Source organism: Streptomyces sp. NPDC032472 (assembly GCF_040636955.1).
Classification (GTDB): Bacteria; Actinomycetota; Actinomycetes; order Streptomycetales; family Streptomycetaceae; genus Streptomyces.
In genome coordinates, this window is the sequence record NZ_JBEZVK010000003.1 from 109,201 (window position 1) to 163,747 (window position 54,547).

Consider the following 54,547-nt stretch of genomic DNA (forward strand, 5'->3'; position numbering starts at 1 on the left):
GGGTCCCCCTAGGGGATGTCACAGGTCGGCCGCAAAGGGTGCCCATTCCGGCACCCCGACCACCGCCGCCCGCCGGACCAGGTACGTTCGATCACGTGGCTGGATTCAGGATCGGACGCGGACGAGACGACAACCGCGCGCCGCAACAACCCCCGCGGCAGCAGCCGTACGGTCAGCAGCAACCGCAGCAGGCGCCGTACGGCCAGCAGCCCTACCCTCCCCAGCAGCAGTGGCCGCAGCAGCAGGCCGGCTCCGGAGGCCATGGCGAGCCGGAGTACTTCGACCCGTACGGACAACAACAGCAGCAGGCGCCCCACCCGGCGCAGCAGCCCCCGTACGGCCACGGAGGCGGCGGCGGTTCGTACGCGAACGACAACCCGGGGCACACCCAGGTCTTCGCGATCGGCGAGGACCCGTACGGCCAGGCGGCCGGCGGCTACCAGGGCGGCGCGACGTACCAGGCGGGCGGCGCAGGCGCGATGGCGCCGCCGGCCGGACCGCGGCTGCCGTGGAAGGAGCTGCTCAAGGGCATCGTGATGCGCCCGGGGCCGACGTTCCTGCAGATGCGGGACTACCCCGTGTGGGGCCCGGCCCTGATCGTGACGTTCCTCTACGGCCTGCTCGCGGTCTTCGGCTTCGACGACGCCCGCAAGGACGTCATCAACGCCACCCTCGCCAACGCCGTCCCGATCGTCCTGAGCGCCGGCGTGGCCTTCGTCATCTGCGGCCTGCTCCTCGGCGCCGTCACGCACACGCTGGCCCGCCAGATGGGCGGCGAGGGCTCGTGGCAGCCCACCGTGGGCCTGTCCATGCTGGTCATGTCCATCACGGATGCGCCGCGGCTGCTCGTCGCGGTGTTCCTGGGCGGCGACAACATGTTCGTGCAGGTGCTGGGCTGGGCCACGTGGGTGGCGGCGGGCGCCCTGTTCACGTCGCTGGTCAGCAAGTCGCACGACCTGCCGTGGCCGAAGGCGCTGGGCGCGTCCGCGATCCAGCTGATCGCCCTCCTGTCGATCATCAAGCTGGGCACGCTGTAACCGAACGCCCGAAGGGGCCCGGCGCACACACCGCGCACCGGGCCCCTTCGCGTTTCCCGCGGCCGCTCAACGAGGCCCGACGAAGCGGAGCTCATCCGGCTGTGGCAGCAGCTCCGAGATCAGCTCCCAGACCCTCCCGGGCCGGACACGGACGAGTCGGAGCACGCTCGAGGCATCCACCTGGCCCTCGCGCACCGGCTCGGCAGGCAGCTCCCGGTGCCAGTAGCCGAGCGGACCGCAATCCCACACGCCGAAGCCGCGCATCACGAGGCCGGCGTCGTCTCCGTCCCGGCCCCGCCACGCAGCCGTCATCCGCCAGCTCGCCCGCACTTCCATGAGCATCTCGGTGAAGTGGGAGAGCTGCGGCTCTTCAAGACCCCCGGCGTCGGCGAGAGCCTGGCGTACGTGGTCGCGGTCCTCCGATCCGGAGGGGGTCAGGGGCGCGGAGTCCACGGCGGCCAGGCCGGCGTCCAGTGTGCCCACCGTGGCCTCCACCACCTCGATGGCCGGCGCGTCGGCCGCGTTCGCCGCTTGAAGATTGACCATGTTGGCGAGCGCGCCGACGGCGGTCCGCGGCTCGACGAGCGAATACTCCGACTCCGCCTCTCCGGGCCAGGCCTGGTGGGCGACGGCATGGTCCCCACCGATGAGCAGGCCGTGGTGCAACCGGCCCTGGCGACCGTCCGACTCCACCGTGACGACGACGACCGGGCGGATGAGCGTTTCGAGCAGCGGGGCGAGAAGGGGTGAGACCGCACCCGTCCCGTCGATGAGCCCGCAGTCCAGCAGTTCCTGCTGTTCTGCGAAGAACTCCTGCGGGACCGGATCGCCGAGGACGGACTCGGTGAGGACGACGGTGTGGCCGTCGGCCAGCCGAAACCGGGACCTGGAGATGTCATATGAAGGCATGCGTGCTCACTCGTTCGCTGGTTGGGACGGTCATGACTGCGATTCCGCGTAGAAGGCAAAGGAGCGCGACAAGGAGGCCCGCACCGCGCCACCTCGGGTGAGGGGGGCCCGGTCCACCGCCCCGAAGAGGACAGCGAGCGTGATGTCCGCGCCCTGGGCGTCCCCCGTCACGCTCACCGTGAGCCGCTTGCCTTTGCCGATGCCGGTCTGCTTCACCGTGATGGTGACCCCGGGGTCCTCGGCGTCCCGCTCCCTCGTCAGCATGTACTGCCTACGGCTGATCGCCGTCAGCCGGTACGCATCCTGCGCATGCTCCATCCGCAGGGAGCGGCCCCGCCGGGTCAGGCCCCACCGGTTCCGCCTTATCCGCACCGACCGGTCCCCGACCTCGAGCCTCGCCCCGTTCAGGCCGGGCAGGCTCATCACCTGGGAGTGCAGGCCAGTCGAGGAGTAGCTCGCGGACGGGATCACGGTGCCGCGCACCTCGCTCATCAGAGTGCGGGAGCTGTGGGTGGCCCGCGGGAAGAGGACGGTGATGTCACCGAATTCGGGCGAGCTGCCGTGCCAGCCCGTGCGGCGCTCGTAGTTCTCCCCCTGTTGCCACGCGTGGAGCGTGATAGGCCGGGTGGCGTGCATCTGTCTCCCTCGGGTGCGGGGCGGTCCAGCGGACGAGTGGGACGCGCAACGTCGGCGGATCGACGGCGCACCGGTTGAACTGAACGGTCAGTCGAACGGATTGAGGGCGCTGCCCAGTTTTCCGGCCTTGTCCCCGATCCAGTCGCCCGCCTTGTCCAGCCCCTTGCCTATGGCCTCCCGGTTCTCCCACGCCGTGCATCCGGCATAGACCAGACCGGTGCCGACGGTCAGACCGATGGTGACCGGGTTCGGCGCGACGGTCATTGCGGTCATGGAAGCGCTGAACGCCGTACCGCTGAGATCCGTGGCAAACTTCATCGGCTTTTCTTTGATCATGTCGGTGTCGTACGTCATGAGGTTCGCCACCCCATAGGCGGTCGTTGCGACACCGCCGACGACACCGAGGCCCCGCATCGCCCCGGCCGCCTTGGCGGCATTGGCCAGGCCGCCGTTCCTGGCCACGGTGACGAGGTTCGCCTCCGAGGCGGTGGGTATGAAGAACGCCCCGTTGCGCATCCGCGCACCGAACATGGCCGCCTCGTCGGAACCCGTCAAAGCCGTCACCAGCCTCGGCGGAACCTTGCTCAGCAGGCCTCCCGGGGAGCCCCCCAGGGCCAGTCGCTCGTTGATGTGGCGCGCCAACAGGGTGCCGGGTGCGTTGGGGTGCGGGTAAGGCGGCCTGAGCGCCTTCTGCAGTTTGTAGGCGTACCAGAGGGACGTCCCGGTGGCTCCGGCAAGAGTGCCTGCTGTAACCGTGCCCTCGATCACTCCGGTGACGAGCTTGGCGAGCTCGGGGTTCGATGTCAGGCGCGTGACGGCCTCGCGTTCCAGCCGCTTGATGTAGTCGTCCAGGGTTTCGCCGTCGCGCATCTCCAGGACGGAAAGGGTTTCCCGGGTCGCACGTGCGGCATCGTCGGCTTTGGCCACCTCGCCGGCGCTGCCGTTGAACCCGGTGCCCAGCGTTCCGTCGTTCTTGTTGCCGTAGCCGTCCTTGACCACGGCCTCCAGGTCCTTCTTCAGGTCGTGGTCCGCATCGTCGAACGCCTTTACGCAGGACTTGATGTGCTCGGACCAGGACGCTTCGCTCTCCCGCACGCTGCGCGCGAAGTCCGGGTCGTGATGGGCGGCGTACCGTTCCTCACCGGTGAGCCGGTCCCAGTCGTAGGCAACGGCCCCCTGCTCGGAGACCTTCATTCCGGCCTTGACCGCCTCGTCCCTGGCGTTTTCCAGCTGCTTCTTCAGCTCGACGAACTGGAGGTGGGCGTTGCGCAGCAGGGTGGCGGTCGCCTTGGCCTGGATCTGAGCCGCCTGGTACTCGTAGCGCGTAGACGCGAAGCTCGTCAAGGCAACGCTTGCGCTGACACCGTTCCAGGCCTGACCGATGCGAATCTTCTCCACGGATTCGTGGTAGCGACGTTCGACCTTGCCGATCTCCTCGGCCATGCTCAGCCACTTGTCGGCAGCGGCGGACAGCGGACCGAAGTCGGTCGCCATGACCTTCTGATAAGTCAGCATGCCGCACCCGCCGCGGCCCACCCGTCACGCACCGGTTGCACCCGAACCCACACCGTCACGACGGCCCCCGCCCCATGATCGTTACTTTGCGAGCCGATCATATTTTCTTTACTCAGCCAAACCGTCGGCGGCGCGCGGAGAGGGGTCACCGGAAGCGGACATGCCGCCGCCGCGGGCCCTGCGGCATGCTGCAGGGCCCGCGGCGGCGGAAAAGTGGTGGGGTGCCCCAGGTCAGGCGTCGAGGACCTGGCCCTCCCGCTTGACGACGGGCGGCTCGACGGACCACGGGAACTCGATCCAGTCGTCGGTCCGCTTCCACACGTACTCGCACTTCACGAGCGAGTGGGACTTCTCGTAGATGACGGCGGAGCGGACGTCGGCGACGGTGCCGACGCAGAAGTCGTGGACGAGCTTCAGCGTCTTGCCGGTGTCGGCGACGTCGTCGGCGATCAGGACCTTCTTGTCGGAGAAGTCGATCGCGTCCGGGACGGGCGCCAGCATGACCGGCATCTCCAGGGTCGTGCCCACGCCCGTGTAGAACTCGACGTTCACCAGGTGGATGTTCTTGCAGTCCAGCGCGTAGGCCAGGCCGCCCGCCACGAAGACGCCGCCGCGGGCGATGCTCAGGATGATGTCGGGCTCGTAGCCGTCGTCGGCGATGGTCTTGGCCAGCTCGCGCACGGCACGGCCGAAGCCCTCGTAGCTCAGGTTCTCGCGTACAACACTCATGCCTCGTGCCTCACCTGGGTGCGGTGGAAGTTCTGGAAGGAGCGCGAGGCCGTCGGGCCGCGCTGCCCCTGGTACCGCGATCCGTACCGCTCGCTCCCGTACGGGAACTCGGCGGGCGAGCTGAGCCGGAACATGCACAGCTGGCCGATCTTCATGCCGGGCCACAGCTTGATCGGGAGGGTGGCGAGGTTCGACAGCTCGAGCGTGACGTGGCCCGAGAAGCCGGGGTCGATGAACCCGGCGGTCGAGTGCGTCACCAGGCCCAGGCGGCCCAGGCTGGACTTCCCCTCCAGTCTGGAGGCGATGTCGTCGGGCAGCGAGATGACCTCGTACGTCGACGCGAGCACGAACTCGCCCGGATGCAGGATGAACGCCTCGTCGCCCTCGGGCTCGACCATGCGGGTCAGGTCGGGCTGCTCGATGGCGGGGTCGATGTGGGCGTAGCGGTGGTTCTCGAACACCCGGAAGTACCGGTCGAGACGCACATCGATGCTGGAGGGCTGCACCATCGACTCGTCGAACGGGTCGATGCGTACCCGTCCGCTGTCGATCTCGGCCCGGATGTCTTTGTCAGAGAGAAGCACGTCCCGAGGATACGCAGAGCGCGCGAGCCACCCCCAATCGAGAGCGGGCGCCCCGCGCGCCTCCCCGGCCGACGCCGCTCCCCCGCTAGCGCTTGGCGGCGTTCCCCACGGGCACGGCGTGCCTCAGCCGCGCGCACCGGGGGCACCGCAGGAGCCGCCCGGGCCCGATCCGGCCGGCACCGAGGTGCTGCAGCGGGAACGAAGCGGTACTGAAAACATGCCCTTCGGCACAACGGACGACGGTGTTCTCCATCGAGTCCCTTTCCCCAACCTGCCGTACTGCGACTGCGACGAATCGCCACATTAGGGGATGTACGGAACCCGCTCCAGCCGCCACTCCAGCGCCACTCCGCAGCGGTACGTTACGCCCCAACTCCCGCCCCCACGACCCCCGGTGCACCCCACACACAACAACGACCCCGCGGCGGATTCACCGGGGGTCGATCATGGGGTAGAGTATGCAACGGTACGGATCCAGGAAACTGGACCGCTGTGCGGATGTAGTTTAATGGTAGAACATGAGCTTCCCAAGCTTATAGCGCGGGTTCGATTCCCGTCATCCGCTCCACGACAAAGCCCCAGGTCAGCGACCTGGGGCTTGTTTGTTGTCTAGACCCATCTGGGGCCGCGTGCCATTCGCGTGCCCAAACTCCCCTAACGGGGCGTCAGATCGAAGCGGGTCACCTCGTACGGGCTGCCCGGCCGGGAAGCTGCGGCGGGAGCGCGGGCATGACATGGCGCCCGGCCCCCGCGACGCGGCCGTACTGGCCACGGGCGGCGGGCGCCCGCTGGAGGCGGACGGTGGCGTCGATGTCGTGGGCGAGTCGGCGCTGGTGCTCCTTGGTGGAGTGCTGGTAGATCAGCTGGGCTCGCTCCGAGGACTGTCCCGCGCGGACCATGAGGTCCTTCAGCTTGGCGCCGGTGTCGGCGGTGAGGGTGTTCCCGGTGTGGCGCAGGTCGTAGAAGCGGAAGTCCTTCGACATGCCCACGGCGTCCCGCGCCTGGCGCCACTTCCGCCCGAAGCTCGTCCCGCGCAGGGGCGCGCCCTTCTCTCCGACGAAGACGAGGCCCTCCGGCCCGTCCTGCGCGAACCACTCCAGGTGCCGGCGGAGGTCGAGGAGGACGAAGCCCGGCAGCATGATCTCCCTCTTCCCCGCACGGGACTTGGGGTCGCCGATCACCCGGCGGCCCGTGTTCAGCTCCGGAGCGGCGCGCCGGACCCGCACCGAGCCGGTGTCGAGGTCGACGTCTGCTCTGCGCAGTTCGGCCAGTTCCTCCGGCCGCATCGATGCGAACGCTCCCAGCAGCACCATCAGCCGCCAGCGGATACCGATTGCCTCGGCGAGCGCGAAGACCTGCTCGACGGTGGCCGCGGGCCGCTCGTCGGCGTCCTCGCGGCCGGCTCCGCGGATGGAGCACGGGTTGCGCCGGATCAGCTCGTCCTCGACCGCCGTCTGCGTGATCGCCTTCAGCAGCCGGTAGGCCTTCGCCGTCGCCGTCTTGCCGGTCTCCTTCAGCCGCTCGGCACGCCAGGTCCTGACCTTGGCGGGGCTGATGGTGTTCACGTACTCCCCGAAGGACGGCTCCAGGTGGAGGCGCAGGAGCCGTCGGTACAGCTCGTCGGTGGTGGCCGCGATGCCCCGCTCCTCGATCCAACGCAGGGCGTACTCGGCAAACAGCACCTCGCCGGCGGTCGGATCGATCCAGTCGCCACGGGCCTGGTCGGCCTGGATCTGGGCGAGGAACAGCTCCGCTTCCCGCTTGGACTCGTACGTCTGCGGGGCGGGCCGCAGGACGCCGTCCGTGCCGGGGTAGCGGGCTTGGTAGCGACCCGAGGGGAGGGTGCGGATCGCGCCGAAGCTGCGGCGCGGAGCCCTTCTGCGGGAACGTGCCACTCAGACCACCAGCCCGTAGCCTGCGCGGCGCACGCGTACCGGCTCCACCGTCCGCTCCTCGACGAACGCGGTCAGCACACTCTCGGCGATACGGACGTGCTTCCCGAGCTTGACGTAGCGAACACGCCGTTCAGCAATCAGACGGCGGATGAACCGCACTCCTGTACCGAGACGCTCGGCGGCCTCGTCAACGGTGAGCAGGCGGTCGTCGGAATTCACCGCCTTCTGCCCGAAGGAGGTATCAACGGGGTTTATTGAAGATCGACGCAAGAGCTTCTCTCATGAGATGGACAGATTTCTGGCACGGGCCGGAACGGGGGTCGCAACGGGGATCCCCACAGTCTGCAGAATCCCCGGTTTCGGAAACCGGGGATCGTCGGCTATGTTTCGCCCGCTTCGCCCTCTTGCGGGGGTGCGGGCGGGTCGCCGAGGAGGGCGTGGGGCGGTGTTCCGAGGGCTGCGGCGATGGCGACACACCCGCCACGGGCACCACCGCTGGAAGCCGCCTCCACCACCCCCGAGGAGCCCCACGCTTGCCGTCGCACAACCCCGCCCGCACCACGTCCGCCCAGCCCTTCCGGATATCCCTGGCCGAGGCGATCCGCACCGGAGTGGCCCTGATGGCCCTGGCCGCGTTCGCGCTCTCCTACGACGCGCTGCGCCAGATGGCCGCCGCCAGCCACATCCACCCCGCGCTCACCTACGTCTTCCCCCTCGCCATCGACGGGTTCATCGCCATCGGGATCGGCGCCCTGCTCGTACTGCGGACCGCCCACCTGCGAGCCCGCCTGTACGTGGCCGGCCTGGTGAGCCTGGCCACCGCCACCAGCATCTGGGCGAACGTGCTCCACGCCGTCCGCCTCAACCAGCAGACCGGCCACACGGGTCTCCTGCTGGACGACATCACCGTCGGCGTCATCTCCGCCATCGGCCCGCTCGCCCTGGCCGGAGCCGTCCACCTGTGCCTGATCGTCCAGCGCCGCCCGGCACACCCGGAGCCACAAACCCCAGCCCCCGCTATCAACAGGCCCGTGCGCCCCCGGCCCGGACATGGCTCCGCTGCCACGCCCGAACCGCAGCCCGCTGCAGAGGTGGCTCAGCCACAACCCGAGCAAGTGGCTGAGCGGACGACAGCTCGATGGCCGCCGCCATCAGGGCGGCGGCCATGTCCCTCCCGGAGCAAACAGGTGTGCCCCGGAAGCACACCCGGGTCGTTCAGTGACTGAGCAGGGCGAGAGTCCCGGCGCTGATGGCGCCCCGCAGGACGTGGGCCATTTCCTCGGGCTTGAGGTCGATGCCGTCGAGGCCTTCGACGGTCAGCGGGATCTCCTCCAGTGCGTACTCGCCCCGGCCTTCGGCGCTGAACTCGGGGCCGGTGCGGTCCTCGAAGGACCAGGTCGCGATGCGGGCGAGGTAGAAGAGCTGGCGCTCGTCGTCGGTCTCCATCGTGTGGAGGAGTCGGACGATGTCGGCCTTCCCCGCGATCTCCTCGTGGATCTCCCGGTGGAGGGCGGCCTCCCGGGACTCGTCGCCGGGCTCGACTCCGCCGCCCGGGAGCACCCAGTACGGGGGGATGTCGGGCTTGGTGCGGCGGATGACCAGCATCGTGTCGTCGGCGGTGACGAGGACGGCGCGGACTCGTTCGATCATTTCGGTTCGTCTCCTTGCTTGTTGACGGTCTCAGTGGAGCAGCCAGCCGCCGTCGACGTGGACGGATTGCCCAGTGATGAACGACGCGGAGGGGCCCACCAGGAACGCCACCAGGGCCGCGACGTCGTCGGGCCGGCCTCGGCGAGGGAGCATCCGGCACCCAGACGACACCGTCCCCGCGCCCACGGAGGAGGAGCCGGGCAACTGTGCTCGTCCCTACGGCACACACTGCCGGCACGGACACTCCGGCTTCTCCGAACCAGACCATCGCTCCGCCTTGCAGGAGTCGCCTCGGGCCGCTGCTTCGCGTTCGGCTCTTGCTGCCGAGAGTGGGGCTCTTGACCCTCACGTGGCGTCAGGCTGCATAGTCGACGCCGTGGAGGATCACTGGACCGTGGGACGCGTGGCCGAGCTGGCCGGCGTGAGCGTCCGCACTCTGCATCACTATGACGAGATCGGGCTCGTCCGGCCGTCGGCGCGGACCGTGGCCGGATACCGGGCCTATTCGGCGGGCGACGTGGAGCGGCTGCGCGAGGTGCTGGCCTATCGGCGGCTGGGCTTCGGGCTGCGGGAGGTTGCGGAACTGGTCGGCGACCCGTCCACCGACGCGGTCGCGCACCTGCGCCGATTGCGCGGCCTGCAGCTGGAGCGGCGTGATCGCGCTGACGCCATGGTGGCGGCCATCGACAGGGAACTTGAGGCACGGGCGAAGGGACGGAAGGTGACACCGGAGGAGCAACTGGAGATGCTCGGTGCACGGCTGTACGACGCGATCGGCGGCGCCTACACCGCGACGCGGCGTACCGAGCCGCGGATCGCCGCGCAGATCTGGGACGCGCTCGGGGACGCGCAGACGGTACTCAACGTCGGGGCCGGCACCGGCTCCTACGAGCCTGCTGATCGCGACGTGACCGCGGTGGAGCCATCAGCGGTCATGCGGGGGCAGCGGCCTGCGGACTCGGCGCCGTGCGTGGCCGCCGCCGCGGAGAGCCTGCCGTTCGAGGATCACTCCTTCGACGTCGCGATGGCCGTCTCCACCGTTCACCACTGGGGGGACCCGATAGCGGGGCTGCGTGAGATGCGGCGGGTGGCCCGCCGCGTGGTGGTGCTCACGTTCGATACCGACGAGCCCGGATGGCAAGACCGGTTCTGGCTGACCCGCGACTACCTGCCCGAGTTCGCCGCCGTCCTCGCAGAATTTCCCTCGCTTGCTGGGATGGCCGACGCGATCGGCGCCCGTGCTGAGCCGGTGCCCATCCCGTGGGACTGCGCTGACGGCCTGTTCGAGGCGTACTGGCGCCGACCGGGGGCGTATCTGGAGGATCACGTGCGCCGTGCGATCTCGGTGTGGGCGAGGGTCGGGCCGCAGGCCGAGCAGCGCGCGGTACGAAGCCTCAGCGACGACCTCGGCTCCGGCCGGTGGGCCGAGCGCAACAGCGACCTCGCCGACCTCGACGCAGCAGATCTAGGCCTCCGCCTGCTCGTGGCTTGAACCGCGTCGCAGCGTCTGTGTCATGACGGCTCCTGGACGGCCCGCCGGTCATGTGCGGCGCTGAGCGGCATGGTCGCTGTGGAGAAGACAGGACCGGCGGCGCCGCGCCCCTGATGCGGCACGGGTTGCGGCGGATCAGCTCGTCGTCGGTCGCCGTCTCCATGACGGCCCTCAGTAGCCGGTAGCACTTGGCCAGCGTCGTGCCACCGGTGACGGTCAGGCGCTCGGCCCGCCGGGTCCGCACGGTCGGCGGGGTGATCTCGTCCAGGTCCAGGTCACCGAAGCCGGGGGGACGTGCAGGCGCAGGAGCCGGCGGTACAGCTCGTCCGTGGTGGCGGCCAGGCCCCGCTCGTCCACCCACTTGAGCGCGTACTCCTCGAAGTTGACCTTGCCCACGTCGGGGTCGGTCCAGTGGTTGCGCTGGCTGTCCGCCTTGGCGAGATGAAGGACGGTCAACAGCGGTCAGAGCCGGATCCGGGAAGGACATCACAAGGCGCTTGCCATTGTGTGTTCACGCAGGTCAGAAGCCATATGGACGAGTCCTGCGCGGTAGATCGGGTCTCATGCCATTCGCGTGCCACAAGTTCCCCCGTAGGGCGTCAGGTTGGGCCCCGGCCGGTACTCGATGTCGAGTGGCTGTCGTCCGGTCAGCCGCCATTCACGCTGAGGCCGACGGGCAGGGTGCGGATCGCATCCTCCTCGGCGCTGGAGGGATGGCCGGCATTTCGACGCTGCCCGGTGGGGAGGGGCTCATCCGTGTGCCTCGCTTCGCCGTCGACATGATGCGGGCCGTCGCTGTGCGTGTCAGCGTGATTCCAGAGGAATCCGTATCCCACTCGTCAAGAGGAGTTGCCGTCATGGACGGTAGGCAGGACAAGCGTCAGGAGTCGGGCAAGGGCCGCGAGGCGCAGGAGCACCGTCGCCCCGGAGACCCCGCGCAGCCCCAGCCGGGCAAGGCGTCCCGCGAGAAGGGACAGAAGCCCGGCCCGAAGGAGACCTCGCGCCGCCGTGAGGACGACCTGCTGCGCGAAGAGGACCTGCACGACGAGGGGCTCTGACCAGCGCACGACCCGCCCACACGCCCAGAGCCCGGCCGCTCCACAGTCACTCCGGCCGGGCTCTGTGGCATCCCGCCCGACGCCGGAGGAGACCGGGCCGCCGCCACGGTGGCGCCGCGCTCTCGGCTCGGCCGCTGAGGATTTCGCGGTCAGCCTGCCGCGTCGGCGCTGTCCTCGGGTTCGGGTGTGGTGGCGATGAGGATCTGAGCCGCCTGCATGATGTTGTCGGCGCGGACGGCGCGGGCCATCGCTTCGCGGGCCGCGTCGGCGGTGGTGTCCGGGGGAACCACCAGCAGGACGAAGTGGTCGTTGTGGCCGCGGGTGATGAGGACGGTGTCGTCGCCGACCGGGTCGGAGTCGAGGTGCACGATCTGGTCGTCGATGACCAGGCGGGTCGGGAGGCCGTTCCAGGCGGACGCGTCCACGCCCACGCGGGTAATCGGGCCGAGATGCCCGGTCAACACGCTGATCAGCGCGGGCAGCTCGGTCTCGATGTCGCGGCTGCGCGGCCACCACGCGCCATCCAGGCGCCCCTGCCGGGAGCTCGTGGTCTCCAGGCGCAGCAGTGCCGTACCCGGTTTGATCGCCCGGTGGATCGCATCCGGCAGGAGCAGTGGGGGCGTGTGGGGGGTGTCGGAGTCAGCCATGTGGGTCCGCCCGTCTACGGGGTGCGGCCGTACTGCGTCGCAGGTCGGCACCAGTGCGGAGCCGTCGGGCGACGTGCGCGGGCCTGCCGTTCTTTCACGGTACTCCCGCCACCCGCTCCGCGGCCCGCCGGAAAATACCTGCTCAGGCCGGTCACAGTCCGTCGAACAGGCGTACAGTGAAAGCACCGGAAGTACTTCGCACACCGGCTTTCAGGCGGGTGTCATTTCCGGCGATCGCCTAAATGCCGGGCTGCCGACGGGCAGTCCGGGGGCAGGTCCACATCATGACCACGACCCTCGAACGGACCGCGCCCCGGGACCTCGCCCCAGAGCTTCCGGCTCGTTTGTCCCTCACCCCGAAGAGCACGCTCGCCGGCCAGCTGGACGGCGCCTGGTGGCCCTGCTCACGCAACCTCGAATCCGAGCTCCCGGTGCTGCTGGCTGCCTTGGACGAGCCCTGGGGCCGCATCACCCGCGTCACCGTGAACCCCACCCGCTGGCCCGTCGTACCGCACACCGTGCCCATGGACGGGCGCACGCTGCACGTGGGCTGGTTCACCGAACAGGACCCCGACAAGCTGATCCTGCTCTCCTACACCGTCGGCCGCTGGGACCTCCTCGTCATCCCGCCCGAGACCGCACCCGCAGCCGCGGCCCGCCTGATGGCCGCCGCGACGATACCGGGCAGCACCCTCACCTCGGGCGCGCTGATGGCCAACGAAGCCGCCATCGGGCGCGGCATCCGCGACGCCCGTCGCGGGGAAGACACCTGGGAGGGCGAAGGCGGGGCGTGCATGTCCGCCTTCGGGAACCCGATGGACCGGAGCACCCTCCCGCTGCGCGAAAACGGCTGGAGGTGAGCTCCATGGAGACCGTCGTCCTCATCGCGGTGATCATCCTCGCGATCGCCATCGGAATGTGCTGGATCCACCTGCTGAACGCCCAGCACGACGCGCGATCGCGGCCTACCACTTCAGCGACCCCCTGCCGAGGCCTCCCGGCCTACCGGACGACACCGGTCGTCGAGCCCTCCACGCGGATGCCGACCGGTGAGGAACAGACCTTCCTCCGACCGGGGGCAGCGGTCGGGGCGCCACGGTGCCCCGGCCCGCCGGCCTCTCTCCCTGGAAAGGCCTCTCTCCCTGAAAGGAAACACGCCCACGTGAAATACATCGAGACCCAGACCCTGCCGTCGCTCGGGCAAGCCGAGGTACGGATCATCGCGCACACACCCGAAGCCGCCCGCGCGGTCGCGGAAGTCCTCCGCGGCTGCTTCGCCGGAGCGGAACAGCGCAGCTACCCCGGCCTCCACGGCGACACCCGCCTGCACCTCACCGTGGACACGGCAACACCCGCCGGCCCCGCCGCCCGCTCGTGGCTGGCCGCCAGCCGGACCCCCGTCGGCACCGGCACCCACTCCGACGAGATCTGAAAAGCCCCGGCCCCGGCGGGCCCCGGAGCGCACCCCACACACGAAAGGACGCGGTCATGGCCACACTGCGCGAACGCAAGACCTACCGCGAACAGGTGCTCCGGGTCCTGTACGAAGCCGTCGAAGGCAACCGCCTCCTCGGCATCACCGGAGCGAAGCTGCGGCGCGACCTGCACGTACCGGAACAGGACCTGGCCGCCGCCTGCACCTACTTGGCGGGCGAAGGGCTGATCACCGTCGACTGGGATCCGGGCAACACCCCCGCAATGGTCACCCTCACCCACGAGGGAATCCGGCGCATGGAGGCCGAGGAGGAAGGGACGGCCACGGGCCCGGCCTGATCCGAAAGGCACGCCTTGATGTATTGCCGTCGGGCACGGAAGCCGTGTGGCGGGCCCGGTCGTGGGGGAGCATCCTGGAGGCCAGGCCGCGCATGCAGCCGGATGCCGGCCCGCCGGCCGGTTGGAGGCAAGCGGATGACCGTCGGAGGGCGCGGGGACCCGGACCGCTCGGAGAGCTTCGGGGAGGAGCTGCTCGGGGTGTTCCTGGACCGGGAGCACGAGCTGGCGCCGCATATGGTCGGCCCGCTCGTCGCCGAGACGATGGCCCGGCTGGGGGGCCGCGAACCACAGATCCTGCTCCAGGACTACGGACAGCGACAGCTGGTACCCCTGCCCGTCTGCGGCTTGGACGCAGGTGAGCCGCAGCCCATCGACCGGTCCGAAGCCGGCCGGTGCTTCCTGGAGTCACGCCCCGTGGAAGTCCTGACGCCCGACGGCGTACGGGTCCACCTGCCACTGCTGGACGGCGGCGACCAGGTGGGGGTCCTGGCGGTCACTCTGGGCGGGATCGACGACGAGGCCCGCCGCCTCCTGCGCAGGGTCGCGGGCCTGACGGCCGACCTGCTGCAGACGAAGAACGGCTACACCGACCTCTTCTTCCGCACCCGCCGCAGCGAACCGATGAGCGTGGCCGCGGAGATCCAGTGGTCCCTGTTGCCCCCACTGTCGATGGTGATGCCGCGCGTCGCGGTCGCCGGAGTCCTGGAGCCCGCCTACGCCGTGGCGGGGGACAGCTTCGACTACGCCCTGAACGGCGACGTCCTGCACCTCGCCATGGTCGATGCCATGGGGCACGGCCTGGACGCGGCCACGATGGCCACGGTGGCCATCGGCGCGTACCGCCACGCCCGCCGGATCAGCATCGAACTGTCCGAGATCTACCTCTTCATGGACCGGGCCGTCGCCGAGCAGTTCGACCCGGACCATTTCGTGACCGCGCAGATGATGCGCCTGGACACGGACACGGGACGCCTCCAGTGGGTCAACGCGGGGCATCCTGCGCCGATGCTGATCCGCGCGCACCGCGTCGTACGCCGTCTGGACAGCCCCACGACCCTCCCCGTCGGCTTCGGAGGGGCCCAGCCCCAAGTCAGCGCGGTGGCACTGGAACCGGGCGACCGCGTCCTCGGCTTCACCGACGGCTTGATCGAAGAACACCAAAGCGGGCAAGAACAGTTCGGCGAGGAGCGGCTGATCAACTGGGTGAACCAGCTGGAGCAGGCTGACCAGGGGATCCGCGCGGTGGCCCGGGACCTGTCCCACACCCTCATGCGGGCACGCGGCGAAACCACCTCGGACGACGCGACGCTCGTCCTGTTCGAGTGGCGCGGATGACGGAAGGCCGTGACCCAACGTGCCGGCAGGGACGGTGAACAACCGTTCGGATCCGTACGACGTGGAGCTCGGAGGGGGCTGACCCGGCCCGGTTTCCCTGTACGCCGTTGGGGCGAAGCCTGCGGCCGAGGGGATTCCGGGCCCGGCCCGGCAGGGGAGGCCCAACACCGTGGCAAACCGTGGTGCAGGAAACGTCATTCCGTACGAGGTACAGGGCAGCGGTCCGGAGCGGGTCATCGCACTCCACCACTGGCTCAGCGACAGGTCGAGTTTCGGCCCTCTGCGGCAGCACCTGGACGGAGGCGCGTTCAGCTACGCGTTCGTGGACTGCCGTGGGTACGGCGAGGCGATGGACACCCCCGGCACTTACACGATGGAGGAAATCGCGGCGGACGCCCTCGCCGTGGCCGACGACCTCGGCTGGGACACCTTCTCGGTCATCGGTCACTCCATGGGCGGCAAGGCGGCCCAGCAGCTGTTGCTGGACGCCCCCTCACGGATCCGCTCGATCATCGGCATCTCGCCCGTGCCCGCGTCCGGGTTCCCGCTCGAAGGGGAGATGTGGGAGCTGTTCGTCGGGGCCGTGGAGGATTCCGGCAACCGCAGGACGATCTTCGACGCCCTCACCGGCAGCCGGCACGACGACGCGTGGCTGGACGCCAGGGTGAACGGCTCGGAACGCTCCTCGCAGGCGGCCCTGCGCTCGTACCTCGAATCCTGGACACGCGGCCCCGATATCCACGAGCTGGTCAAGGGAAACACGACGCCAGTGCTCGTGGTGGCCGGTGCGAGCGACCCGGCGATGAGCCCCGACACCATGCGATCCACGTGGCTGCAGTGGTATCCGAACGCCGAGCTCGAGGTCCTCGACGACGCCGGTCACTTCGCCCCCGACGAAAGTCCGCAGGCCCTGGCGAGGGCGGTCGAGAGGTTCCTCGGCCGCTAGACAGCCAGGGCGGCCAAGCACTCCGAGGCAGCCGTTCGGGGCTGCAGGCCGTTCGGGGCTGCAGGCCACGACCCGGAACGCCCTGAGCGGCGCGTGCCATTACGTGCCCTTCAGGGCGGTGCACAGCAGTCAATGGGGGTCCCGGCCGACCATCACACGAGGTGCTCATGCGCGAGGTCCTGCTGCAGCTCCCGCCCCCGGCACCGTGTACGACCAGCGTCGAGCGAACCCGCCCCCAGCCCGCCATGGCGTTCAGCAGATGCCGGAACGCGTGCGCTACGAAGGCGCCGGCCGGGCAGACTGCGGCAGCATCAGCCCGCTGCCTGACCCCGCCCGGCAGGGGTGAGCGCCCGGCCCGCCGGGGCCTCACCCCCGCCGACAGGTTCTGGTCGTAGGGGTGGATCAGTGGTCGGAGTAGCTGAAGTCGCCCACGGTCCAGGCGGTGACGTCCTCGATCGAGACGCGGTACATGCCACCCGTCTCCGGGATGCCCATGGTTCCCTGCAGGATCCGTGCCACATGGAAGTGCAGATGGGAGGGTGGGCCCTCCTTGCGTGTCGCGGCGGTGAACGCGGCGGAGAACTCGCCCAGCTGGTCCGAATCCTCCAGCACCTCCGACACCCGCTCCCGCCACACGGCTTCGGGAGCCAGCCGGCCGGTGATCACAGCACCGCCGGTGACCACGGTCAGGGACATCTGGTTGCTCTGCCCGGACTCCACCAGGGCAGCGACGTTCACGAGCAGCTCGTCAGGCTTCGACATGGAAGCCGATTCTATTGCCCTCCGTGCCCTGCGGACCCGGCGCATGCGAGCCGCCCGCTCGGCACGCCGAGGCGCCGGGACAGCCGGAGGCCGCACCGGCTCCCGGCTGCCCGCACTGATTGAGCCACGTTCGAGCCCGATTACTTCCCCCTCGAACACGCGAAAATCTATGACGGCTGAAGTAGACATTCGATTGCGGCCTGGCTATGGTTTCTCTCGTAGCCAAGATCGAGCAAGGCCCGGAGGGACGAACTGCCGGGCATCAGTACACGCAGTGCGCAGGACGGTCCGGTGGTGGAGTTCCGAAGCCAGGGTTGTCGTAGGAAGGCGACTGAACTGACGACCGGACCGGGCGGCCCGCAGTGATCAGGGGCCGCCGCGAGCAGTAACGCAGTGGCAGTTCAGCAAGTGCAGTAAGTGCAGTTCGCATCACCAGCAGTACGCAGTCCCCCGCTTGGCAAGTGATCGGTTCAGAGGGAAGAACGGAGGAGTTGACCGCCATCAGGATCGCCCGGGGCGAAAGAGTGAGCCCGGGTACCGCAGGACATCGATAGTGAGGTGGTCTCCGGTCAAGCAACCGCGATCCCCGCGCCCCCGGCCGAGTGCAGGCCGGGTCCGCGGCAACAGAAGGCCGACGCGGTACTAGGGTCGGCAGATGGTGAAGCAGTTCCTTCGGGGCCCTGGTGCCGTACGGCACCAGGGCCCCTCCACGCGTTCCAGAGAGAGGTGCAGATGACAGCACACGAATCGTTCGACGATCGTCTCGACGACGACGACTACCCCGCCTACACGATGGGCCGGGCCGCCGCCATGATCGGCACCACCCAGGGCTTCCTCCGCGCCATCGGCGAAGCCCGCCTCATCACCCCGCTGCGCTCCGAGGGCGGACACCGGCGCTACTCCCGCTACCAGCTGCGCATCGCCGCCCGCGCCCGGGAACTCGTCGACCAGGGCACCCCCATCGAAGCCGCCTGCCGCATCATCATCCTCGAAGACCAGCTCGCGGAAGCCCAGCGCATCAACGCCGAGTACCGCCGCACCACCCAGGCAGCGGATCCACCAGCCGCAGTGTGACGGCTGCGGCTGCCAGGTGCAGCACGCGCCGCGCCTCGACCGTCCAAAGTCCAGCGCACCCGGCGCGTTGACGTCCGCTGCAGCACCGACGAGAAAACGGAGATCCTTGCCGAGGCCCGTCGCCTGAATCCGGCCGGCGCGCGCCTCGTCGGGGCGATCGTCGCGGCCTGTCTCGACGGGCGCCTTCGAGATCCCCGGCCGACGCACGTCCCACGACGACCGCCGTCGCGATAGGCCCTCGCCGGTCAGGCGTGCTCGTCCGATGGCTGCTGGGCAGGCTGGACCGACCAGCTCGGCGGCTCGTCGTCGCCTGAGTCCTCGTCGCGCTCCGCGTCGGCGGCCGTCGCATGGATCTTGCCCGACGCATGGTGGACCGGCGCGTATACGGCGTAGAGCTGCAGGGTCTCGTCACCGATGTTGGTGACGTTGTGCCACGTGCCGGCGGGCACGAAGATCGCCCAGCCATCCTCGACCTCCCGGTCGAAGTCGAGTCGATCCTTCGTGCCGCCCATCTGGACGCGGCCCCGGCCTGCGTCGAGTCGAAGGAATTGGTCCGTCTCCGGGTGCGCCTCCAAGCCGATGTCCTCACCCACCGGGATCGACATGAGGGTCAACTGTAGGTACTTCCCGGACCAGGCGACCGCGCGGTAGTTCGTGTTCTCGAGCGTCGCCTTCTCGAGGTCGAAGCTGTGAGGTTCCGGCCCGATGTCCTTGATGGTCATCCTTCTCTCCCGGTCAACGAAGGCGGCACGCGGTACACGGTCGCGGTCTTGCGCAGGCCCGCATCAACATCGTGTGGGGTGTTCCGTTCCCCGCATCGGCGTGCGACGAGCGGCACCCGACCCGAGCATGGGGCCGGCGGCCCGAGCATCGCCGCCGACGGGGCCCACGGCGAGTGGACCTCCGCCGATTGGAGGATCGTGTGGAATGCCTACGGACGGTGGTGAACGGAGGCTCCGTCCCGGCGGGGTCGCCACGCGGGGGAGGGCGTCATCCGTGTGCCTTGCTTCGCAGTCGCCGTCAGGCGGACCTTCGCTGTGCGTGGCAGCGTGACCCGGGAGGAGTCCGTACCCCCACGCAGCCCGGGCAGAAGGAAGCCCCGCGCACCCGCGAGGACGACCTGCTGCGCGAAGAGGACTTGCACGACGAGGGGCTGTGACCGGCGCACCGCACGCCCGGGGCCCGGCCGGAGCGCAGCACTCCGGCCGGGTTCTGTCGCATCCCGCCCGGCTCCGAAGGGGACCGGGCCGCCCGCAGAACGGGGCAGGCCGACGCCCGCGTCCGCCCCCGGCGCGGAGTACGTTGGAAGGGCCGGGAGCATCCCGTACACCCGCCTCCACGCGGACGTCGTTCCCGGCGATCGATACGCCGGGCCGCTCACGGGCGTCCCGGGGACAGGTCCCCGCCTCATGACCAGCACGACCGATCCCTCCCGCCAGGTGCGCCTGGTGCTGACCCCGAAGACCTCCCTCGCCGGCCTGCTGGACGGAGCCTGGTGGCCGCGCTCACGCGATCTCGCCGCCGAACTTCCGGCTCTGGTGGACGCGCTGGAGGAGCGCTGGGGGCGCATCACACGCATCACGGCGAACCCCGATCCCTGGCCCGCCCTCCCGTACACGGTCGCCGTCCACGGGCACGACCTGCACGTCGCCTGGTTCTCCGAGCAGGACCGCGACACGATGAGCCTGTTCTCGTACAGCCTCCACCGCTGCGACCTGCTCGTGGTCCCGCCCGAGGCCGAACCCGCGTCCGCCGCACGGTTGATGGCCGCCGCGTCCGTCCCCGGCAACCTCCACGACACCGAAGCGGTCATGTCCGCGGAGAGCGCGGAGGGCGGCGCTCATCAGGAGGCGTCGGCGCCGGAGAACACTCCGGCGGCCGAAGGAGAGGCCTACCGGCAGGGGCGGGCGAGTCCCGTCGTCGGGGCAGGCATGCCGCCCCTGCCGGGGAGCATGCGGAGGTGACGGACGGTACGCGAGACAGAGCCCATATCTACCCGCGCGGTATGAGAATTCGAGAGACGGCGCGGCAAGGATTATTGCCGCGCAAAAGGAGCGGAGATATTCAACCGCCTTTCGGGGCGACGTCGTGCTAGTCTCGATTTCAGTTGCAGTTGTGGTTCCCGAAACTTCAAGTGCCCTCACCGGCCTTCAAGGCGGCGGGAGTGCTTTTTTCATCTCCGGATTCTCCGGCGGGGCAATCATCGCGGCGACATGGTTTCCGCGCAGTGCGGACGCCGATGATCCTCGAAGGAGATACGACATGAGCACGGGTACCGTGAAGTGGTTCAACGCGGAAAAGGGCTTCGGCTTCATCGAGCAGGACGGCGGAGGCCCCGACGTCTTCGCCCACTACTCGAACATCGCCTCCCAGGGCTTCCGTGAGCTGCAGGAAGGCCAGAAGGTCAGCTTCGACATCGCGCAGGGCCAGAAGGGCCCGACGGCCGAGAACATCGTCTCCGTCTGATCCTGACGCACACGCCGCAGCTGGGGCCCGCATCCTTCGGGGTGCGGGCCCCAGCTGCATAGGCCCCACGAGAACTCTCTCGGCTGCGTACGCCCCACGAGGATCCTGCCGAGCGGATCCGCTCCCGGACCCGCCGCGGCCCGACCGCCCGGACGTCACCTCCGCATCGCGCCACCGTTCCGCCGATCGTGCCTTTCCGGCCCCTTTCCGGCGGTTCAGCTTTCATGCTCCATTCGAAGCCGTCGGGAAAATCGTTCCGTTCCTTCGGCGCGGAAATTCCCTGATGTGCCTCGCGCCGAGGAAGGTCCCGCATGAACAGCACACACCCGATCGGCCGTCGTTCCGCCCCGGGCGACGGAGCCTCCGACGCCGGCCGACATGCAGGCGCCCTCCCCTCGCCGGCCACTCCCGCACTGCCGCCGGTCGGGGCGTTCGCCGACCTGGACCTTCCGGACCGGCTGCTCGCCGTGCTCGCCGCCGAAGGCGTCACCGTGCCGTTCCCCATCCAGGGCGCGACCCTGCCGAACGCCCTCGCGGGCCGGGACGTCCTGGGACGCGGCCGCACGGGCTCCGGCAAGACGCTGGCCTTCGGCCTCGCCCTGGTGGCCCGTACGGCCGGAACGCGGGCCGCGCCCAGGCGACCCCTCGCCCTCGTCCTCGTCCCCACCCGCGAGCTGGCGCAGCAGGTGACCGACGCGCTCACACCGTACGCCCGCGCCGTCGGGTCACGGCTGGCCACGGTCGTCGGCGGAACGCCCCTCAGCAGGCAGACCTACGCCCTCCGAAAGGGCGCCGAGATCGTCGTCGCCACCCCGGGCCGCCTCACGGACCTCGTCGTCCGGGGCGACTGCCTGCTGGACCGGGTCTTCGTCACCGTCCTGGACGAGGCGGACCGGATGACCGACATGGGCTTCGCGCCCCAGATCGCCGAACTCCTCGACCAGGTGCCCGCCGAGGGCCAGCGGCTGCTCTTCTCCGCCACCCTGGACCGCAGCGTCGACCGGCTCGTCGGCCGCTACCTGTCGGACCCCGTCGTGCACTCCGTCGACCCCGCCGCCGGGGCCGTGACCACGATGGAGCACCACGTCCTGCACGTCCACGCCGACGACAAACAGGCCGCGACCGCCGAGATCGCCGCCCGCACGGGACGCGTGATCATGTTCCTCGACACCAAGCACGCCGTCGACCGGCTGACCGGGGACCTGCTGGCCCGGGGGGTGCTCGCCGCCGCGCTGCACGGCGGCAAGTCCCAGCCACAGCGCACCCGCGCACTCGCGCGGTTCAGGAGCGGACTCGTGCCGGTGCTCGTCGCCACGAGCGTCGCCGCCCGCGGCATCCACGTCGACGGCCTCGACCTCGTCGTCAACGTCGATCCGCCCGCCGACCCCAAGGACTACCTGCACCGCAGCGGCCGCACCGCCAGGGCCGGGAACCCCGGGAGCGTCGTCACCCTGGTCACGCCGAACCAGCGCCGCGCCACCGCCCGCCTCATGTCCGGAGCGGGCGTCCAGCCCCGGATCACCCGGGTCCGCCCCGGCGAGGCGGAACTGCACCGCATCACGGGTGCGAGGGCCCCCTCGGGCGTCCCCGTCCCCGTCCCCGGGACGGAGCCGTCAGGCCTCCGTCCCCCGCCCGGCGCCGCCGCTCCGGCCCGACACGACCGCCGGGCGGATCCGGGCTCCGCCCCGCGGCGGACGCCACCCGCCCGGGTGTCCCAGGACCTCGCACCAGAGCCGACACCCATGCCTTCCCCATCCCCCACAAGGAGCCGCTTGTGACACCGGCGCAGACACAACCCGCCCAGCCGTCCACCCCGGCCACGGCCGAACCGCACGGCTGGGCGGACATGACCGTCGAGGTCGCCCTGGCGGTCATGAACGGAGCCCGTACCGCACGCCTGATCATCCTTGACGCCGACGGCCGGCGCACCGGCCTCGTCACCCAGGACCAGCTCGCCGGCTTCCGCGCCGGTCCCGCGTACACCGACCGGGTGCGCCTGAGCGAACTCGACCCCCCCGAGACCGCGCCCCGCCCATGACCACCCGCGCCGTGGACGACCACCGGCCGCTCCCCTTCCCTTCCCCCTGTGAGGTCCCATGCGCTGCGTGATCGCTCGTTTCCCGTTCGAGCTGACGAAGAACGGTGTCCAGGAGGCGATGAAGGGCGTCAGGCCCGAACCCGTGGCCGGCGCGTTCGTGACCATCGGACGCCGTGACTACCCCGCCAAGCAGGTCGGCGCGGTCGTCACGCGGCAGGACCGCCGCGACTTCGGCGTCGGCGAGGTCCTGCGGGCCATGACCCGGCTCGGCTTCACGTGCGGCACCGTCTCCCCCTCGGCCACCGCCGCCCCGGTCCAGAGCGCGTCCATCCTCCTGGGCACGCCCCCCGCGGCCTGACGGTCGAAGGCCGGCGGCGGGGCCGGAGCCCCGCCCGCCCGTCCACCTGTCCGTCCGTCCTCCGCCCGGGGGACGATTTCCCCTCGTCCATCTCTCCAGCCGTCGAGAGCGCCGGTACCGGCGTCGCGGACGGCGGCGTTACCCTCGGTGAACGTGCCGGACCGCCGGCCCGCGCACCGGAGGGTTCGACGGAGAGGTGAGATGACAGCAGACGATCCGCTCGGCCGTCTCGACGACGACGACTACCCCGCCTACACGATGGGCCGGGCCACCGAGATGATCGGTACGGCGCCCGGCTTCCTCCGCGCCCTGGGGGAAGCCCGACTGATCACCCCGCTGCGCTCCGAGGGCGGCCACCGCCGCTACTCCCGCTACCAGCTGCGCATCGCCGCCCGCGCCCGGGAACTCGTCGACCAGGGCACCCCCATCGAGGCCGCCTGCCGCATCATCGCCCTTGAGGACCAGCTCGAGGAAGCCCAGCGCATCAACGCCGAGTACCGCCGCGCAGCGGGCGAACCCCATCCTCCGGCAACCGACTGAACCACGCCCCGTCGCGCCACCGGCCGCAACCTCCTGGCCGACGGCCGGGTGCGGTTGAGCCTCGGACCGACCCGCGACGTCGTCATGGTCGACCGGGGCCCTGTGCAACCTCTCCCGCATCCACGTGGAGCTGGGCAACCTTGGAGCCCCGGAAACCGGTTCCGTGCGCGATCTCCTTGAGGCGGAGGCTCCGTTCGCTGGCGATTCAGCACACGCGATCTAGGATCGCGGGCATGGGCCTGATCGTGAGTGACGTGGACCGGTTCGAGGCCGCCAGGCCCCGGCTGGAGGCCATCGGCTACCGGCTGCTCGGCTCGGCGAGCGAGGCGGAGGACGCCGTGCAGGAGACGTTCCTGCGCTGGCAGGCGGCTGACGTGGCACGGATCGAGGTGCCCGAGGCCTGGCTGACGAAGGTCCTCACCAACTACTGCCTCAACCAGCTGACTTCGGCGCGCGCCCGGCGCGAGACGTACGTGGGCAGGTGGCTCCCCGAGCCGCTGCTCGCCGGGGACCCGATGCTCGGCCCGGCCGACACCGCCGAGCAGCGCGAGTCGGTGTCGTACGCCGTCCTCGTCCTGCTGGAGCGCCTGTCGCCCAACGAGCGGGCGGTGTACGTGCTGCGGGAGGCATTCGACTACCCGCACCGCGAGATCGCCGAGATCCTGGACATCACCGAGGCGTCCAGTCAGCAGATCCTGCACCGGGCCAAGAAACACGTCGCGGCCGGAAAGACGCGCACCGAGATCGACGAGGCCACCGCCCGCAGGATCGTCGAGGAGTTCCTGGCCGCGGCGACCAGCGGCCGTACCGAGCCCCTCGTCCGCCTGCTCACCCAGGACGCCGTCTCGGTCGGCGACGGCGGCGGCAAGGTCCCGGCGCGCGCGAAGGCGTTCGAGGGTGCGCTCGCGGTCGCCACCTTCCTGCGCGGCCTGTTCAAGCCCAGCGAGGCCAAGCGGGCGTACGTCGGCGGCGCGCCCGACATCTACGCGACGACCGCCAACGGCGGGCCCGCCGTCGTGGCGGTCGTGGACGGCCGGGTCGTCGGGATCACGTGCCTGGAGGTCACCGCGGAGGGCATCACGGCGGTCCGCAGCCAGGTCAACCCCGACAAGCTCGTCCGCGCGACCGAGCGGTGGGCCGCCGAGGGCCGGGGCGGGTCCCCGCTCTACACCCTCTGACCCGACGAGGGCCGAAGGGAGAGTGTGGCGCAGGTCACATTCCGATCCTGTCAGGGAACGGCGGGCCGTCCGGTTCAAGGGTCGACACCGCGCAAGACAAGGGCGGAACCGACCCGCGCAGACTGGAGCAGGCCCATGCAGCACCGCATCGTCGTCCTCGGAGCCGGCTACACCGGAGCCGTCGCCGCCGGCCGCCTCGCCAAGCGGCTGCACCGCGAGGACGTGGCCATCACCCTCGTCAACCCCGAGCCCGACTTCGTCGAGCGCGTCCGGCTGCACCAGCTCGCGGCCGGCCAGGACCTCAGGCCCCGCCCGTTCGACGAGATGTTCGCGGGCACGGGCGTGGAGCTGGAGCTCGCGAAGGTCACCTCCGTGGACGTGGACCGCAAGACGGTGACGGTCGGCTCCGCCGTCGGCGCCGAGCCGGAGGAGCTGGCGTACGACACCCTGGTCCACGCCCTCGGCAGCGGCTGGGACGACGGGGGCGTCCCCGGTGTCGCCGAGCACGCCCACGAGGTGTCCGGCCGCCCCGGCGCCCTGCGCCTGCGCGACCGCCTGGCCGCCCTGGACGCCGGCCGGCCCGTGGTCGTGGTCGGCGGCGGCCTGACCGGCCTGGAGGCCGCGACCGAGATCGCCGAGGCCCGCCCGGACCTCGACGTCGCCCTCGCCGTGCGCGGCGCCCTCGGCGACTGGCTCTCGCAGAAGGGCCGCGCCCACCTGCGCAAGGTGGTGGACGGGCTCGGCGTCACGGTCCACGAGCACACCGAGGTCGCCGCGGTGGCGGCGGACTCCGTGCGGACCGCCGACGGCAGCTCGATCCCCGCCGCGGTCACCGTCTGGACCACCGGCTTCGCGGTCCACCCGATCGCCCGGGGCACCACCTTGGAGGTCACCGACCGGGGCCGGATCGTGGTCGACGCCACGATGCGCTCGGTCTCGCACCCCGACGTCTACGCGGTGGGCGACGCGGCCCTGGCCATGGGCCCGGGCGACAAGCCGCTCCGCATGTCCTGCGCCTCGGGCGTCCCCATGGCCTGGCAGGCCGCCGACGCCATCGCCGCCCGCCTCACCGGCACCAAGGTCCCCCGCGTCACCATCCGCTACTTCCAGCAGTGCATCTCCCTCGGCCGCAAGGAGGGCCTGATCCAGTTCGTCACCGCGGACGACCGGGCTCTCGACAGGGCCCTGACGGGCCGCGTTGCCGCCCTCTACAAGGAGCTGATCTGCAAGGGCGCGGCCTGGGGCGTCGCCAACCCGACCGCGGGCATGCCGTCCCGCCGTCGGCACGTGGTCCCCGGAGGCGGGACACCCGCCCTGCCGACCGCGTACGCGCACCGCCTGGACCGGGTCTGACACCCACGGGGCGTCAGGCGGCGTCGGCCTCCTGCATGAAGGTCAGGATGCGGGTGTTGACCAGGGTGGCGTGGTCGATCTGGGGGCCGTGGCCCGTGCCGGTCAGGATTTCGGCTCGGGCCCCCGGGATCAGGCGGGGGACGCGCTCCAGTTGGCGCTGCGGGTGGACGAGGAGGCTGCGCTTGCCCATGACCAGGTAGAGCGGGGTGGTGATCGAGCGCAGCGCCTCCTCGGAGAGGGGGAGCGGGGCCGGGCGGCGGATGCGGAAGGCGCGGGCGCCCGCGTGGACCATGGCGCGCAGTTCGGGGACGACGAGGACCGGCTGCTCCAGCCACTTGGCCAGGCGCGGGCGCAGGGCCTTGGGGGCGAAGCTAGCGAAGAGGCTGACGAAGACCCAGGCGAAGAAGCGCAGGCCGACCTTCTCCAGGCCGCCCGGGTCGAGCAGGGTGACCGAGGCGAGGCGGTCGGGGCGGCGGTGGGCCTGGTTGAGCACCAGCCAGCCGCCGTAGGAGGCGCCGACGAGGTGGACGCGGTCGAGGCCGAGGGCGTCGAGGGCCTCGTCGAGCCACTGGGCGGCGCGCTCGGGCTGCCACATGGGCTCGCGCTGGACGCTGCGGCCGGCGTCGCCGGGGGTGTCGAGGGCGTAGACGGGGCGTTCGGCGCTGAGCGCGGGGGTGTTGGGGTACCACATCGCGGAGCAGTAGCCGGCGCCGTGGATGAGGACCACCGGCGTACGGGACTCGGCCGCCGGGTCGGCCGGGCCGTAGCGGTAGACGTGGGTGGTGCCGAAGCTCGTCTCCACGTCCGTCTCGGAGCGAACGGGCGCGCCCAGGGCGTAGAGCGCGTCGCAGGCGGCGAAGTACCGGTCGCGCAAGGTGTCGTTGACGTAGCGGCCGACATCGCGGCGCGGGCGGGAGCCGGGGCGGGTGGTGGTGTCGGGCACGGTGGCGCCTCCGAGAGATCGTTTCCGTTCGTGGTACGACCGTATCATGTTGGTGGTACGGGCGTATCATCAACCTGTTTCCGTTGTGTGGGGCTGAAAGGTGGGTGCGGGCGTGCCGAAGCGCGTGGACCACGAGGAGCGGCGTGCCGAGATCGCCGACGCGCTCGTACGGGTCGCCGGGCGGCGCGGGCTGCATGCCGTCGGCATGCGCGACGTGGCGGCCGAGGCCGGGGTGTCGCTGCGGCTGGTGCAGTACTACTTCGAGACCAAGGAGAAGCTGCTCCTGTACGGGCTCCAGCACCTCACGGACCGGTTCACCTCCCGCGTGGGCGCCCGCCTCGCCGCCGCCGGGCCGGAGCCGGGGTCGGCGCCGGGGTCGCGGCCGGGTCCGCGGGCGATGGCGGAGGCGCTGCTGCTCGCGTCGCTGCCGACCGACGAGGAGAGCCGCACCTTCCACCTCCTCTACACCTCGTACGCGATCCTGTCCGTCACCGACGAGGCGCTGGCCGCCCAGCCGTTCATCGACAACCCCGACGCCGCCGAGGACGCCCTCGCCGGCCTGATCGGCCAGGCGCAGGACGCCGGCCTGGCCGACCCCGGCGCCGACGCGCGCACGGAGGCGATCGGCCTGCTGGCCATGGCGGCGGCGATGGGCACGAGCATCCTCGTGGGCCAGCGGGGCCCCGAGTCGGCCACCGCCGTACTGCGGCACCACCTGGACCGGATCTTCACGCCTCCTGCAGCGGCTTCGGAGGGTAGGAGCGCAGCACCAGGGAGGTCGTGACGGGGCCGTAGCGGGCGAGGGCGTCGACGACCTCCTCAAGGCGTCCGGCCTGCGGGCAGTGGACGTCGAAGACCAGGCAGTCCTCACCCGTGACCCGCAGGGTGGAGGCGATCTCCGGGGTCCGGGAGGCGAAGTCCAGGGCGCGGGAGAGCCGGTCGTGCGTGGTGCGCAGCCGGATGAGGGCGTGGATGTTGAGGCCGAGTGCGATCGGGTCGACCACGGCCCGGTAGCCGGTGATGACGCCGCTCTTCTCCAGGCGCTGGATGCGGGCGGCGGCCGCGGGCTGGGAGAGGCCCACGCGGCGGCCCACTTCGGCGCCGGTCAGCCTGCCCTCCTGCTGGAGGAGGGTGAGGATCCTCCTGTCGATCCCGTCCAGTCCCCCGTTGCTCCTGTCGTGGGGTCTGTCGCCGGCTCTGCCGGGGTGCTCTCGCGGGTTCTGTCCGGTGATTCCATCGTCGTCGGCGCCAATCTCTTCGGGATCACTTGCCGGGCGGGTGCCGTCCCGCTGCTTCACGCAGACTCGCCCGCAAGCGGCCCCGTGATCGCGCGGGGCGACGAGCGAAACGGTGGCAGGCAGTGGTCGCGTACGTCATCGTCCCCGGCATCGACGGCTCCGACGGGCAGCACTGGCAGAGCCTGTGGGAGCGGGAGTGGGGCGCCTCGGCGGTGCGGATCTCCCCCGGTTCCTGGTCCGCGCCCGAGCTGGACGACTGGGTCGAGGCCGTGCAGGAGGCCTACGAGCATGCCGCCCGGCGGGACGGCGACGTCGTGCTGGTGGGCCACAGCCTCGGGTGCTGGGCGGCGGCCGTCTGGTTGGGGGACCGCCCCGCGAGCGCGGTGGCCGGCGCGTTCCTGGTCGCGCCGCCCGACCCGCAGGGGCCGGCCTTCCCTCGGCAGGCGGCCGCGACGTTCACCGGGGTGTCGCCGCAACCGCTGCCGTGCCCGGCCCTGGTGGTGGGCAGCACCGACGACCCGTACGGCTCGCCCGCGGCGGCCGCCGGTTTCGCGGCGCGGTGGGGGGCGCGCTGGCATCCGGCGGGGGCGTACGGGCACCTCAACTCCGCCTCCGGCCTGGGCGCCTGGCCGGAGGGGCGTGAGCTGCTGGAATCCCTCACCCGGCCCCGGCCCTGGTCCGGGGCCGGTGCCGGGTCCGGGTCCGGGTCCGGGGCCGGGGCCGGGGCCGGGGCCTGATCAACCCGCCTCCGGACCCGTCCCGAGGCCGAGGCGGGCCAGGCGGTCGGGGTCGGTGAGGATGTCGAGGGCGACGATCCTGCCGTCCCGGACGGTGAACGCCATGACCGACAGCGGCGCGCCGTCGGCGCTGCGGGAGACGACGCCGGGGATGCCGTTGACCAGCGCCGGGTACGCGGCCTCGGCGAACCGGGCGAACATGATCGCCTGCGAGGCCACGTCCTGCGCGCCCCGGCGGACCGGGCTCGGCCGCAGTGCACCGCCGTCGGAGCGGGCCACGACCTCCGGGTCGAGCAGGTCCAGGAGCGCGCCGAGGTCGCCGCCGCGCGCGGCGGCCAGGAAGGCGTCGACGATCTCCCGGGTGCGCACCAGGTCCGGGTCGGGCGCCGGTGCGGCCCCCTGGACGCGGCGGCGCGCCCGGCTGGCCAGCTGCCGCGTCGTCGCCGCGGTGCGGCCGAGGACCGGGGCGATCTCGTCGAACGGGACCGCGAACAGGTCGTGCAGGACGAAGGCCACCCGCTCCGCCGGGGCGAGCGTATCCAGGACCACCAGCAGGGCGATGCCGACCGAGTCGGCCATGAGGATCTCGTGCTCGGGGTTCATGCCGGCCGGCCCCGTGACCACCGGGTCGGGGAGGCGGACCAGCCCGTCCCGGTCGTGCAGCGACTCCTCGGCGCGCGTGGCGCGGGAGCGCAGCATGTCCAGGCAGACCCGGCCGATGACCGTGGTCAGCCAACCGCCCAGGTTCTCCACGCCGGTGACGTCGGAGCGGTTCAACCGGATCCAGGTCTCCTGGACGGCGTCCTCGCTCTCGCTGAGCGAGCCCAGCATCCGGTAGGCCACCGCCCGCAGATGGGTCCGGTGCTCCTCGAACCGCCGGGCCAGGGCTTCCTTCTCGCTCACCTGTCACGTCCTCGGGTCGTGCTGCTCCGCACCGGACTGCTCGCTGCCGTACCTCCAACGCACCGGTCAACACGGGGGGTTCCCGGTCACCCGTCCTGCCGCTCGGCAGTCACCCCGGCGCCGGCCGGCGCGTTGGGCCGTCCGCCAAGTCCCGTACGCACGCCCGTACGCCCCCACCTGAAGGCAGGACAGACCCATGCGGACGCCCACCGTCGCTCGCACCACCGTCACTCGAACCGCCGTCGCGGCCGCCCTGACAGCCGCGCTCGCCCTGGGCGGCGCCGCCACCGCGACCGCCGTCTCCGCGACCGCCGCCCCCGCCCCGGACGACGGCTGGACCGGCGAGGGCGGGCTCTCCCTCAGCCGGGAGGACAACCAGCACGTCGACGCGTACCTCGACCGGGCGCAGGAGGCGGAGAAGTCCATCAGCCCCCAGGTCAGGGCGGCCGCCTGGATCACCGGCGCGGAGCTGACCGGCTTCGACCACCGGCTCAAGTCCCCCGACTCCCTCAAGCGCAAGGTGGCCACCTCGCTCAAGGAGCACCCGGAGCAGAACGTCGACACCGTTCTCGCCGGCATCAGCGACGCCGTCCGCTACACGCTCCAGTGGCCGGACGAGCAGTACACCGAAGGGGTCGCCACCGCCACCCGGCTGCTCTCCGACTGGGGCAACGACAGCACCAAGTGGTCCAACACCTGGGGCCGCTCCGAGGGGTACAAGGGGCTGAACACCGGCTGGCGGGCGCCGCGCTCGGGGCAGCTCTTCGAGGTCCAGTTCCACACCCCGGCGAGCAAGTGGGCGCAGGAGGCCACTCACAAGCTGTACGAGGAGCAGCGCCTGCCCGGCACGAGCCCCGAGCGGAAGAAGGAGCTCCAGGCGCAGCAGAACGCGATCTTCGCGTCGGTGCCCGTCCCGCCGGGCGCGGACCGGCTGACGGCGCCCGGGCCCGTGCGCCTGCCGGCGCCCGCGCCGTTGGGCCGGGGGTGAGGCCGGCCGTCAGCGGCCCGCACGGACGGCGGGGACCCCGCGGACCTCGGCCGCCGTGTAGTCGCACAGGGTGATGTTCTCCGCGGTCCTGCGGGCGATCTTCGCGGCCATGTCCTTGCCCGGCAGGTACGGCATGAGCTTGTAGTAGCGGTTGAGGAGGCCGGCCGTGAAGCGGCTGCCGGGGACCATCAGCCTGGCGACGCCGTCGCCCATCTTCCGGCAGCCGTCCGCGTACGCGCGCATCTCCTGCTCGTAGCGGGCGAACGCGACGCGGTGGTCGCCGCCCGCCGCGGCCAGTTCGCCCGCGAGGACGTACGCGCCGACCAGGGCGAGGCCCGTGCCCATGCCCGAGAGCGACGAGGGGCAGTGGGCGGCGTCGCCGACCAGCGCGACGCGGCCGCGCGTCCAGCCGTCCATGGCGACCTGGGCGACGGAGTCGAAGTAGAAGTCCGGCGCGTACCGCATGTCGTGCAGCAGCCGGTCGCTCTGCCAGCCGTTGCCCGTGAACTGCTCGGTGAGGACGTCCTGCTGGCGCACCGCGTCGCGCCGGTCGAGGCCGAGGTCCGTGGAGCCGAAGTAGAAGACGGCCTTGGCCTCGGTGTTGTGGCGGGCGCTGTACATCGCCACCAGCCGGTTCGCGGTGCGGTAGGCGTGGCCGGTGTGGTCCAGGCCGAGGTGGTTGCCGGTGGTGAAGATGGCGCAGTAGACGCCCAGGTGCCGGACGAAGTGCTCCTCGGGGCCGAAGGCCAGGCGGCGGGTGGTGGAGTGCAGGCCGTCGGCGCCGATCACCAGGTCGAAGCGGCGGGGTGCGCCGCGCTCGAAGGTGACGTGCACGCCGTCCGCGTCCTCCCGGAGCGAGGTGATCGAGTCGCCGAAGACGTACTCGGTGTGCTCCGCGGTCGCGTCGTGGAGGATGCGGGCCAGGTCGCCGCGGAGGATCTCCACGTCCCCGGCGAAGAGGTCGGCGGGCAGCTTCGCCACCGGCTTGCCGGTCTCGTTGACGTACGCCATGGAGCCGGTGCCCGTGCGGGCGGCCTCGACGGCCTCCAGGAGGCCCATGCGACGCAGGACCGACAGGTGCGCCTGGCCGCGGAAGTCGACGGCGTAGCCGCCGTCGCGCAGGGCGGGGGCGCGCTCCACGATCGTGGTGGTGAAGCCGTACCGGTGGAGCCAGTGGGCGAGCGCGGGTCCGGCGACGGAGGCGCCGGAGATCAGGACGTGGAAGCTCTTCTGCCTGGTCCCGGCGGTGGCGGTGGCGTTCGCGTTCGCGGTCGTGTTCGCGGTCGTGTTCGTCATGCCGGTGAGAGTGCCGGGGTGGGCTTACGGGGCGCTCACCGCGCGCTCACCGCTGTGACGAGCTCCTCCGGCAGGCCCATCATGCGCAGGGTGTCCGGCACGGACGGGCCCAGTGCGGCCACGGACTCGGCGACCCGGCCGAAGTACGACCGGGCCGCGGCCCGGTCGCCGCGGGCCCCGGCGATCCGGCCGAGGCCGACGAGGCAGCGCACCCGGTTGCCGAGGCTCTTGACCCAGTGGGGGTCGATCCGCTCCAGCGCGTCGGTGTAGAGCCGCTCGGCCTCCTGCGGCAGCCCCTCCAGCAGGGCGATGTCGCCGAGGCCGCGCAGCGCCGCGGCGAGGGCGGCGGGGCTGCCGCCGGCGCGGGCGAGGCCGGCCGCAGCGGTGTAGTCCTCACGGGCCGCGGCCCGGTCGTGGGGCAGGCGGTGGTCGCCCCGGTTGACCAGCAGGTCCGCGGAGTCCTCCACGGCGCCGAGCTCCTCGGTGAGGGCGAGGGCCCGGTCGGTCAGCGCGATCGCCCGCGCGCCGTCGCCGCGGGCGCCCGCGAGGCCGGCGAGGGCGTCCAGGGCCAGCGCGGTGCCCCACCGGTCGCCGAGCGTACGGAACTGCTCGGCCGCCGCGTCGAAGGCCTGCTCGGCACCCTCGGCGTCGCCCGCGCCGAGGGTCGCGTACCCGGACACGTACCGGGCTGCCGCACCCGCCCACGGGTCGGGGCAGTCGCGCTGGGCGGAGACGAGCTCGAACGCGGCCACCGCGTCCCGGGGGTCGTGGGCACCCGTTTCGCCCGCGTGGCGCATCATCCAGAGCAGCAGGACCACCGGGTACCGGCCCGCGCGCTCGCCCGGCCACGCGGCGGCCAACGCCTCCTGCGCCGCTGCGCGGTGCCGCTCCCAGACGGGACGGCCGGCCGCGGTGGACGCCGCGAGCAGCACGCAGGCGGCGTACTCCTCGCCGAGACCGTCCACGGCGGCGGCGTCGGCCGCCTCCAGCAGGGCGGCCGCATGCGGGGCCGCCGCGGCGGTCGCGCCGCGGATCCACAAGGCCGTCGAGGCCGCGGCGAGCAGCTCCAGGGCGGTGCGCGCCTCGCCCGCGCCGACCGACCGGCGCAGTGCGGCCAGGAGGTTGTCGTGCTCGGCGGCGACGCGCGGCAGCCACTGCAGCTGCTCGGCGCGCAGCAGGTGCGGGGCGGCCGAGCGGTGCAGGTCCAGCAGGTGGCGGGCGTGGGCCCGCCGGGTGGCCTCCGCCTCGGCCCCGCCGGCCGCCTCCAGCCGTTCGGTGCCGTACGCGCGGACCGTCTCCAGCATCCGGTAGCGCCCGGCGCCCACGGCCTCCACCAGGGACTTGTCGACCAGCGACTCCAGAATGTCGGTGTCCGTGCCGCACACCGCCCGCACGGAGGCCGCCGTCGCGCCGCCCGCGAAGACCGTGAACCGCCGGGCGGCGCGCTGCTCGTCCTCCGTGAGCAGGTCCCAGCTCCAGGCGACGACCGAGCGCATGGTGCGGTGCCGTTCGGCGGAGGTGCGGCTGCCGCGGGCGGTGATCCCGAGGAGGTCGTCGAGCCGGCCGGCGAGGTCCTCGGGGTCCAGGGTGCGCAGGCGCGCCGCCGCGAGTTCGATCGCGAGGGGCAGGCCGTCGAGGGCGGCGCAGATCCGCCGTACGACCTCGGGGTCGCCGGTCGGGCCGCGGCGCACGGCCCGGGCCCGGTCGGCGAAGAGCCGTACGGCGGCCGCCGCGTCCAGCGGCCGGACCTGCCGGACGTGCTCGCCGATGACGCCGAGCGGTTCGCGGCTGGTGGCCAGCACGCGCAGCCGGGGGCAGGCCGCCAGCAGGCGGGCCGCGAGGGCGGCGGCCTCGTCGACGAGGTGCTCGCAGTTGTCCAGGACGAGCAGGAGCGGCCGGTCGGCCAGGGCCGCGATCAGGCGGTCGAGCGCGGTCCGCGCAGGGCCGTCCCCCATCTGGAGGCCGTTCTCGCGCAGCCCGAGCGCACCCAGTACGGCCTGCGCAGTCTGGACCGGCTGCCCTGCGAGCCCTGGCTGCGCGGCCCGCGCCCCGCCGGCCGCCGCCCTGCCGGCCGCCGGGCCGCCGGCGCCCAGCGCCGCCAGCTCCACGAAGCAGACGTCGTCCCCGGCGACGGCAGTCCCCGCGACCTCGACGGCCAACCGGGTCTTGCCGACCCCGCCGGGGCCGATCAGCGTGACCAGCCGGGCCGTGCGCAACAGCCCGGCGGCCTCGGCCAGTTCCTCCTCACGACCCACGAAGGAGGTCAGCTGGGCGGGCGGCGCGGCCGGCGAGGGCGCCGGGGCGGTGTCCAGCAACTCACGGTGGAGCGCGAGCAGTTCGGCCGAAGGATCGGCGCCCAGCTCCTCGGCCAGGTGCCGCCGGGTCTCCTCGAACACCACCAGCGCCTCGGCCTGCCCGCCCTGGGCGAACAGGGCCCGCATCAGCAGCCCGGCCAGCCGCTCCCGCAGCGGGTGCCGCCCGACCAGCTCGCGCAGCTCCGGTACGGCCGCGCGGTGTTCGCCGAGCCGGAGCTCGGCCTCGATCCGGTCCTCCAGGGCCGCGAGCCGGGCCTCCTCCAGCCGCCCCGCCGCGGCGCGGGCGGTCTCGCTCCCGTCGAGCCCGTCCAGCGCGGGGCCGCGCCACAGCTGCAGCGCCCGGCGCAGTACGGCGGCCGCCCGGGCGGGGTCGCCCTCGGCCAGTGCGGTGCGCCCTTCGGCGGCCAGCTCTTCGAAGCGTGCGGCGTCCACCGCCCCGTCCGGGACCACGATCCGGTAGCCGGCGCCGACGCGTTCGATGGCGGCCGACTGCCCCAGGACCGTACGCAGCCTGGACACCTGCGACTGGAGCGCGTGCGCGGAAACGTTCCCGCCCGGCTCGATCTCCTCGGCCAGCCGCTCCGCCGACACCACCGCGCCGGGGCGGATCAGCAGCAGCGCCAGCAGGGCGCGCCGCGCGGGTCCGCCGAGCGGTACCTCGGTTCCGTCGTCGTGCCGCGCCCGGGTCTCACCGAGGATGCCGAACCTCATGCCGTCGATTATCCACCAAGGAAATCACGGCAGTTCGGGAACTCAGGCGGCGGCGATCGGCCCGAGCCAGGTCCCGCCCGACACGTCGACGGTCTGGCCGGTCACCCAACGCCCCTGCGGGCCGGCCAGGAACCCCACCACGTCCGCGACGTCCTCCGGCTCGCCGATCCGCCCGAGCGCGCTGATCGCCTCCAGGCCGGCGACGACCTCCGGGATCGCGGTGTAGCCGGCGGTCAGGTCGGTGCGGACGGCGCCGGGCGCGACCGTGTTCACGGTGATCCCGCGGCGGCCCAGCTCGTTGGCGAGCGAGGGGGCCATGGCCTCCAGGGCCGCCTTGCTGACCGTGTAGCCGATCTGGGTGGAGACGGCGAAACGGCTGGCCGTCGAGCCCATGTTGATGATGCGGCCGCCGTCGTTCAGCAGCGGCAGCGCCCGCTGGATCACGAAGAACGGCGTGCTCACGTTGACGGCCATGAGCAGGGCGAACTCCTCCTCCGTGACCTGGCCGATCGACCGGCCGGAGATGATGCCGGCGTTGTTGACCAGGATGTCCAGACCCTCGGCGCCGTGCTCCTCCAGCCCGCGGACCAGCCCCTCGAACAGCCGGTCCACCGCGCCGGCCTCCCCGAAGCGGGCCCCGACGGCGAAGGCGCGCCCGCCGGCCGCGGTGATCCGGGCCACGGTCTCCTCGGCGGCGGCCCCGTTGGTGCCGTAGTGCACCGCGACCAGCGCACCCTCGGCGGCCAGCCGCAGTGCCACGGCCCGCCCGATGCCGCGCGACCCGCCGGTCACCAGTGCGGTCCTGCCGGTCAGCTGCTGCTCGCCCATGTCCGTACCCCTCGGTTGCCTGTGCGTTCGGTGCCCCCGGCGGACCCGGCGACGAGCTCACCTTCCGCCGGGGCGCTCACTGCGGCCTCACCTCCGGCTCACCACCGCTCACAACCGGCAGAATTTCACAACGCGGAAAAATGATTCCGATATGCGGTAGACTGACCACCCTCCCAGGTGCCCTCGACCCTCCCAGGAGTCCGCATCATGGACATCTACGCTCAGGTCATGAACGCAAGTGCCGCCGACGCCCTCGCCGCCGTCAAAGACGCCGACCGCAAGCACGTCTTCCACTCCTGGTCGGCACAGGAGCTCATCGACCCGCTCGCCGTCGCCGGGGCCGAGGGCTCGTACTTCTGGGACTACGAGGGCAAGCGCTACCTCGACTTCTCCAGCGCCCTCGTCTACACCAACATCGGCTACCAGCACCCCAAGGTGACCGCCGCGATCCAGGAGCAGGCCGCCAGGCTGTGCACGGTCGCGCCCGGCTTCGCCGTCGACGTCCGCTCCGAGGCGGCCCGGCTCATCGCCCGGCGCACGCCCGGCGACCTGGACAGGATCTTCTTCACCAACGGCGGCGCCGAGGCAGTCGAGAACGCCGTCCGGATGGCCCGCCTGCACACCGGCCGGCCCAAGGTGCTGTCCGCCTACCGCTCGTACCACGGCGCCACCTCCACCGCGATCAACCTGACCGGCGACGCCCGCCGCTTCGGCAACGACAGCGCGACCGCGGGCGTGGTGCACTTCTGGGGGCCGTTCGCCTACCGCTCGCCCTTCTACTCCGCCTCCGAGGCCGAGGAGTGCGAGCGCGCCCTCGCGCACCTGGAGGACACCATCGTCTTCGAGGGCCCGCAGTCCGTCGCCGCGGTCATCCTGGAGACCGTCGGCGGCGCCCCGGGGGTGCTCGTGCACCCGGCGGGCTACCTGGCGGGCGTGCGCGAGCTCTGCGACCGGTACGGGATCGTCTTCGTCCTCGACGAGGTCATGGTCGGCTTCGGCCGGACCGGGAAGTGGTTCGCCGCCGAGCACTGGGACGTCACCCCCGACCTGCTCTGCTTCGCCAAGGGCGTCAACAGCGGGTACGTGCCGCTCGGCGGCGTCGCCATCTCCGGCGCCATCGCCGAGACCTTCGCCACCCGCCCCTACCCCGGCGGCCTGACCTACTCCGGGCACGTGCTGGCCTGCGCCGCCGCCGTCGCCACGATCACCGTGATGGAGGAGGAGGGGATCGTCGAGCAGTCCGCCCGCACCGGCGCCGAGCTGCTGGGTCCGGGGCTGCGCGCCCTCGCCGAGCGGCACCCCTCGGTCGGCGAGGTCCGGGGCCTGGGCACCTTCTGGGCGCTGGAGCTCGTACGGGACCGGGCCACGCGGGAGCCGCTCGTGCCGTACAACGCCGCGGGCGCCGACAACGCCCCGATGGCCGCGTTCGCCGCCGCCTGCAAGAAGGGCGGCCTGTGGCCGCTGACCGCCGGGAACCGCATCCACGTCGCCCCGCCGTGCAACATCGCGGCCGACGACGTGGCCAAGGGGCTGGCCGTCCTCGGCGAGGCCCTCTCGGTGGCCGACGCGCACACCGTCTGACCTGCAGCGTCAGCGGGACGCCCAAGCCGTGGGTGCCCGTTCTCGGAGGATCCGCGCCATTACGAACAGCACGTGAACATGCTGAAATCCGACAGAGCACCTACGGACCGGGATGCACGTCAGTCCCGGGGCGGTCCCACGGGGACTGAACGGCGGGGGGCGGGCCGCGGCCCGCCGGACGCCGGGCGTACGGGATCCAGCCAGCCGGACCCCGCGTACCCGAAGGAAGACAGCGCATGAGCAAGCACGTCCTGGCCCAGAACCAGTACGGCAAGGCCGAGAACCGCATCGTCAAGGTCACCCGCAAGGGCAGCGACGGCTCCTGGCACGAGATCCGCGACCTCAACGTCTCGGTCGCGCTGCGCGGCGAGTTCCGCGACGTCCACCTCACCGGCGACAACACCAACTGCCTGCCGACCGACACCACCAAGAACACGGTGTACGCCTTCGGCAAGGAGCACGGCATCGAGTCGCCCGAGGCCTTCGGCATCCTGCTGGCCAAGCACTTCGTCTCCTCGCAGGCGCCGATCCGCGAGGCGCAGATCCGCATCGAGGAGTTCGCCTGGGAGCGGATCCCGGTGCCCACGCGCAAGGAGCAGCACTCCTTCGTCCGCAAGGGCCAGGAGGTGCGCACCGCGCAGATCACCTACAGCGAGACCACCGGCCTGCAGGTCATCTCCGGCCTGAAGGACCTGACCGTGATGAACTCGACGAACTCCGAGTTCCACGGCTACATCAAGGACAAGTACACGACGCTCAAGGAGGCGTACGACCGCATCCTGGCGACCAAGGTCACCGCGCGCTGGGCGCACTCGGCGCTGGCCGGCGACGACGCCGCCTTCGACTGGGACCGGTCGTACAAGAAGGTCCGCAAGCACATGCTGGAGGCCTTCGCCGAGACGTACTCGTACTCGCTCCAGCAGACGCTGAACCAGATGGCCGAGCGGGTGCTCGACAACTGCCCGCGGGTCAACGAGGTGCGCCTGAACCTCCCCAACAAGCACCACTTCCTGGTGGACCTGGAACCGTTCGGCCTCAAGAACGACAACGAGGTCTACTTCGCGGCGGACCGCATGTACGGCCTCATCGAGGGCACCGTCCACCGCGACGGCGTACAGCCGGTCATCGCGACGAGCGACTGGATCGTGGCCTAGGAGTCCGTGGACGGCGGCCCGGCGGCCCCGGACGGCAGCCCGGCGTCCGCCTCCGGTTCGCCGAGCCGGAGGTTCCAGCGCCCGGCGCGCCCGGTGAGCGTGGTGACGTGGCCGGGCCGGACGTCGAGCCGCCAGAACGCCGCGGCCGGCAGGTCCAGGGCGTGCACCACGGCGGCCCGTACGACGGCCTGTTCGACGACCGCGCGGTGCGTGCCGGGGGCCAGGCCGGCCAGTTCGGCGCCGACGCGGGCGGTCAGTGCGGCGAGGGACTCCCCGCCGGGCGGCGCGTACGCGGGATCGGTCAGCCAGCGCCGGACGCCGTCGGGGTCCTCGGCGGCGACCTCGTCCAGGGGCCGGCCCGCCCAGCGGCCGGTGTCCTGGCCGCGCAGGCCCTCGTATCCGGGGCAGGGGGCACCGTGACCGAATCTCGCCCGTCGAACGGAGTCGTCGAACGGCGCTGTGACGAACCGAACTCGTACGACGCCGCTCTTCATAAAGGGAGCATAAGCGGGGTACCGTCTCGGACGACAACCAAACAAGACGACGGTACGACGGAAGCCGGTGGAAATCCGGCACGGTCGCGCCACTGTGAACCCGCCCGCGAGGGAGGGAAGTCAGACCCGTCACCGTCGTTGCGAGCACCACTGACCGGGACGCGTGTTCCCTCTGGAGGTACCTGCCATGGCCAACCCCGCCGTGCCCGCTTCGGCCCCTGCCGTTGCCCCGATCTCGCTCTCCGCGCTCGCCCCGTGGGCGGTCTTCGCCGGCATCCTGATGCTCGTGCTGCTCTACCTCGTCGGTGCCGAACAGGGCGCCACCGCCCTCTTCGAGGGCGACACCGTCCACGAGTGGATGCACGACGGCCGCCACCTGCTCGGTTTCCCCTGCCACTGATCCGCTGATCCGCTGATCCCCGCGATCTGCAAGGGAAGCCCATGAACCCCATTTCCCCCCGCGTCCTGCTGGTGCGGGGCATGCTCGCCGGCCTGTTCGCCGGTGCCGCCGCGTTCCTCGTCGCGTACGTCCTCGGCGAGTCCAAGGTCGACGCGGCCATCGCCCTCGAGGAGGCCGCCTCCGCCGGGCACGACCACGCCGAGGAGGGCCCGGTCAGCCGGGCCCTGCAGGCCACGGCCGGCCTCGGCACCGGCACGCTGCTGTACGGCGTCGCGTTCGGCGGCATCGCCGCCCTCGTCTTCTGCTACGCCCTCGGCCGCATCGGCCGCTTCGGCCCGCGGGCCACGGCGGCCCTCGTCGCCGGCGGCCTGTTCGTCACCCTGAACCTGGTGCCGTTCCTCAAGTACCCCTCCAACCCGCCGGCCGTCGGCGACCCCGACACCGTCGTCACCAGGACCACGCTCTTCGTGCTGATGATCGCGCTGAGCGTGCTGCTGGGCGTGGGTGCGCTGATCCTGGGCCGCCGCCTGGCGCCCGGGATGGGCAACTGGAACGCCTCGGTCGTCGCCTCGCTGGCCTTCGTCGCGGCGGTCGGGATCGCGTACGCGTTCCTGCCGGCCGTCAACGAGGTCCCCGAGGACTTCCCGGCCACCCTCATCTGGCAGTTCCGCCTCGCGACCCTGGGCATCCAGACCGCGATGTGGACGACTTTCGGCCTGGCCTTCGGTTTTCTTGCCGAACGGGCCCTTGTCCCCGCCGCCGCCCCCAAGGAGGCTGTTCAGCTGACGAGTTGACCAGTGAGGGGCCGGTGATACATGCAGACGGCGATCTGCCGGACGGCGTTCTGCCGATGGCGCGGATGGACCGGTGCGGTCCCGTTCTGGCTCAACTCCGTCGTCCTGGTCCTGGCCCCTTTCACCGCCGTCACGCTGCTGGCCCAGATCGGCATCATCGCGGCCCTGGCCGCGGTCGGCGGCCTGGTCCGCCATCTCTGGTACGGCGACTACGGCCACCCGGCCATCCACCTCGCCGCCGCCCTCATGGGGGCGGCGGCGGTGGCGTTCGTGGTGGTCTGAACGGCCGGGTCCACGGCCCCGTCCACCGTCGGGCGTGTGACGCAACGTCAGTCCCCGGCGTTGTCAAGGGTGCCGAGGGGCCGGGACGGAGTCCACTGCTCTGAGGAGGACCGGCCGCCGGAGCCGGTGCATCGGACCGGGAGGACATTCCATGCTCCGCGCCAAGTGGGTGGTCGGCGTGCTGACGGCGGTTCTGCTGGGCACCGGGATAGGGCTGCTGCGGGGAACCGAGGGCGCTCTGGTCGCGCCTGCCGGCGCCGCCGACGCCCTGCCGTCCCGGGCCCTGGGGCTGTCCGGGCACCGGCGGCTCGTCGAGCAGCTGGAGCAGGCGGGGCGGCACACGTCGGGGAAGGGGTCGCGTCCCTCCCGAGCCGCGGCCATCACCCCGCTGCGGGCCGCACGGCCGCTGCGGCTGCACATCCCCAGCCTGGGCGAGGACCTGCCGTTCGGCGAGCCCGGCGACCCGGGCGGCGCGGCGGCCGGTGAGGGCGAGGAGGCCGCCTGGGAGGCCGGCAGCCCGGCTCCGGGCGCGGCGGGCACGGCCGTGGTCGGCGCGGAGGACCTGCGGCTCGCCGAGCTGCGGCGGGGACTGACCGTCGAGATCGCGCGGGCCGACGGCCGTACCGCGGTCTTCACCGTGGACGCGGTCTCGCCGGCCGGGGTCACCGGTCGCGGGCAGCGGCCCGGGCGGGCCCGCCTCAGGCTGGTCAGCGGTGAGACCACGGTCCTGGCCCGGCTGACCGGCCAGCGCCGCACCGGGCACAGCGCCGACTGAGCACGGCGGGCCGGGCCGGGCGGCGCACCGTACGGGCCCGTGTCGGCCGGGCCCGTGTCGGCCGGGCTGCGGTCCCGTGTCATCCGTGGGGGGTGTCTTCCTCCCCCGGTCGGGGGCTTCTGCAGCCGGGGCGGAGAGTCCGCCGTTCTGTCGGGGCAGACCCCCCGCATGAGCGGGACACGGCATGCGCGGACGGCGGTGACCAGGGCCCTCGCGGCCGCCTGTGTCGCGCTGCTGTGCCTGTTCGCGGCCGGTCCCGCCGCCGCGTCCGCGGCCTGCGAGGCGGATGCGGTCCGGCATTCCGCCTCCGGGTCGCCGGGCGAGCCCGGGGCACCCGCCGAGCGGGAGTCCGATCCGGCCGCGGAGCCCGAGGCACGGGCCGCGGTACGGCCGGTGGTCCGGGGGCTGCCCGGTATCCGGCAGCTGCTGCGGGTGTTCCACGTGAAACACCGCGGCCCCGCGGCGGCTGCCGTCGTGGGTGCGGCGGAAGGGCCGGCGCCGGCCGGGGAGACGGTGCGGAGCGTGGTGCTGCGCTGCTGAGCGGGCCGAGCAGCAGCGCATCCCCCGTACTCCCCCGAACCACCGTGAGGTTCCGGCATGCCCATCGACCCGTTCGCCGCGCTGAACGCCATGCTCCGCGCCGAGGCCGTCCGCTCCACCCCGCCGCCGAGGCGGGAGCCGTCCACGCGGGAGATGCCCGCGCACGAGACCCCGGGCGCGCGGCCGACCGAGCCCGAGGAGGCCGCGGTCCGCGGTACCGCGTCCGAGGACTGACGTACAGGCAGGACTGACGTACAGGCAGGACTTGACTGAGGTACAGCCAGGACAGGAAACGGGGCGCCGCCCCCGTGCCGTCGGCGACGGTCACGGGGTGCGGCGCCCGCGCTGGGGTCTGCGTCTGCGCCTGCGCCTGCGCCCGTGCTCAGGGTTCGCGGGTGTGGTAGCGGTAGAACGCCACGACGCCGACGGCGGCACCGGTGATGAGACCGATCCAGCTGGAGCGGAGGATCGAGTGGTCGGTGAGGCTGTTGAGGTAGCCGACGGCGATCCCGCCGAACACGCCGTACGCGGCGGCGCGCGTCTCCTGCTTCATGCGGGGGCCGACGCGGGCGAGGGTGAGCATGATCCCGGCGAAGAGCACGCCGCAGAGGATCCCGTAGAAGACGTTGCCCGCGTCGACGGGGCCCTGCTGCCGGTTGAGGAAGGCCGCCCAGACCCCGTAGACGAGGCCGAGGAGCACCGCGCGCGTCAGCGCGCCCGTGTCCGCGTGCCGTGTGGCCGCCATCTGCCGGTGGTGCCGCCCGTGGGCGGCAGGTGCCGCATGTGCCATGACGGGGCTCCTCTCTCCCACCCACCAGGGCACACCCGGCGCCCCCGGGCGGCAAGTGGATCAGGCGGCGCGCACGGCGACGGCGTCGACCTCGAAGAGCATCCCGGGCAGGGCGAGCGAGGCCACCTCGGCCCGGGTCATGGCGTGTGCGATCGCGCACTCGGGGCCGTTGTCGACGGCAGGGCCCCGGTGGCGGATCTCGGCGCACCGTGCAAGGAAGGGAAAGCCCGCCGCCGATCGCCGCCGCGCGCCCTGCGCCACCCGACCGCACCAACCCCGCTCGCGCCGGCCGTCGCCGCGGATTCCCCTGGTGACGTGCGCACCTACCTGTCGGCGGTCCTCATCGTGCTCGTGGCGCTCCTCGTGCCCGCGAGCGCCGTCGCGTACTGGGCCGACCGCGAGCTGGGCGACGCCGACCGCTACACCGCCGCCATGTCCCCGCTGGCCTCCGACCCGGCCGTCCAGGAGGTCGTCGTCACACAGGCCGCCCGGGCCCTGTCCGGGGAGATCGACGCCGGCCCGTTCCAGGGCGCGGTCGACGCCCTGCTCGGCGAGGCGCTGCGCTCCTTCGTCGGCACCCCGGCCTACCGCACCGCCTGGGACGCGGCGAACCGGGCCGCGCACGCCGCGTTCTTCCAGGCGCTCACCACCGGCCACGGAGACGCCGTCACCCTCGACCTCGCGCCCGTCATCGCGCAGGTCAAGGCGGAACTCGTCGCCGACGGCACGCCGTTCGCGGACCGGATCCCGGTGACCCACGTCCAGGTGAAGGTCATGGAGTACGACAACCTCGGCGCGCTCCGGAAGGAGTTCCGCATGCTGGAGATCGCGGGGGTCTGGCTGCCGGTGCTGACCGTGGTGCTGGCCGCGGCGGCGATCGCCGTCGCGGTCCACCGCCGCCGGGCGGTGGCCGCCACCGGCCTCGGGCTCGCCGTCGGCGCCGTCCTGCTGTGGATCGCGGTCGTGGTGTGCCGCCGGCTCACCCTGGACGACCTGCCGGACGACGTCGACCGCTCTGCCGCGGGTGCGGTGTACGACGCGCTGACCGCGTTCCTGCGCACCACCGCGTGGGTCGTGCTGGCCATCGGGCTGGCGGCCGCACTGGCCGCATGGGTGACAGGCCGGGTGCGCCGCACGCCCTGAGCGCCGTACCCCATAAGCTCGGAAGGTACCAAGCACGCAGAACAGCCCAGAGAACCCAGAAGCCCCCAAGAAGCCAGAACCGTACAGAAGAACCGAAGACCCGACTCGCGAGCGGCGGCACGGAAGCGGAATGAGCACCGAACGCACCGACCACATACCGTCCGGGCGGGCCCGGCCGCACCCGCTGGCCCCGCCGGCCTGGCTGCTCAAGGGGCTGCGCCCGACCTCCGACCCGATCCCCTGGGCGGCTGTCGCACGCGCGGGAATCGCCATGGCGGCCCCGCTGGCCGTCGGCTTCGCCCTCGACGAACCGGAGTACGGGGCCCTCGTCTCGATGGGCGCCCTGTCGGGCGTCATCGCCGACACCGCGGACGCCTACCGGATGCGGATCCTGAACATCGCCGTGCCGCAGTTGTTCGGTGCGGTGGGAGTCGCCCTGGGCACCCTGGTGTTCGGACACGGCTGGCTCGCCGTCGGTGTGCTCACCCTGATCGCGCTGGTCTCCGGGATGATCTCCTCGATCGGCACGGTCGCCTCCGTCTCCGGGCTGCTGCTCCTGCTCAACGCCGTCGTCGGCGCGGGCCTGCCGCTGCCGCGGCCCTGGTGGACCGCCCCGCTGCTGCTCGCCGCGGGCGGGCTGTTCGTGCTGCTGCTGAGCCTGCTGGGCTGGCCGCTGCGCGGCCGGCAGCCCGAGCGCACCGCGGTCGCCGCGACCTACCGGGCCCTCGCCGACGCCCTGGAAGCCGCCGGCGGGCCCGACTACGACGAGCGCCGCCGCCAGGTCACCCAGAGCCTGAACCAGGCGTACGACCTGATCCTGGGCCGGCGCGCCCGCGTCCACGGCTACAGCCCCGCCCTGGTGCGCATGCTCGCCCAGCTCAACGTGGTGATCCCGCTGGTCGAGGCCGCGCCCGCGGCGCACCTGCGGGGCCGGCCGCTGCCGCCCGCGATCCCGGCCGCCGTACGGGACCTTGCGCAGGCCGTCGAGGAGGGCCGCACCCGGGCGCCCGTGCTGGAGCTGCCCGCACCGCACAGCCCCGCCGAACGGGCCCTGGACGCGGCCCTGCGGCATGCGGCGACGGTCGTGCACCTGCCCGACCCGAAGCTCCCGGACGTCGACGACCGCCTCGGCCGGCCCGCCGCCCTGCACGTGCGGGCCCGGCGGGCCGTGCGCGACATGATGCTGTCCGGGGCCTCCTGGCGGTACGGGCTGCGGCTCGCCCTGTGCATCGGGCTCGCCCAGGCGCTGGTCTCGCTGGTGCCGCTGGAGCGCTCGTACTGGGTCGCGCTGACCGTCACCTTCGTCCTCAAGCCCGACTTCGGCTCGGTGTTCTCCCGGGCCGTGCTGCGCGCGCTGGGCACCGCCGGCGGGCTGGTCATCGCCGCGGCCGTGCTCGCCGAGGTGCCGCGCGGCTGGTGGGACGTGCCCGTGATGGTGGTGCTCGCCGGGCTGGTCCCCGCGTTCTCCGCGAAGGGGTACGCCTTCCAGACGGCCGCGATCACCCCGGTCATCCTGCTGCTGTCGGACCTCCTCAACCACCAGGGCTTCGACCTGATCCGGCCCCGGCTGCTCGACAGCCTGATCGGCTGTGCCATCGCCCTGGTCGCCGGCTACCTGCTGTGGCCCGAGAGCTGGCACACCCGCGTCGGCGACCGGCTCGCCGACTCCGTCGACGACGCGGCCCGCTACGTGGAACGGGCCTTCGGCCCGCTGCCGGACACCGACACCGCGCTGAGGGCCGCGCGCACCGCCCGGCTCCAGGCCCGGCGGCGCATCTACCGGGACCTGTCGGGGGTGCGCAGCGAGTTCCAGCGGGCACTGACCGAGCCGCCGCCGACCGGGGCGCGGGCCGCCGCCTGGTGGCCGCTGGTCGTCGCCGTCGAGCGGGTCGTGGACGCCACCACCGCCGCCCGCGTCCGCGTCGACCACGGGGCACCCCCGCCCGGCGCCGAGGAGGTGTCGGCGCTCACCACCGATCTGCGGGCCCTGGCCGAGTGCGTGCGCACCGCCCGGACTCCCGACCGGCTGCGGGCCCGGGCGACGCGGGCCGGGGACGAGGCCTCCGTACTGGGCCCGGTCCGCCAGGAGGTCGCCGCCGCCCGCGGGATCGCCACCGAGCAGTGACCGGAAGGGCGGGCGGCTCGGCGTGGCGGCGTGGCGGCGTGGCGGCGTGGCGGCGTGGCGGCGTCCCCCGAACGGTCCTGTGCCCGGGCCGCACCGGCCCCGCCGGGGGAGCATCGGGGCATGAGGCCCCTCCTCCCGCGCGGCCTGCGCCACCGCGCTGCGGCCGCCCCCGTCCTCGCCGCCCTCCTGGCGGCCACGGCCGGGTGCGCCGACGTGGAGGGGCTGCGCAACGACGGCGACCTCGGTACTGCGCACGCCCCGCAGACCCTGTGGAAGAACCTCCACCCGGAACCGCCCGGCCCGGACGAACAGCCCGGCGCCGCCGCCGTGGTCCCCGGGCTGCCCAAGGCGCCGGGGCCGAGCATGCGGGGCGTTAACGCGCTGGAGGTCGTACGGGCCGACGTCACCGCCGCCACCCGGCAGGACGGCGGCACCGGGCGCCTCGTCGACCCGCGGGCCGTGCAGCGGCTCGCGCTCTGTACACAGTCTGTGGACGGCGGCCCGAAGTGCCCGGTCCGGCCGCCGGTCCTGCACGACGTGACGGGCAACGGCCGGGAGGAGCTGATCACCGCCCTGGACCTCGACGGCCGCGTCAGCGAACTGCGCGTCTACACCGTCCGCGACGACGGCTCGATCACCCGGATCCTGTCCCGGCGCGGGGTGCTGGAGGGCGTGGAGGTGGCCGCCGAGCACCTGGCCGTGCGCGAACCGACCTCGAACCCGAAGAAGGTCTCCGTCGCCGACTACGTGTGGGACCCCGAGGCCGGGATCATGAACCTGTCCGAGCTCAGCCTCGACGAGTGCCCCACCCTGAAGACCGGCTCCACCCCGTGCGCCGCGAGCAGGGGCTGAAGGGGCGCGGCCGCCATGCGGGTGACGAGCAGTCTGCGCTGGAAGATCGCCCTGACCACCACCGCCGTGTGCTGCGCCGTGGCCGCCGCCCTCGGCATCCTCGTGCACGACGTGGTCGCCCGGCAGGTCGTCGGCGAGGTCCGCAAGGACGTGGAACGGGACCTGGACCACGCCCTCGGCCACTACGAGTACGGCACCGAGCACGCCGGCGAGAACGCAGCCCTGGACCCGCTCGGACTGCCCGAGCCGCTGCGCCGGCTCGTCGCGCGCGGGATGACCGGCAGCATGGTCGGCGAGCACGACGGCAAACCCGTCATGTGGGGCGCCGCCCCTGCCGACCACCAGGCCCTCGCCGTCTGGGTCCCGTACGAGACCACGCGCGCCCGGCTGCGCGACCTCGACGCCGCGATCCTCGCCTCCTCGGCACTGGCCGCCGGGGTCGTCGCACTGGCGGGCGTGTTCCTCGCCAACCGGATCAGCCGCCGCCTGACCACCACCGCCGCCGTGGCCCGCCGGATCAGCGCCGGCGACCTCGACGCCCGCGTCGACTTCCCCGCCTCCGAGGAGGCGGGGGCGGCCCCCGCCGACGGCGGCTACCGCGACGAGGTACGGGACGTGGCCCAAGCCCTGAACTCCATGGCCGGATCGCTCCAGGAACGGCTGGAGGCGGAGAAGCGGTTCACCGCCGACGTCGCCCACGAGCTGCGCACCCCGCTCACCGGCTCGCTCGCCGCGGCCGCGCTGCTGCCGGAGGGCCGCCCCAAGGAGATGATCAACGACCGGCTGCACGCACTGCACCGGCTCACCGAGGACCTGCTGGAGATCTCCCGGCTGGACGCCGGGGTCGAGCGCGCAGACCTCGCCCGGGTCGAGCTCGGCGGGGCGGTGCGCCGGGCCGCCGCCGCCACCCGGCTCCCGGTCACGGTGGAGGTGGTGCGGGACCTGGTGGTGCTCACCGACCGGCGGCGCCTGGACCGCATCCTGGCCAACCTGCTGGTCAACGCCGACAAGCACGGCAGCCCGCCGATCGAGGTACGGGTCGAGGGCCCGGTGGTGACGGTCCGCGACCACGGCCCCGGCTACCCCGACGGGCTGATCGCACGGGGCCCGCAGCGCTTCCGCACCGGCGAACCGGGCCGCGGGCGCGGCCACGGGCTGGGCCTGACCATCGCGGTGGGCCAGGCGGCCGTGCTGGGCATCACCCTCACCTTCGCCAACGCCCCGGACGGCGGGGCCGTCACCACGCTCCGGCTGCCGGTGGGGCGGCTGGCGGACGAGCCCAAGTAACGGGAAAGGGGCGGTGTTTCACGTGAAACATCCACGTGGAACACCGCCCGCTGCGACGTGCCCGGTGACCGGCTCAGATGCCGATGTTCTTGCCGTCCTTGCGCCAGACGGACACGACCGCCGGGCGGGTGATCCTGCCCGGGCCGTCGGGCCACACCGACTCGGGCTTCTCGACGGTCGCGCCGTCGATCTCACCCGGGTGCTGGACCGCGACCAGGACGCGCTTGTCCTGGACCAGCGGGCCGCAGGTCTCGGCGCCGCGCGGCACGGTCAGGAACTGCTTCAGCTCACCGCGGCGCTCGCCGGCCGTCGCGACGCCGAACAGGCCGTCGTGCGAGCCGAGCTGGTTGCCGTCCGTGGAGATCCACAGGTTGCCGTGCGGATCGAAGGTCACGTTGTCCGGGCAGGAGATCGGGCTGACCTTGTCCTTCGGGAAGCCGGCGAAGAAGGTGGCCGGGTCCTTCGGGTCGCCGGTGACCAGGAACAGGCGCCAGGCGAAGCCGTCGCCTGCCGGGTCGTCGAAGTTCTCGGCGAGCTCCAGGATCTGGCCGTGCTTGTTGAGGTTGCGCGGATTGGCCTCGTCCGCGCCCGCCTTGCCGGGCTTGCCGCGGTCGGCGTTGTTGGTCAGGACCACGTAGACGCGGCCGGTGCGCGGCGAGGGCTCGATGTCCTCGGGGCGGTCCATCTTGGTGGCGCCCACCTTGTCGGCGGCCTGGCGGGTGAAGACGAACACCTCCTCGGCGCTCATGCCCTCGACGTGGGAGACGTTGCCGGCGGGCGAGGCGGTGGCCAGCTTGATCCAGGCACCGGAGCCGTCGAACTGGCCGTCGGAGGGGAGCTTGCCGGAGCCGTCGAACTCGGCGGCCGGGGAGTCGCCGGTCAGCTTGGCGACGTAGAGGGTGCCCTCGTCGAGGAGGGTCAGGTTGTGCTCCTTGACCGCGCGGGAGCTGCCCTTCTTCATCTGCTTGGACGAGACGAACTTGTAGAAGTAGTCGAAGCGCTCGTCGTCGCCCATGTAGACAACCGGGCGGCCGTCCTCGGTCAGGCGGGGCTGCGCGCCCTCGTGCTTGAAGCGGCCGAGCGCGGTGCGCTTGCGCGGGGTGGAGGCCGGGTCGTACGGGTCGAGCTCGACGACGTAGCCGAAGCGGTTCGGCTCGTTGGGTTCCTGGACGGTGTCGAAGCGCTTGTCGAACCGCTCCCACTTGCGCTCGGTGGCACCGGCGGAGACGCCGTAGCGCTTGAGGCGGGCGGCCTGGACGGGGTCGGCGACCTGGCCGGCGTTGGCGAAGTACTGGTTGAAGTTCTCCTCGCCGTGCAAGGTCGTGCCCCACGGGGTGGTGCCGCCGGAGCAGTTGTTGAGGGTGCCGAGGACCTTGGTGCCGGTGGGGTCGGCGGAGGTCTTGACCAGGGCGCTGCCCGCGACGGGGCCGGAGAGGCGGAACTCGCTGGTCGCGGTGAGGCGGCGGTTGAGCTGGTGGCGGGCCACGGCGGTCAGCTTGCCGCTGCGGTGGTCCTCCTGGACGACGACCACACCCAGGCCGTGCGCGGCCCAGGCGACCTCGACCTGCTCGCGGGTCGGGTTCGCCGGGTCGTATCCCTTGAACATGAGGTTCTCGTCGGTGTACTCGTGGTTCGCGACGAGGAGCTGCTGGCGCTCGTAGCCGCTGCCGAGCGGGAGCAGCGCGAGGAAGTCGTTGTTGTAGCCGAACTGGCCGGCCTGGGCGGCGGCGGTCTGCTTGTCGGCATTGAAGGCCGGCGCGCCCTTGACGATGGGGTCACCCCAGCGGATGACCACGTTCTGCTCGTAGCCCTCGGGGACGGTGACGCGGTCGTCGGTGTTCGGCGCAACCGGCGTGAAGCGCAGGCCGCGGGCGCCCTGGGCATGGGCGGCGGCGTCGGCCGCGCCCTGGGCGTCGGCGGCGGGAGCGGCGGTGGCAGGGGCGCCGTTGCCGCCGAGGGTGACGGCCGTACCGGCGGCGGTGGCCACGGTGACGACGGCGGCGGAGCGGAGCATCGCGCGGCGGGAGTAGGCGCGGGCGATGACGTCGCCCACGTACTCGTTGTCGCTGGTGTTCGGCACCTCGTGGAAGCAGGCGTCGCCACAGCGGTAGCGGCAGGTGAGGGCGGAACGGCCGCCCCCATGCGGGTTGCCTATGAGGGGCAGAAGCTTGCGCACGAGTGTCCTCCGTAGATGCACGGGCGCCGGCCGGATGCGGCCGAATCCAGCCGCGACGGTAGGGGCGGGCGACGCCGAACCGGCGGCGGAGGGGTGAACATCCGGTGAACCGGTCACGGCGGGGCGGGAGTTCGGGGCCGGGGCGCGTGGGAGGGCTGCGGGCGGCGCCTTGGGCGGCGCAAACACCCCATTGGGGGGCGTACTTGGGTGGTTCGGCTACGGACAGGGGGCGGTGCGGGGATGGGAGGGGGACGGGATACGGTTCCGGACTACGCGGTTCCGGTGGCGCTGTCCGGCGGAGCCCGGGCGGACCGGTCCGGAGGGGAGGCCGGAAAGGGCCGGGCGCAACGGGAGCGCCCCTGCCGACGTTCCAGCCGAGGGGTCGATAACCTTACGTGTCCACTCTGGGCAGGGATCAACCGCGCAGCACGGACAAATGACGCACGCACTCATGCGAAAGGCCTGGCCCATGGGTATTCGGAGCTTGTTGCGCAAGGTTTTCGGACGGTCTGCGGAGCCGGTTCCGGAGACGAATGAGGCCACCACGGCAGCCGTGCCGAGCCAGGGGGAACGCACGCCGCTGGACGCGGCGGCCGAGCTGGTCGCGGCCTCCTTCGACAACCCGACCGTTCCTCCGCAGTCCGCGCCGCGGGACCGCGAGCCGGGCACTCTCCTCACGGCGGCCCCGGCGCCGGTCGCGGACCCCACGGTCCCGGAGGCCCGCCGCCCGGAGCCGGCCGCTCCGTCGGCCGCGGACAACGGGACCCCCGAGCCGGCCGAAGCCGAAGCCGAGCCCGCAGCCCCTGCTGAGGACACCCCGGCCCAGCCGGCCGCGGCCGAGGCGGACGCCCCGGCGCCCGAGGCCGAGCCGGTCGCGGCCGAGGCCGAGGCCGCCGCCGAGGAGCCGGCCCCGGTCGTCACCGAGGCGGAGCCCGCCGCCGAGGAAGCGTCGGCCGAACCGGCCGAGGCCGAGCCGGTGGCCGCCGAGCCGGAACCCGCCGCTGCCGCGGCCGAGCCGGAACCCGCCGCTGCCGCCGCAGCGGCGGAGCCCGTGGCTGCGGAAGCGCCGGCCGAAACCGAGACCGCTGAGGCCCCCGAGGCCGAACCGGCCGCTGCCGAGGAGCCGGTCGCGGTCGAGGCCGCCGACGAAGACCCCGCGCTCGTTGCGGCTGCCGCCGCAGCGGCGGAGCCCGTGGCCGAGGAGGCGGCGACCGAAGCGGAGGCCACCCCGGTCGCCGAGGCGGAGCCGGTCGTGGACGAGGCCGCCGTCGTGGAGGAGCCGCAGGCCGAGGAGGCCGCGCCCGCGGCCGAGCCGGTGGCTGCCGCTGCCGAGCCGGAGCCCGTCGCAGAGGAAGTCGTTGCCGAGCCCGTGGCTGCAGCCCCCCAGGCCGAGGCCGAGCCGGGGGCCGAGCCGGAGGCCGAGCCCGTGGCGGCCGCCGTCGAGGCCGAGCCCGTGGCGGCCGAGCCGGAGACCGAGGGCGGCCCCGCCCACGCGGCCGGGGTCGTACGCAAGCGGGCGCCCGAGGTGGCCGCGGCGTACAAGGCGGCGGCGCAGGTGCTGCGCGGCAAGGGCCGGACCGGGGCGCGGGCCAAGGTGTACCTGGTCCTGGACCGGTCCGGGTCGATGCGCCCGTTCTACAAGGACGGCAGCGCCCAGCACCTCGCCGACCACGCCCTCGCCCTCGCCGCACACCTCGACGACGAGGCCACCGTGCACACCGTGTTCTTCTCCACGGAGGTGGACGGCACAGCCGACCTGACCCTCGACACCCACGACGCCTCCTGGGTCGAGGCCCGCCACGCCGAGCTCGGCCGCATGGGCCGCACCAGCTACCACGTCGCGGTGGAGCAGGTCCTGGAGCGGTACGCGAAGGACGGCGGCGAGGGCCCGGCCCTGGTCGTGTTCCAGACCGACGGCGCCCCGGACAACCGGCAGCCCGCGAAGCAGGCCCTGGCGGACGCCGCCGCATCCGCCCCGCAGGTGCACTGGCAGTTCGTCGCCTTCGGCGACCACGACAACAAGGCCTTCGACTTCCTGCGCAAGCTGGACGCCGAGAACGCCGGCTTCTTCCACGCCGGCCCGGCCCCCCGCGAGCTGACCTCCGCCGCCCTCCTCAAGGGCATCCTCGAGCGGTTCTGACGCCGGCGGCCACGCGGGCACACGAAACGACGGCGCCCCCGCCCGGACATCCCGGGCGGGGGCGCCTTGCCGTTCGGGTCCCGGCCCCGGCCGGCAAACCGGGGCCGGGGCCGACGGCTCCTACTGGTGCTGCTTGACCGACTTCTCGACCGGCTCGGAGGTCTTCGTCTCCACCGGCTTGCGCAGCGCGATGTTCAGCTCGCGCAGGCGGGACTCCTCCAGGACGGTGGGCGCGCCCATCATCAGGTCCTGCGCGTTGCCGTTCAGCGGGAAGGCGATGGTCTCGCGGATGTTCGGCTCGTCCGCGAGCAGCATGACGATGCGGTCCACGCCCGGGGCGATACCGCCGTGCGGCGGGGCGCCGAGGCGGAAGGCGCGCAGCATGCCGGCGAACTCGCGCTCGACGGTCTCCGCCTCGTAACCCGCGATCTCGAAGGCCTTCAGCATGACCTCGGGCTCGTGGTTGCGGATGGCGCCGGAGGACAGCTCGATGCCGTTGCAGACGATGTCGTACTGCCAGGCCAGGATGTCGAGCGGGTCCTTCTCCTCCAGGTCCTTCATGCCGCCCTGCGGCATGGAGAACGGGTTGTGGGAGAAGTCGATCTTGCCCGTCTCCTCGTCCCGCTCGTACATCGGGAAGTCGACGATCCAGCAGAACCGGAAGACGTTCTCCTCGAAGTGGCCGGCGCGCTTGGCGGCCTCGACCCGGACCGGGCCCATGATCTTGGAGACCTCGTCGAACTCGCCCGCGCCGAAGAACACGGCGTGGCCGGCGGCCAGGCCGAGGCGCTCGGTGAGGACCTTGACGTTCTCCTCGGTGAGGAACTTCGCGATCGGGCCGGTCAGCGAGCCGTCCTCGCCGACGCGCACCCAGGCCAGGCCCTTGGCGCCCAGCGAGACGGCGTAGTCGCCGAGGCCGTCGAAGAACTTGCGCGGCTGGGAGGCGGTGTCCGGGACCGGCAGGGCGCGGACGTGCTTGCCGGCGAACGCCTTGAACTCCGACCCCTCGAAGACGTCGGTGATGTCGACGAGCTCCAGCTTGGCGCGCAGGTCGGGCTTGTCGTTGCCGTACTTCAGCATCGACTCGCGGAACGGGATCCGCGGGAACGGCGAGGTGACCTCGCGGCCGCCGCCGAACTCGGTGAAGAGCTCGGTCATCAGCTTCTCGATGGGCTGGAAGACGTCCTCCTGCTCGACGAAGGACATCTCCACGTCGAGCTGGTAGAACTCGCCCGGCGAGCGGTCGGCGCGGGCGTCCTCGTCGCGGAAGCAGGGCGCGATCTGGAAGTAGCGGTCGAAGCCGGAGATCATCAGCAGCTGCTTGAACTGCTGCGGGGCCTGCGGCAGGGCGTAGAACTTGCCGGGGTTCAGGCGGGACGGCACCACGAAGTCGCGCGCGCCCTCGGGGGAGGTCGCGGTCAGGATCGGGGTCGCCATCTCGTTGAAGCCGAGGGCGGTCATCTTCTGGCGCATCGCGGCGATCACGGCGGAGCGCAGCATGATGTTGCGGTGCATGCGCTCGCGGCGCAGGTCGAGGAAGCGGTACTCCAGGCGGCGCTCCTCGTTCACACCGTCGTCGGTGTTGATCGTGAAGGGCAGCGGGGCGGCCGCGCCGAGCACCTCGACCTCGGCGGCCTCGATCTCGATCTCGCCGGTGGGGAGGTCGGGGTTGACGTTCTCGGCGCCGCGGGAGACGACCTTGCCGTCGACGCGGACGACGGTCTCCTTGGAGAGCTTGTCCAGGGCCTCGGCGGCGGCGGTGCCGGGCCGGGCGACGAGCTGCGTGATGCCGTAGTGGTCGCGCAGATCGATGAAGAGGATGCCGCCCAGGTCTCGACGATTGTGCAGCCAGCCGCTCAGCCGGACGTCGGTGTTGACGTCAGAGGCGCGGAGCTCGCCGCAGGTGTGGGACCTGTACCGATGCATCAGTCATCCAGTTCTTCGCGATACCAGGGTGGATTCAACCCTCACAAGGTTACCGTCCGGGCCGGGGACCGCGCTGGCGCGCCCGCGGGCGACTGCGAAGAGGCACGGCAGGGCGACGACCCGTGAGGAGGACCGGGTGTGCACCGAGGAGGTC

At 72.3% G+C, this 54,547-nt stretch carries 56 protein-coding genes, 1 tRNA gene, 3 pseudogenes and 1 riboswitch; of the genes and pseudogenes, 36 read left to right on the forward strand and 24 right to left on the reverse strand.

Features of this window, described 5'->3' with window-relative positions:
- Positions 1 to 95 precede the first annotated feature (95 nt).
- A complete protein-coding gene (locus tag AB0F11_RS02700) occupies positions 96 to 1,037 on the forward strand; it encodes a Yip1 family protein (RefSeq protein WP_362167500.1) in 942 nt (313 codons plus the stop codon).
- A 66-nt stretch (positions 1,038 to 1,103) separates the two neighbouring features.
- On the opposite strand, the gene AB0F11_RS02705 is transcribed toward AB0F11_RS02700, so the two are convergent.
- The 5 genes from AB0F11_RS02705 to dcd all read right to left on the reverse strand — a co-directional run bounded on the left by AB0F11_RS02705 (position 1,104) and on the right by dcd (position 5,410).
- The gene (locus AB0F11_RS02705) at positions 1,104 to 1,946 is read right to left on the reverse strand and encodes a histidine kinase (protein WP_362167503.1); all 843 of its coding nucleotides are present in this window, start codon (positions 1,944 to 1,946) and stop codon (positions 1,104 to 1,106) included.
- Between the two features lie 30 nt (positions 1,947 to 1,976).
- On the reverse strand, positions 1,977 to 2,582 hold the full coding sequence (locus AB0F11_RS02710) for a hypothetical protein (protein ID WP_362167505.1): 606 nt from the start codon (positions 2,580 to 2,582) through the stop codon (positions 1,977 to 1,979).
- Between the two features lie 87 nt (positions 2,583 to 2,669).
- Positions 2,670 to 4,076 carry a hypothetical protein gene (locus tag AB0F11_RS02715; protein ID WP_362167507.1) on the reverse strand — a complete coding sequence of 469 codons (1,407 nt, stop codon included), beginning with the start codon at positions 4,074 to 4,076 and terminating at the stop codon, positions 2,670 to 2,672.
- 252 nt (positions 4,077 to 4,328) lie between these two features.
- Complete coding sequence (locus tag AB0F11_RS02720; protein WP_362167509.1) at positions 4,329 to 4,826, reverse strand: phosphoribosyltransferase; 498 nt, start codon at positions 4,824 to 4,826, stop codon at positions 4,329 to 4,331.
- Entirely contained in the window at positions 4,823 to 5,410 is a 588-nt protein-coding gene (dcd, locus tag AB0F11_RS02725; RefSeq protein WP_179172804.1) for a dCTP deaminase, read from the reverse strand. The genes AB0F11_RS02720 and dcd overlap by 4 nt, the downstream gene beginning before the upstream one ends.
- Before the next feature lie 494 nt (positions 5,411 to 5,904).
- Between dcd and AB0F11_RS02730 the strand changes: the two genes are divergently transcribed.
- Positions 5,905 to 5,978: transfer RNA gene (locus AB0F11_RS02730), tRNA-Gly, on the forward strand.
- 112 nt (positions 5,979 to 6,090) lie between these two features.
- Here AB0F11_RS02730 and AB0F11_RS02735 read toward each other — a convergent pair.
- Together AB0F11_RS02735 and AB0F11_RS02740 are read right to left on the reverse strand one after the other, a co-directional pair.
- Entirely contained in the window at positions 6,091 to 7,305 is a 1,215-nt protein-coding gene (locus tag AB0F11_RS02735) for a site-specific integrase (protein ID WP_362167511.1), read from the reverse strand.
- Entirely contained in the window at positions 7,306 to 7,524 is a 219-nt protein-coding gene (locus AB0F11_RS02740) for an excisionase family DNA-binding protein (RefSeq protein ID WP_362167513.1), read from the reverse strand.
- 314 nt (positions 7,525 to 7,838) lie between these two features.
- Between AB0F11_RS02740 and AB0F11_RS02745 the strand changes: the two genes are divergently transcribed.
- Positions 7,839 to 8,531: a DUF2637 domain-containing protein gene (locus AB0F11_RS02745; RefSeq protein ID WP_362167515.1), complete on the forward strand. Its 693-nt coding sequence runs from the start codon at positions 7,839 to 7,841 to the stop codon at positions 8,529 to 8,531.
- On the opposite strand, the gene AB0F11_RS02750 is transcribed toward AB0F11_RS02745, so the two are convergent.
- Together AB0F11_RS02750 and AB0F11_RS02755 are read right to left on the reverse strand one after the other, a co-directional pair.
- Complete coding sequence (locus AB0F11_RS02750; protein WP_362167518.1) at positions 8,521 to 8,955, reverse strand: NUDIX domain-containing protein; 435 nt, start codon at positions 8,953 to 8,955, stop codon at positions 8,521 to 8,523. The two genes, AB0F11_RS02745 and AB0F11_RS02750, sit on opposite strands and share 11 nt — an antisense overlap.
- A gap of 30 nt (positions 8,956 to 8,985) precedes the next feature.
- Positions 8,986 to 9,105, reverse strand: a pseudogene (locus AB0F11_RS02755) (SDR family oxidoreductase); the annotation flags it as partial.
- A gap of 244 nt (positions 9,106 to 9,349) precedes the next feature.
- On the opposite strand from AB0F11_RS02755, the gene AB0F11_RS02760 reads away from it, so the two are divergent.
- Entirely contained in the window at positions 9,350 to 10,447 is a 1,098-nt protein-coding gene (locus AB0F11_RS02760; RefSeq protein ID WP_362167787.1) for a MerR family transcriptional regulator, read from the forward strand.
- 103 nt (positions 10,448 to 10,550) lie between these two features.
- Here the strand turns inward: AB0F11_RS02760 and AB0F11_RS02765 are convergent.
- Positions 10,551 to 10,882 (reverse strand): annotated as a pseudogene (locus AB0F11_RS02765) (site-specific integrase); the annotation flags it as partial.
- Positions 10,883 to 11,304: 422 nt separating this feature from the next.
- Here AB0F11_RS02765 and AB0F11_RS02770 point away from each other — a divergent pair.
- A complete protein-coding gene (locus AB0F11_RS02770; RefSeq protein ID WP_362167520.1) occupies positions 11,305 to 11,505 on the forward strand; it encodes a hypothetical protein in 201 nt (66 codons plus the stop codon).
- 149 nt (positions 11,506 to 11,654) lie between these two features.
- Here AB0F11_RS02770 and AB0F11_RS02775 read toward each other — a convergent pair whose 3' ends face one another.
- Positions 11,655 to 12,152, reverse strand: coding sequence for a DUF5994 family protein (locus AB0F11_RS02775; RefSeq protein WP_362167523.1), 498 nt, complete (start codon positions 12,150 to 12,152; stop codon positions 11,655 to 11,657).
- A 284-nt stretch (positions 12,153 to 12,436) separates the two neighbouring features.
- On the opposite strand from AB0F11_RS02775, the gene AB0F11_RS02780 reads away from it, so the two are divergent.
- From AB0F11_RS02780 to AB0F11_RS02800, 5 genes are all read left to right on the forward strand, one after another.
- Complete coding sequence (locus AB0F11_RS02780) at positions 12,437 to 13,012, forward strand: DUF5994 family protein (protein ID WP_362167526.1); 576 nt, start codon at positions 12,437 to 12,439, stop codon at positions 13,010 to 13,012.
- A 302-nt stretch (positions 13,013 to 13,314) separates the two neighbouring features.
- Positions 13,315 to 13,584 (forward strand): hypothetical protein, encoded by a 270-nt coding sequence (locus tag AB0F11_RS02785; protein WP_362167529.1) that lies wholly within the window; start codon positions 13,315 to 13,317, stop codon positions 13,582 to 13,584.
- A 56-nt stretch (positions 13,585 to 13,640) separates the two neighbouring features.
- Positions 13,641 to 13,925 carry a hypothetical protein gene (locus tag AB0F11_RS02790; RefSeq protein WP_362167531.1) on the forward strand — a complete coding sequence of 95 codons (285 nt, stop codon included), beginning with the start codon at positions 13,641 to 13,643 and terminating at the stop codon, positions 13,923 to 13,925.
- A 135-nt stretch (positions 13,926 to 14,060) separates the two neighbouring features.
- Entirely contained in the window at positions 14,061 to 15,260 is a 1,200-nt protein-coding gene (locus AB0F11_RS02795) for a PP2C family protein-serine/threonine phosphatase (RefSeq protein ID WP_362167532.1), read from the forward strand.
- A gap of 169 nt (positions 15,261 to 15,429) precedes the next feature.
- A complete protein-coding gene (locus AB0F11_RS02800; protein ID WP_362167533.1) occupies positions 15,430 to 16,206 on the forward strand; it encodes an alpha/beta hydrolase in 777 nt (258 codons plus the stop codon).
- Positions 16,207 to 16,608: 402 nt separating this feature from the next.
- On the opposite strand, the gene AB0F11_RS02805 is transcribed toward AB0F11_RS02800, so the two are convergent.
- Positions 16,609 to 16,968 carry a hypothetical protein gene (locus tag AB0F11_RS02805; protein WP_362167535.1) on the reverse strand — a complete coding sequence of 120 codons (360 nt, stop codon included), beginning with the start codon at positions 16,966 to 16,968 and terminating at the stop codon, positions 16,609 to 16,611.
- 732 nt (positions 16,969 to 17,700) lie between these two features.
- Here AB0F11_RS02805 and AB0F11_RS02810 point away from each other — a divergent pair.
- The gene (locus tag AB0F11_RS02810) at positions 17,701 to 18,042 is read left to right on the forward strand and encodes a MerR family transcriptional regulator (protein ID WP_362167537.1); all 342 of its coding nucleotides are present in this window, start codon (positions 17,701 to 17,703) and stop codon (positions 18,040 to 18,042) included.
- A 245-nt stretch (positions 18,043 to 18,287) separates the two neighbouring features.
- On the opposite strand, the gene AB0F11_RS02815 is transcribed toward AB0F11_RS02810, so the two are convergent.
- Positions 18,288 to 18,764, reverse strand: a complete 477-nt coding sequence (locus AB0F11_RS02815; protein WP_362167539.1) for a cupin domain-containing protein — start codon at positions 18,762 to 18,764, stop codon at positions 18,288 to 18,290.
- A gap of 687 nt (positions 18,765 to 19,451) precedes the next feature.
- Here AB0F11_RS02815 and AB0F11_RS02820 point away from each other — a divergent pair.
- The 9 genes and pseudogenes from AB0F11_RS02820 to AB0F11_RS02860 all read left to right on the forward strand — a co-directional run bounded on the left by AB0F11_RS02820 (position 19,452) and on the right by AB0F11_RS02860 (position 25,975).
- On the forward strand, positions 19,452 to 20,006 hold the full coding sequence (locus tag AB0F11_RS02820; RefSeq protein WP_362167541.1) for a DUF5994 family protein: 555 nt from the start codon (positions 19,452 to 19,454) through the stop codon (positions 20,004 to 20,006).
- 298 nt (positions 20,007 to 20,304) lie between these two features.
- On the forward strand, positions 20,305 to 20,508 hold the full coding sequence (locus tag AB0F11_RS02825; RefSeq protein WP_079428392.1) for a cold-shock protein: 204 nt from the start codon (positions 20,305 to 20,307) through the stop codon (positions 20,506 to 20,508).
- A 311-nt stretch (positions 20,509 to 20,819) separates the two neighbouring features.
- Positions 20,820 to 22,286 carry a DEAD/DEAH box helicase gene (locus AB0F11_RS02830; protein WP_362167544.1) on the forward strand — a complete coding sequence of 489 codons (1,467 nt, stop codon included), beginning with the start codon at positions 20,820 to 20,822 and terminating at the stop codon, positions 22,284 to 22,286.
- Entirely contained in the window at positions 22,283 to 22,546 is a 264-nt protein-coding gene (locus AB0F11_RS02835) for a CBS domain-containing protein (RefSeq protein ID WP_362167546.1), read from the forward strand. The genes AB0F11_RS02830 and AB0F11_RS02835 overlap by 4 nt, the downstream gene beginning before the upstream one ends.
- Before the next feature lie 58 nt (positions 22,547 to 22,604).
- The gene (locus tag AB0F11_RS02840) at positions 22,605 to 22,904 is read left to right on the forward strand and encodes an SCO5918 family protein (RefSeq protein ID WP_362167549.1); all 300 of its coding nucleotides are present in this window, start codon (positions 22,605 to 22,607) and stop codon (positions 22,902 to 22,904) included.
- A gap of 201 nt (positions 22,905 to 23,105) precedes the next feature.
- A complete protein-coding gene (locus tag AB0F11_RS02845) occupies positions 23,106 to 23,444 on the forward strand; it encodes a MerR family transcriptional regulator (protein WP_362167551.1) in 339 nt (112 codons plus the stop codon).
- Between the two features lie 3 nt (positions 23,445 to 23,447).
- Positions 23,448 to 23,543, forward strand: a pseudogene (locus AB0F11_RS02850) (pyridoxamine 5'-phosphate oxidase family protein); the annotation flags it as partial.
- A gap of 134 nt (positions 23,544 to 23,677) precedes the next feature.
- Positions 23,678 to 24,622 carry an RNA polymerase sigma factor SigJ gene (gene sigJ / locus AB0F11_RS02855; RefSeq protein ID WP_362167554.1) on the forward strand — a complete coding sequence of 315 codons (945 nt, stop codon included), beginning with the start codon at positions 23,678 to 23,680 and terminating at the stop codon, positions 24,620 to 24,622.
- Between the two features lie 135 nt (positions 24,623 to 24,757).
- Positions 24,758 to 25,975, forward strand: a complete 1,218-nt coding sequence (locus AB0F11_RS02860; RefSeq protein ID WP_362167557.1) for an FAD-dependent oxidoreductase — start codon at positions 24,758 to 24,760, stop codon at positions 25,973 to 25,975.
- Positions 25,976 to 25,988: 13 nt separating this feature from the next.
- On the opposite strand, the gene AB0F11_RS02865 is transcribed toward AB0F11_RS02860, so the two are convergent.
- Complete coding sequence (locus tag AB0F11_RS02865) at positions 25,989 to 26,918, reverse strand: alpha/beta fold hydrolase (RefSeq protein ID WP_362167560.1); 930 nt, start codon at positions 26,916 to 26,918, stop codon at positions 25,989 to 25,991.
- 112 nt (positions 26,919 to 27,030) lie between these two features.
- On the opposite strand from AB0F11_RS02865, the gene AB0F11_RS02870 reads away from it, so the two are divergent.
- Complete coding sequence (locus tag AB0F11_RS02870) at positions 27,031 to 27,702, forward strand: TetR/AcrR family transcriptional regulator (RefSeq protein WP_362167562.1); 672 nt, start codon at positions 27,031 to 27,033, stop codon at positions 27,700 to 27,702.
- Here AB0F11_RS02870 and AB0F11_RS02875 read toward each other — a convergent pair.
- The gene (locus tag AB0F11_RS02875) at positions 27,647 to 28,216 is read right to left on the reverse strand and encodes an Lrp/AsnC family transcriptional regulator (protein ID WP_362167564.1); all 570 of its coding nucleotides are present in this window, start codon (positions 28,214 to 28,216) and stop codon (positions 27,647 to 27,649) included. The genes AB0F11_RS02870 and AB0F11_RS02875 overlap by 56 nt on opposite strands.
- Before the next feature lie 62 nt (positions 28,217 to 28,278).
- Here AB0F11_RS02875 and AB0F11_RS02880 point away from each other — a divergent pair, with 62 nt between their 5' ends.
- Positions 28,279 to 28,893 carry an alpha/beta fold hydrolase gene (locus tag AB0F11_RS02880; RefSeq protein WP_362167567.1) on the forward strand — a complete coding sequence of 205 codons (615 nt, stop codon included), beginning with the start codon at positions 28,279 to 28,281 and terminating at the stop codon, positions 28,891 to 28,893.
- On the opposite strand, the gene AB0F11_RS02885 is transcribed toward AB0F11_RS02880, so the two are convergent.
- Positions 28,894 to 29,796, reverse strand: a complete 903-nt coding sequence (locus AB0F11_RS02885) for a sigma-70 family RNA polymerase sigma factor (RefSeq protein ID WP_362167570.1) — start codon at positions 29,794 to 29,796, stop codon at positions 28,894 to 28,896.
- A gap of 196 nt (positions 29,797 to 29,992) precedes the next feature.
- Between AB0F11_RS02885 and AB0F11_RS02890 the strand changes: the two genes are divergently transcribed.
- Positions 29,993 to 30,784 carry an ATP nucleotide 3'-pyrophosphokinase gene (locus tag AB0F11_RS02890; protein ID WP_362167573.1) on the forward strand — a complete coding sequence of 264 codons (792 nt, stop codon included), beginning with the start codon at positions 29,993 to 29,995 and terminating at the stop codon, positions 30,782 to 30,784.
- A 9-nt stretch (positions 30,785 to 30,793) separates the two neighbouring features.
- On the opposite strand, the gene AB0F11_RS02895 is transcribed toward AB0F11_RS02890, so the two are convergent.
- The 3 genes from AB0F11_RS02895 to AB0F11_RS02905 are packed head-to-tail and all read right to left on the reverse strand — an operon-like array spanning position 30,794 to position 35,934.
- Positions 30,794 to 32,080: an FAD-dependent monooxygenase gene (locus AB0F11_RS02895; RefSeq protein ID WP_362167575.1), complete on the reverse strand. Its 1,287-nt coding sequence runs from the start codon at positions 32,078 to 32,080 to the stop codon at positions 30,794 to 30,796.
- A gap of 35 nt (positions 32,081 to 32,115) precedes the next feature.
- On the reverse strand, positions 32,116 to 35,106 hold the full coding sequence (locus tag AB0F11_RS02900) for a BTAD domain-containing putative transcriptional regulator (RefSeq protein WP_362167577.1): 2,991 nt from the start codon (positions 35,104 to 35,106) through the stop codon (positions 32,116 to 32,118).
- A 42-nt stretch (positions 35,107 to 35,148) separates the two neighbouring features.
- Positions 35,149 to 35,934 carry an SDR family oxidoreductase gene (locus AB0F11_RS02905; RefSeq protein WP_362167580.1) on the reverse strand — a complete coding sequence of 262 codons (786 nt, stop codon included), beginning with the start codon at positions 35,932 to 35,934 and terminating at the stop codon, positions 35,149 to 35,151.
- A gap of 228 nt (positions 35,935 to 36,162) precedes the next feature.
- Here AB0F11_RS02905 and AB0F11_RS02910 point away from each other — a divergent pair, with 228 nt between their 5' ends.
- Complete coding sequence (locus AB0F11_RS02910) at positions 36,163 to 37,515, forward strand: aspartate aminotransferase family protein (RefSeq protein WP_362167789.1); 1,353 nt, start codon at positions 36,163 to 36,165, stop codon at positions 37,513 to 37,515.
- A 236-nt stretch (positions 37,516 to 37,751) separates the two neighbouring features.
- Positions 37,752 to 38,669, forward strand: coding sequence for a factor-independent urate hydroxylase (gene pucL, locus AB0F11_RS02915; protein WP_362167583.1), 918 nt, complete (start codon positions 37,752 to 37,754; stop codon positions 38,667 to 38,669).
- Here pucL and AB0F11_RS02920 read toward each other — a convergent pair.
- The gene (locus AB0F11_RS02920; RefSeq protein ID WP_362167586.1) at positions 38,666 to 39,163 is read right to left on the reverse strand and encodes a histidine phosphatase family protein; all 498 of its coding nucleotides are present in this window, start codon (positions 39,161 to 39,163) and stop codon (positions 38,666 to 38,668) included. The genes pucL and AB0F11_RS02920 overlap by 4 nt on opposite strands.
- Positions 39,164 to 39,177: 14 nt before the next feature.
- Positions 39,178 to 39,312, forward strand: a riboswitch (cobalamin riboswitch).
- Between the two features lie 38 nt (positions 39,313 to 39,350).
- Between AB0F11_RS02920 and AB0F11_RS02925 the strand changes: the two genes are divergently transcribed.
- The 6 genes from AB0F11_RS02925 to AB0F11_RS02950 all read left to right on the forward strand — a co-directional run bounded on the left by AB0F11_RS02925 (position 39,351) and on the right by AB0F11_RS02950 (position 42,188).
- Entirely contained in the window at positions 39,351 to 39,563 is a 213-nt protein-coding gene (locus AB0F11_RS02925; protein ID WP_361915548.1) for a CbtB domain-containing protein, read from the forward strand.
- 41 nt (positions 39,564 to 39,604) lie between these two features.
- A complete protein-coding gene (locus AB0F11_RS02930; RefSeq protein WP_362167589.1) occupies positions 39,605 to 40,357 on the forward strand; it encodes a CbtA family protein in 753 nt (250 codons plus the stop codon).
- Between the two features lie 21 nt (positions 40,358 to 40,378).
- On the forward strand, positions 40,379 to 40,639 hold the full coding sequence (locus AB0F11_RS02935) for a hypothetical protein (protein WP_361915543.1): 261 nt from the start codon (positions 40,379 to 40,381) through the stop codon (positions 40,637 to 40,639).
- Between the two features lie 151 nt (positions 40,640 to 40,790).
- Positions 40,791 to 41,414 carry a hypothetical protein gene (locus AB0F11_RS02940; RefSeq protein ID WP_362167592.1) on the forward strand — a complete coding sequence of 208 codons (624 nt, stop codon included), beginning with the start codon at positions 40,791 to 40,793 and terminating at the stop codon, positions 41,412 to 41,414.
- Between the two features lie 168 nt (positions 41,415 to 41,582).
- Positions 41,583 to 41,954, forward strand: coding sequence for a hypothetical protein (locus AB0F11_RS02945; RefSeq protein WP_362167595.1), 372 nt, complete (start codon positions 41,583 to 41,585; stop codon positions 41,952 to 41,954).
- A gap of 57 nt (positions 41,955 to 42,011) precedes the next feature.
- Positions 42,012 to 42,188, forward strand: a complete 177-nt coding sequence (locus tag AB0F11_RS02950; RefSeq protein ID WP_362167598.1) for a hypothetical protein — start codon at positions 42,012 to 42,014, stop codon at positions 42,186 to 42,188.
- Positions 42,189 to 42,336: 148 nt separating this feature from the next.
- Here AB0F11_RS02950 and AB0F11_RS02955 read toward each other — a convergent pair whose 3' ends face one another.
- Positions 42,337 to 42,744 carry a hypothetical protein gene (locus tag AB0F11_RS02955; protein WP_362167601.1) on the reverse strand — a complete coding sequence of 136 codons (408 nt, stop codon included), beginning with the start codon at positions 42,742 to 42,744 and terminating at the stop codon, positions 42,337 to 42,339.
- Between the two features lie 60 nt (positions 42,745 to 42,804).
- Entirely contained in the window at positions 42,805 to 43,005 is a 201-nt protein-coding gene (locus tag AB0F11_RS02960; RefSeq protein ID WP_362167603.1) for a hypothetical protein, read from the reverse strand.
- 54 nt (positions 43,006 to 43,059) lie between these two features.
- Here AB0F11_RS02960 and AB0F11_RS02965 point away from each other — a divergent pair, with 54 nt between their 5' ends.
- From AB0F11_RS02965 to AB0F11_RS02980, 4 genes are all read left to right on the forward strand, one after another.
- Positions 43,060 to 43,887 (forward strand): hypothetical protein, encoded by an 828-nt coding sequence (locus tag AB0F11_RS02965; RefSeq protein WP_362167606.1) that lies wholly within the window; start codon positions 43,060 to 43,062, stop codon positions 43,885 to 43,887.
- A 130-nt stretch (positions 43,888 to 44,017) separates the two neighbouring features.
- On the forward strand, positions 44,018 to 46,012 hold the full coding sequence (locus AB0F11_RS02970) for an FUSC family protein (RefSeq protein ID WP_362167609.1): 1,995 nt from the start codon (positions 44,018 to 44,020) through the stop codon (positions 46,010 to 46,012).
- Between the two features lie 120 nt (positions 46,013 to 46,132).
- Complete coding sequence (locus AB0F11_RS02975; RefSeq protein WP_362167611.1) at positions 46,133 to 46,864, forward strand: hypothetical protein; 732 nt, start codon at positions 46,133 to 46,135, stop codon at positions 46,862 to 46,864.
- Between the two features lie 15 nt (positions 46,865 to 46,879).
- Positions 46,880 to 48,151 (forward strand): HAMP domain-containing sensor histidine kinase, encoded by a 1,272-nt coding sequence (locus tag AB0F11_RS02980; protein ID WP_362167613.1) that lies wholly within the window; start codon positions 46,880 to 46,882, stop codon positions 48,149 to 48,151.
- A 73-nt stretch (positions 48,152 to 48,224) separates the two neighbouring features.
- Here the strand turns inward: AB0F11_RS02980 and AB0F11_RS02985 are convergent, their stop codons facing one another.
- Positions 48,225 to 50,327, reverse strand: coding sequence for a PhoX family protein (locus AB0F11_RS02985; protein WP_362167616.1), 2,103 nt, complete (start codon positions 50,325 to 50,327; stop codon positions 48,225 to 48,227).
- Between the two features lie 553 nt (positions 50,328 to 50,880).
- Between AB0F11_RS02985 and AB0F11_RS02990 the strand changes: the two genes are divergently transcribed.
- Positions 50,881 to 52,467 (forward strand): VWA domain-containing protein, encoded by a 1,587-nt coding sequence (locus AB0F11_RS02990; RefSeq protein WP_362167619.1) that lies wholly within the window; start codon positions 50,881 to 50,883, stop codon positions 52,465 to 52,467.
- 120 nt (positions 52,468 to 52,587) lie between these two features.
- Here the strand turns inward: AB0F11_RS02990 and aspS are convergent, their stop codons facing one another.
- A complete protein-coding gene (gene aspS / locus AB0F11_RS02995; RefSeq protein WP_362167621.1) occupies positions 52,588 to 54,393 on the reverse strand; it encodes an aspartate--tRNA ligase in 1,806 nt (601 codons plus the stop codon).
- Between the last annotated feature and the right edge of the window lie 154 nt (positions 54,394 to 54,547).

Bases quoted from the DNA above. Each gene is read 5' to 3' on its own strand.
- AB0F11_RS02840 (WP_362167549.1), top strand. From the start codon at position 22,605: ATGCGCTGCGTGATCGCTCGTTTCCCGTTCGAGCTGACGAAGAACGGT.
- AB0F11_RS02930 (WP_362167589.1), top strand. From the start codon at position 39,605: ATGAACCCCATTTCCCCCCGCGTCCTGCTGGTGCGGGGCATGCTCGCC.
- AB0F11_RS02795 (WP_362167532.1), top strand. From the start codon at position 14,061: ATGACCGTCGGAGGGCGCGGGGACCCGGACCGCTCGGAGAGCTTCGGG.
- AB0F11_RS02820 (WP_362167541.1), top strand. From the start codon at position 19,452: ATGACCAGCACGACCGATCCCTCCCGCCAGGTGCGCCTGGTGCTGACC.
- AB0F11_RS02715 (WP_362167507.1), bottom strand. From the start codon at position 4,076: ATGGCGACCGACTTCGGTCCGCTGTCCGCCGCTGCCGACAAGTGGCTG.
- AB0F11_RS02750 (WP_362167518.1), bottom strand. From the start codon at position 8,955: ATGATCGAACGAGTCCGCGCCGTCCTCGTCACCGCCGACGACACGATG.
- AB0F11_RS02780 (WP_362167526.1), top strand. From the start codon at position 12,437: ATGACCACGACCCTCGAACGGACCGCGCCCCGGGACCTCGCCCCAGAG.
- AB0F11_RS02910 (WP_362167789.1), top strand. From the start codon at position 36,163: ATGAACGCAAGTGCCGCCGACGCCCTCGCCGCCGTCAAAGACGCCGAC.
- AB0F11_RS02710 (WP_362167505.1), bottom strand. From the start codon at position 2,582: ATGCACGCCACCCGGCCTATCACGCTCCACGCGTGGCAACAGGGGGAG.
- AB0F11_RS02775 (WP_362167523.1), bottom strand. From the start codon at position 12,152: ATGGCTGACTCCGACACCCCCCACACGCCCCCACTGCTCCTGCCGGAT.
- AB0F11_RS02980 (WP_362167613.1), top strand. From the start codon at position 46,880: ATGCGGGTGACGAGCAGTCTGCGCTGGAAGATCGCCCTGACCACCACC.
- AB0F11_RS02720 (WP_362167509.1), bottom strand. From the start codon at position 4,826: ATGAGTGTTGTACGCGAGAACCTGAGCTACGAGGGCTTCGGCCGTGCC.
- AB0F11_RS02805 (WP_362167535.1), bottom strand. From the start codon at position 16,968: ATGTCGAAGCCTGACGAGCTGCTCGTGAACGTCGCTGCCCTGGTGGAG.
- AB0F11_RS02825 (WP_079428392.1), top strand. From the start codon at position 20,305: ATGAGCACGGGTACCGTGAAGTGGTTCAACGCGGAAAAGGGCTTCGGC.
- AB0F11_RS02790 (WP_362167531.1), top strand. From the start codon at position 13,641: ATGGCCACACTGCGCGAACGCAAGACCTACCGCGAACAGGTGCTCCGG.
- AB0F11_RS02845 (WP_362167551.1), top strand. From the start codon at position 23,106: ATGACAGCAGACGATCCGCTCGGCCGTCTCGACGACGACGACTACCCC.
- AB0F11_RS02950 (WP_362167598.1), top strand. From the start codon at position 42,012: ATGCCCATCGACCCGTTCGCCGCGCTGAACGCCATGCTCCGCGCCGAG.
- aspS (WP_362167621.1), bottom strand. From the start codon at position 54,393: ATGCATCGGTACAGGTCCCACACCTGCGGCGAGCTCCGCGCCTCTGAC.
- AB0F11_RS02920 (WP_362167586.1), bottom strand. From the start codon at position 39,163: ATGAAGAGCGGCGTCGTACGAGTTCGGTTCGTCACAGCGCCGTTCGAC.
- AB0F11_RS02975 (WP_362167611.1), top strand. From the start codon at position 46,133: ATGAGGCCCCTCCTCCCGCGCGGCCTGCGCCACCGCGCTGCGGCCGCC.
- AB0F11_RS02945 (WP_362167595.1), top strand. From the start codon at position 41,583: ATGAGCGGGACACGGCATGCGCGGACGGCGGTGACCAGGGCCCTCGCG.
- AB0F11_RS02705 (WP_362167503.1), bottom strand. From the start codon at position 1,946: ATGCCTTCATATGACATCTCCAGGTCCCGGTTTCGGCTGGCCGACGGC.
- AB0F11_RS02940 (WP_362167592.1), top strand. From the start codon at position 40,791: ATGCTCCGCGCCAAGTGGGTGGTCGGCGTGCTGACGGCGGTTCTGCTG.
- AB0F11_RS02905 (WP_362167580.1), bottom strand. From the start codon at position 35,934: ATGGGCGAGCAGCAGCTGACCGGCAGGACCGCACTGGTGACCGGCGGG.
- AB0F11_RS02900 (WP_362167577.1), bottom strand. From the start codon at position 35,106: ATGAGGTTCGGCATCCTCGGTGAGACCCGGGCGCGGCACGACGACGGA.
- AB0F11_RS02970 (WP_362167609.1), top strand. From the start codon at position 44,018: ATGAGCACCGAACGCACCGACCACATACCGTCCGGGCGGGCCCGGCCG.
- AB0F11_RS02955 (WP_362167601.1), bottom strand. From the start codon at position 42,744: ATGGCACATGCGGCACCTGCCGCCCACGGGCGGCACCACCGGCAGATG.
- pucL (WP_362167583.1), top strand. From the start codon at position 37,752: ATGAGCAAGCACGTCCTGGCCCAGAACCAGTACGGCAAGGCCGAGAAC.
- AB0F11_RS02925 (WP_361915548.1), top strand. From the start codon at position 39,351: ATGGCCAACCCCGCCGTGCCCGCTTCGGCCCCTGCCGTTGCCCCGATC.
- sigJ (WP_362167554.1), top strand. From the start codon at position 23,678: ATGGGCCTGATCGTGAGTGACGTGGACCGGTTCGAGGCCGCCAGGCCC.
- AB0F11_RS02860 (WP_362167557.1), top strand. From the start codon at position 24,758: ATGCAGCACCGCATCGTCGTCCTCGGAGCCGGCTACACCGGAGCCGTC.
- AB0F11_RS02895 (WP_362167575.1), bottom strand. From the start codon at position 32,080: ATGACGAACACGACCGCGAACACGACCGCGAACGCGAACGCCACCGCC.
- AB0F11_RS02810 (WP_362167537.1), top strand. From the start codon at position 17,701: ATGACAGCACACGAATCGTTCGACGATCGTCTCGACGACGACGACTAC.
- AB0F11_RS02890 (WP_362167573.1), top strand. From the start codon at position 29,993: ATGCGGACGCCCACCGTCGCTCGCACCACCGTCACTCGAACCGCCGTC.
- AB0F11_RS02770 (WP_362167520.1), top strand. From the start codon at position 11,305: ATGGACGGTAGGCAGGACAAGCGTCAGGAGTCGGGCAAGGGCCGCGAG.
- AB0F11_RS02815 (WP_362167539.1), bottom strand. From the start codon at position 18,764: ATGACCATCAAGGACATCGGGCCGGAACCTCACAGCTTCGACCTCGAG.
- AB0F11_RS02830 (WP_362167544.1), top strand. From the start codon at position 20,820: ATGAACAGCACACACCCGATCGGCCGTCGTTCCGCCCCGGGCGACGGA.
- AB0F11_RS02935 (WP_361915543.1), top strand. From the start codon at position 40,379: ATGCAGACGGCGATCTGCCGGACGGCGTTCTGCCGATGGCGCGGATGG.